55 protein-coding genes, 1 pseudogene and 1 riboswitch are annotated in these 52,977 nt (G+C 72.9%); of the genes and pseudogenes, 41 read left to right on the top strand and 15 right to left on the bottom strand.

Features of this window, described 5'->3' with window-relative positions; genetic code table 11:
- Positions 1-96, bottom strand: a pseudogene (locus ABTY61_RS42050) (hypothetical protein); the annotation flags it as partial.
- A gap of 127 nt (positions 97-223) precedes the next feature.
- Between ABTY61_RS42050 and mltG (ABTY61_RS32245) the strand changes: the two are divergent.
- From mltG (ABTY61_RS32245) to ABTY61_RS32200, 10 genes are all read left to right on the top strand, one after another.
- Positions 224-1,456: an endolytic transglycosylase MltG gene (gene mltG, locus ABTY61_RS32245; protein WP_350508666.1), complete on the top strand. Its 1,233-nt coding sequence runs from the start codon at positions 224-226 to the stop codon at positions 1,454-1,456.
- A 188-nt stretch (positions 1,457-1,644) separates the two neighbouring features.
- Complete coding sequence (mltG, locus tag ABTY61_RS32240) at positions 1,645-3,591, top strand: endolytic transglycosylase MltG (RefSeq protein ID WP_350508665.1); 1,947 nt, start codon at positions 1,645-1,647, stop codon at positions 3,589-3,591.
- 34 nt (positions 3,592-3,625) lie between these two features.
- Positions 3,626-4,456 carry a shikimate dehydrogenase gene (locus ABTY61_RS32235; RefSeq protein WP_350508664.1) on the top strand — a complete coding sequence of 277 codons (831 nt, stop codon included), beginning with the start codon at positions 3,626-3,628 and terminating at the stop codon, positions 4,454-4,456.
- A 163-nt stretch (positions 4,457-4,619) separates the two neighbouring features.
- Complete coding sequence (gene aroC, locus ABTY61_RS32230; protein WP_350508663.1) at positions 4,620-5,804, top strand: chorismate synthase; 1,185 nt, start codon at positions 4,620-4,622, stop codon at positions 5,802-5,804.
- The gene (locus ABTY61_RS32225) at positions 5,801-6,322 is read left to right on the top strand and encodes a shikimate kinase (protein WP_350508662.1); all 522 of its coding nucleotides are present in this window, start codon (positions 5,801-5,803) and stop codon (positions 6,320-6,322) included. The genes aroC and ABTY61_RS32225 overlap by 4 nt, the downstream gene beginning before the upstream one ends.
- Positions 6,315-7,406, top strand: a complete 1,092-nt coding sequence (gene aroB / locus ABTY61_RS32220) for a 3-dehydroquinate synthase (RefSeq protein WP_350508661.1) — start codon at positions 6,315-6,317, stop codon at positions 7,404-7,406. Before ABTY61_RS32225 ends, aroB begins: the two co-directional genes overlap by 8 nt.
- An 8-nt stretch (positions 7,407-7,414) precedes the next feature.
- Positions 7,415-7,843, top strand: coding sequence for a type II 3-dehydroquinate dehydratase (aroQ, locus tag ABTY61_RS32215; RefSeq protein WP_350508671.1), 429 nt, complete (start codon positions 7,415-7,417; stop codon positions 7,841-7,843).
- 300 nt (positions 7,844-8,143) lie between these two features.
- Positions 8,144-9,109 (top strand): AAA family ATPase, encoded by a 966-nt coding sequence (locus tag ABTY61_RS32210; RefSeq protein WP_502895465.1) that lies wholly within the window; start codon positions 8,144-8,146, stop codon positions 9,107-9,109.
- 97 nt (positions 9,110-9,206) lie between these two features.
- Positions 9,207-10,016, top strand: a complete 810-nt coding sequence (locus tag ABTY61_RS32205; RefSeq protein WP_350508660.1) for an Fpg/Nei family DNA glycosylase — start codon at positions 9,207-9,209, stop codon at positions 10,014-10,016.
- Between the two features lie 71 nt (positions 10,017-10,087).
- Entirely contained in the window at positions 10,088-12,100 is a 2,013-nt protein-coding gene (locus ABTY61_RS32200; protein ID WP_350508659.1) for an AAA family ATPase, read from the top strand.
- On the opposite strand, the gene ABTY61_RS32195 is transcribed toward ABTY61_RS32200, so the two are convergent.
- Together ABTY61_RS32195 and ABTY61_RS32190 are read right to left on the bottom strand one after the other, a co-directional pair.
- The gene (locus ABTY61_RS32195; protein WP_350508658.1) at positions 12,097-13,785 is read right to left on the bottom strand and encodes a hypothetical protein; all 1,689 of its coding nucleotides are present in this window, start codon (positions 13,783-13,785) and stop codon (positions 12,097-12,099) included. The genes ABTY61_RS32200 and ABTY61_RS32195 overlap by 4 nt on opposite strands.
- Before the next feature lie 87 nt (positions 13,786-13,872).
- Positions 13,873-14,268 (bottom strand): ArsR/SmtB family transcription factor, encoded by a 396-nt coding sequence (locus tag ABTY61_RS32190; protein WP_350508657.1) that lies wholly within the window; start codon positions 14,266-14,268, stop codon positions 13,873-13,875.
- An 81-nt stretch (positions 14,269-14,349) separates the two neighbouring features.
- Positions 14,350-14,543, top strand: a riboswitch (cobalamin riboswitch).
- Positions 14,544-14,575: 32 nt separating this feature from the next.
- Here ABTY61_RS32190 and nicT point away from each other — a divergent pair.
- On the top strand, positions 14,576-15,694 hold the full coding sequence (gene nicT / locus ABTY61_RS32185) for a Nickel transporter NicT (protein WP_350508656.1): 1,119 nt from the start codon (positions 14,576-14,578) through the stop codon (positions 15,692-15,694).
- A 9-nt stretch (positions 15,695-15,703) separates the two neighbouring features.
- Here nicT and ABTY61_RS32180 read toward each other — a convergent pair whose 3' ends face one another.
- The 3 genes from ABTY61_RS32180 to rpmG are packed head-to-tail and all read right to left on the bottom strand — an operon-like array spanning position 15,704 to position 16,333.
- Complete coding sequence (locus ABTY61_RS32180) at positions 15,704-15,844, bottom strand: hypothetical protein (protein ID WP_350508655.1); 141 nt, start codon at positions 15,842-15,844, stop codon at positions 15,704-15,706.
- A gap of 50 nt (positions 15,845-15,894) precedes the next feature.
- Positions 15,895-16,143, bottom strand: coding sequence for a type B 50S ribosomal protein L31 (locus ABTY61_RS32175; RefSeq protein ID WP_350508654.1), 249 nt, complete (start codon positions 16,141-16,143; stop codon positions 15,895-15,897).
- 25 nt (positions 16,144-16,168) lie between these two features.
- Entirely contained in the window at positions 16,169-16,333 is a 165-nt protein-coding gene (gene rpmG / locus ABTY61_RS32170; protein WP_350508653.1) for a 50S ribosomal protein L33, read from the bottom strand.
- Positions 16,334-16,466: 133 nt separating this feature from the next.
- Between rpmG and rpmB the strand changes: the two genes are divergently transcribed.
- The 9 genes from rpmB to ABTY61_RS32125 all read left to right on the top strand — a co-directional run bounded on the left by rpmB (position 16,467) and on the right by ABTY61_RS32125 (position 22,983).
- Complete coding sequence (rpmB, locus tag ABTY61_RS32165; protein ID WP_350508652.1) at positions 16,467-16,703, top strand: 50S ribosomal protein L28; 237 nt, start codon at positions 16,467-16,469, stop codon at positions 16,701-16,703.
- Positions 16,703-17,008 carry a 30S ribosomal protein S14 gene (gene rpsN, locus ABTY61_RS32160; RefSeq protein WP_350508651.1) on the top strand — a complete coding sequence of 102 codons (306 nt, stop codon included), beginning with the start codon at positions 16,703-16,705 and terminating at the stop codon, positions 17,006-17,008. The genes rpmB and rpsN overlap by 1 nt, the downstream gene beginning before the upstream one ends.
- A 5-nt stretch (positions 17,009-17,013) precedes the next feature.
- Positions 17,014-18,180, top strand: coding sequence for a CobW family GTP-binding protein (locus ABTY61_RS32155; protein ID WP_350508650.1), 1,167 nt, complete (start codon positions 17,014-17,016; stop codon positions 18,178-18,180).
- A gap of 150 nt (positions 18,181-18,330) precedes the next feature.
- Complete coding sequence (gene rpmF, locus ABTY61_RS32150) at positions 18,331-18,504, top strand: 50S ribosomal protein L32 (RefSeq protein WP_350508649.1); 174 nt, start codon at positions 18,331-18,333, stop codon at positions 18,502-18,504.
- A 220-nt stretch (positions 18,505-18,724) separates the two neighbouring features.
- Positions 18,725-19,831 (top strand): M24 family metallopeptidase, encoded by a 1,107-nt coding sequence (locus tag ABTY61_RS32145; RefSeq protein ID WP_350508648.1) that lies wholly within the window; start codon positions 18,725-18,727, stop codon positions 19,829-19,831.
- A gap of 78 nt (positions 19,832-19,909) precedes the next feature.
- A complete protein-coding gene (gene efp, locus ABTY61_RS32140; protein ID WP_350508647.1) occupies positions 19,910-20,473 on the top strand; it encodes an elongation factor P in 564 nt (187 codons plus the stop codon).
- A gap of 4 nt (positions 20,474-20,477) precedes the next feature.
- Complete coding sequence (nusB, locus tag ABTY61_RS32135; RefSeq protein WP_350508646.1) at positions 20,478-20,915, top strand: transcription antitermination factor NusB; 438 nt, start codon at positions 20,478-20,480, stop codon at positions 20,913-20,915.
- Positions 20,916-21,062: 147 nt separating this feature from the next.
- Positions 21,063-21,884, top strand: coding sequence for a thioesterase family protein (locus ABTY61_RS32130; protein WP_350508645.1), 822 nt, complete (start codon positions 21,063-21,065; stop codon positions 21,882-21,884).
- Between the two features lie 178 nt (positions 21,885-22,062).
- Complete coding sequence (locus ABTY61_RS32125) at positions 22,063-22,983, top strand: DUF8829 domain-containing protein (RefSeq protein ID WP_350508644.1); 921 nt, start codon at positions 22,063-22,065, stop codon at positions 22,981-22,983.
- A 115-nt stretch (positions 22,984-23,098) separates the two neighbouring features.
- On the opposite strand, the gene bldD is transcribed toward ABTY61_RS32125, so the two are convergent.
- Positions 23,099-23,602 carry a transcriptional regulator BldD gene (bldD, locus tag ABTY61_RS32120; RefSeq protein WP_030056198.1) on the bottom strand — a complete coding sequence of 168 codons (504 nt, stop codon included), beginning with the start codon at positions 23,600-23,602 and terminating at the stop codon, positions 23,099-23,101.
- Positions 23,603-23,931: 329 nt separating this feature from the next.
- Between bldD and pyrR the strand changes: the two genes are divergently transcribed.
- From pyrR to ABTY61_RS32050, 14 genes are all read left to right on the top strand, one after another.
- Complete coding sequence (gene pyrR / locus ABTY61_RS32115) at positions 23,932-24,555, top strand: bifunctional pyr operon transcriptional regulator/uracil phosphoribosyltransferase PyrR (RefSeq protein ID WP_350508643.1); 624 nt, start codon at positions 23,932-23,934, stop codon at positions 24,553-24,555.
- Positions 24,556-24,560: 5 nt separating this feature from the next.
- Positions 24,561-25,547, top strand: coding sequence for an aspartate carbamoyltransferase catalytic subunit (locus ABTY61_RS32110; protein WP_350508642.1), 987 nt, complete (start codon positions 24,561-24,563; stop codon positions 25,545-25,547).
- A gap of 26 nt (positions 25,548-25,573) precedes the next feature.
- The gene (locus ABTY61_RS32105) at positions 25,574-26,878 is read left to right on the top strand and encodes a dihydroorotase (RefSeq protein ID WP_350508669.1); all 1,305 of its coding nucleotides are present in this window, start codon (positions 25,574-25,576) and stop codon (positions 26,876-26,878) included.
- The gene (locus ABTY61_RS32100) at positions 26,875-27,447 is read left to right on the top strand and encodes a PH-like domain-containing protein (RefSeq protein ID WP_350508641.1); all 573 of its coding nucleotides are present in this window, start codon (positions 26,875-26,877) and stop codon (positions 27,445-27,447) included. The genes ABTY61_RS32105 and ABTY61_RS32100 overlap by 4 nt, the downstream gene beginning before the upstream one ends.
- Complete coding sequence (gene carA / locus ABTY61_RS32095) at positions 27,444-28,601, top strand: glutamine-hydrolyzing carbamoyl-phosphate synthase small subunit (RefSeq protein ID WP_350508640.1); 1,158 nt, start codon at positions 27,444-27,446, stop codon at positions 28,599-28,601. Before ABTY61_RS32100 ends, carA begins: the two co-directional genes overlap by 4 nt.
- Positions 28,594-31,902: a carbamoyl-phosphate synthase large subunit gene (gene carB / locus ABTY61_RS32090; protein WP_350508639.1), complete on the top strand. Its 3,309-nt coding sequence runs from the start codon at positions 28,594-28,596 to the stop codon at positions 31,900-31,902. The genes carA and carB overlap by 8 nt, the downstream gene beginning before the upstream one ends.
- A 136-nt stretch (positions 31,903-32,038) precedes the next feature.
- On the top strand, positions 32,039-33,142 hold the full coding sequence (locus tag ABTY61_RS32085) for a quinone-dependent dihydroorotate dehydrogenase (RefSeq protein WP_350508638.1): 1,104 nt from the start codon (positions 32,039-32,041) through the stop codon (positions 33,140-33,142).
- 38 nt (positions 33,143-33,180) lie between these two features.
- Positions 33,181-34,014, top strand: a complete 834-nt coding sequence (pyrF, locus tag ABTY61_RS32080; protein WP_350508637.1) for an orotidine-5'-phosphate decarboxylase — start codon at positions 33,181-33,183, stop codon at positions 34,012-34,014.
- A 407-nt stretch (positions 34,015-34,421) separates the two neighbouring features.
- Positions 34,422-34,748 (top strand): integration host factor, actinobacterial type, encoded by a 327-nt coding sequence (mihF, locus tag ABTY61_RS32075; RefSeq protein ID WP_030290269.1) that lies wholly within the window; start codon positions 34,422-34,424, stop codon positions 34,746-34,748.
- 49 nt (positions 34,749-34,797) lie between these two features.
- Positions 34,798-35,355, top strand: a complete 558-nt coding sequence (gene gmk / locus ABTY61_RS32070) for a guanylate kinase (RefSeq protein ID WP_350508636.1) — start codon at positions 34,798-34,800, stop codon at positions 35,353-35,355.
- Between the two features lie 37 nt (positions 35,356-35,392).
- Positions 35,393-35,662, top strand: a complete 270-nt coding sequence (gene rpoZ / locus ABTY61_RS32065) for a DNA-directed RNA polymerase subunit omega (RefSeq protein WP_188297240.1) — start codon at positions 35,393-35,395, stop codon at positions 35,660-35,662.
- A gap of 204 nt (positions 35,663-35,866) precedes the next feature.
- The gene (gene coaBC / locus ABTY61_RS32060; protein WP_350508635.1) at positions 35,867-37,096 is read left to right on the top strand and encodes a bifunctional phosphopantothenoylcysteine decarboxylase/phosphopantothenate--cysteine ligase CoaBC; all 1,230 of its coding nucleotides are present in this window, start codon (positions 35,867-35,869) and stop codon (positions 37,094-37,096) included.
- Positions 37,097-37,268: 172 nt separating this feature from the next.
- Complete coding sequence (gene metK, locus ABTY61_RS32055) at positions 37,269-38,477, top strand: methionine adenosyltransferase (protein ID WP_350508634.1); 1,209 nt, start codon at positions 37,269-37,271, stop codon at positions 38,475-38,477.
- 125 nt (positions 38,478-38,602) lie between these two features.
- Positions 38,603-40,687 (top strand): primosomal protein N', encoded by a 2,085-nt coding sequence (locus ABTY61_RS32050; RefSeq protein ID WP_350508633.1) that lies wholly within the window; start codon positions 38,603-38,605, stop codon positions 40,685-40,687.
- 194 nt (positions 40,688-40,881) lie between these two features.
- Here ABTY61_RS32050 and ABTY61_RS42045 read toward each other — a convergent pair whose 3' ends face one another.
- Positions 40,882-41,583: a hypothetical protein gene (locus tag ABTY61_RS42045; RefSeq protein ID WP_502895464.1), complete on the bottom strand. Its 702-nt coding sequence runs from the start codon at positions 41,581-41,583 to the stop codon at positions 40,882-40,884.
- A 255-nt stretch (positions 41,584-41,838) separates the two neighbouring features.
- Here ABTY61_RS42045 and def point away from each other — a divergent pair, with 255 nt between their 5' ends.
- The 4 genes from def to ABTY61_RS32025 all read left to right on the top strand — a co-directional run bounded on the left by def (position 41,839) and on the right by ABTY61_RS32025 (position 46,028).
- Entirely contained in the window at positions 41,839-42,384 is a 546-nt protein-coding gene (def, locus tag ABTY61_RS32040) for a peptide deformylase (protein ID WP_350508632.1), read from the top strand.
- Between the two features lie 37 nt (positions 42,385-42,421).
- Positions 42,422-43,378 carry a methionyl-tRNA formyltransferase gene (gene fmt, locus ABTY61_RS32035; protein WP_350508631.1) on the top strand — a complete coding sequence of 319 codons (957 nt, stop codon included), beginning with the start codon at positions 42,422-42,424 and terminating at the stop codon, positions 43,376-43,378.
- 103 nt (positions 43,379-43,481) lie between these two features.
- Entirely contained in the window at positions 43,482-44,942 is a 1,461-nt protein-coding gene (locus ABTY61_RS32030; RefSeq protein WP_350508630.1) for an RsmB/NOP family class I SAM-dependent RNA methyltransferase, read from the top strand.
- Between the two features lie 60 nt (positions 44,943-45,002).
- Entirely contained in the window at positions 45,003-46,028 is a 1,026-nt protein-coding gene (locus ABTY61_RS32025; RefSeq protein WP_350508629.1) for a MerR family transcriptional regulator, read from the top strand.
- Here the strand turns inward: ABTY61_RS32025 and ABTY61_RS32020 are convergent.
- The 5 genes from ABTY61_RS32020 to ABTY61_RS32000 form a co-directional block, all read right to left on the bottom strand.
- Positions 46,017-46,418 carry a hypothetical protein gene (locus ABTY61_RS32020; protein ID WP_350508628.1) on the bottom strand — a complete coding sequence of 134 codons (402 nt, stop codon included), beginning with the start codon at positions 46,416-46,418 and terminating at the stop codon, positions 46,017-46,019. The genes ABTY61_RS32025 and ABTY61_RS32020 overlap by 12 nt on opposite strands.
- 94 nt (positions 46,419-46,512) lie before the next feature.
- On the bottom strand, positions 46,513-47,517 hold the full coding sequence (locus ABTY61_RS32015) for a polysaccharide deacetylase family protein (RefSeq protein ID WP_350508627.1): 1,005 nt from the start codon (positions 47,515-47,517) through the stop codon (positions 46,513-46,515).
- A 58-nt stretch (positions 47,518-47,575) separates the two neighbouring features.
- Positions 47,576-48,007, bottom strand: coding sequence for a sulfurtransferase TusA family protein (locus ABTY61_RS32010; RefSeq protein ID WP_350508626.1), 432 nt, complete (start codon positions 48,005-48,007; stop codon positions 47,576-47,578).
- A 91-nt stretch (positions 48,008-48,098) separates the two neighbouring features.
- Positions 48,099-48,620 (bottom strand): MarR family winged helix-turn-helix transcriptional regulator, encoded by a 522-nt coding sequence (locus ABTY61_RS32005; protein ID WP_350508625.1) that lies wholly within the window; start codon positions 48,618-48,620, stop codon positions 48,099-48,101.
- Between the two features lie 74 nt (positions 48,621-48,694).
- The gene (locus tag ABTY61_RS32000) at positions 48,695-49,051 is read right to left on the bottom strand and encodes a DUF6204 family protein (RefSeq protein ID WP_350508624.1); all 357 of its coding nucleotides are present in this window, start codon (positions 49,049-49,051) and stop codon (positions 48,695-48,697) included.
- A 241-nt stretch (positions 49,052-49,292) separates the two neighbouring features.
- Here ABTY61_RS32000 and ABTY61_RS31995 point away from each other — a divergent pair, with 241 nt between their 5' ends.
- Entirely contained in the window at positions 49,293-49,877 is a 585-nt protein-coding gene (locus ABTY61_RS31995) for a DinB family protein (protein ID WP_350508623.1), read from the top strand.
- Positions 49,878-50,120: 243 nt separating this feature from the next.
- A complete protein-coding gene (locus tag ABTY61_RS31990) occupies positions 50,121-50,282 on the top strand; it encodes a helix-turn-helix domain-containing protein (RefSeq protein ID WP_350508668.1) in 162 nt (53 codons plus the stop codon).
- A 25-nt stretch (positions 50,283-50,307) separates the two neighbouring features.
- Here ABTY61_RS31990 and ABTY61_RS31985 read toward each other — a convergent pair whose 3' ends face one another.
- Complete coding sequence (locus ABTY61_RS31985) at positions 50,308-51,513, bottom strand: serine hydrolase domain-containing protein (protein WP_350508622.1); 1,206 nt, start codon at positions 51,511-51,513, stop codon at positions 50,308-50,310.
- 218 nt (positions 51,514-51,731) lie between these two features.
- Between ABTY61_RS31985 and ABTY61_RS31980 the strand changes: the two genes are divergently transcribed.
- Positions 51,732-52,238 carry a hypothetical protein gene (locus ABTY61_RS31980; RefSeq protein WP_350508621.1) on the top strand — a complete coding sequence of 169 codons (507 nt, stop codon included), beginning with the start codon at positions 51,732-51,734 and terminating at the stop codon, positions 52,236-52,238.
- Here the strand turns inward: ABTY61_RS31980 and ABTY61_RS31975 are convergent.
- Positions 52,130-52,810, bottom strand: coding sequence for a hypothetical protein (locus ABTY61_RS31975; protein WP_350508620.1), 681 nt, complete (start codon positions 52,808-52,810; stop codon positions 52,130-52,132). The two genes, ABTY61_RS31980 and ABTY61_RS31975, sit on opposite strands and share 109 nt — an antisense overlap.
- Positions 52,811-52,977: the final 167 nt, after the last annotated feature.

The raw sequence follows: 52,977 nt of genomic DNA, 5'->3' as shown, positions 1-52,977 counted from the left end.
GTCGCCCAGGCCGATCTCCTCCAGCGGGACGGGCCGGCCGAGCTTGCCGCCGATCGCGGTGGCGATCAGGTGCGGGACGGGCCCCTGCGGGACCACGCGTCCGCACGGACCCCTCTTTCGTTCGTTTCCGTGACCGTTTCGGACCGATCCGGATTGTTCTGGATCGGTTCTTCGGCCCGGAGCGATTCTCAGCGATTCGGGACCGCCGAGGGGGCCGCGAGCCATGACCGACCAGGACTTCCACCCGGGGCTCACTCCGGGACACCTGGGTGCGCCGGTGCTGGAGCCGGAGGGCCGTCCCCCGGGTGCGCCCCGGCCGCGCTCCGATGCGCCGGATCCGCACCGACGGCGTAACGGACTGGCCTGCGGGCTCACCGCCCTCGCCCTGATCGCGGTCTTCGGCGGGATCGGGCTCACCGGCTACACCTGGCTCCAGCAGCAGCGCAAACCCCCGGCGGCCGCCGACTACGCGGGGCAGGGCAACGGCAGCGTCCAGGTCTCGGTGCCGGAGGGCGCGGGCCTGTCCCAGATCGCCTCCGCGCTGGTCCGCAACGGGGTGGTGGCCAGCTCGCTCGCCTTCACCCGGGCGGCGAAGGGCAGCGCGGCCGCCGCCGGGCGGATCCAGCCCGGCACCTACACCCTGAAGCAGAAGATGTCGGCCGCCGCGGCGCTGTCCGTGCTGATCGACCCGGCCAACGCCAACGGCCTGACCATTCCCGAGGGTTGGCGCGGCTACCAGATCTACGCGGCGATCGACAAGAAGCTGAACCTCCCCGCGGGCACGACCCAGAAGGCCGCCCAGGAGCAGGGCGCCGAACTCGGGCTGCCGGACTTCGCCAAGGGCAGCCCGGAGGGCTACCTGTTCCCCGCGACCTACGCCGTCACCGACGGGACCACCGCGCTGGACCTGTTGAAGCAGATGGTCGAGCGGGCCGGCAAGGAGTTCAGCCGGGACGACGCCAACGTGGTCGCGCAGAACCTCGGGCAGAGCCTGTACGGCCTGGTCACCGTCGCCAGCATGGTCCAGGGCGAGGCCGACAACACCGAGGACATGGGCAAGGTGGCCCGGGTCATCTACAACCGGCTGGCCAAGGGGATGCCGCTGCAGCTGGACTCCACCATCAACTACGCCCTCGGCCGCTCGACCCTGAACACCACGGTCACCGACACCAGGCTGGACTCGCCCTACAACACCTACCTCCACCCGGGGCTGCCGCCGTCACCGATCTCCAACCCGGGCCGGCAGGCGATCATGGCGGCGCTGGACCCGACGCCGGGGGACTGGCTGTACTTCGTCACCGTGAAGCCGGGGGACACCCGCTTCACCGACAGCTTCGACGTGCAGCAGAAGAACGTCGCGGAGTTCAACGCCGCCCGGGCGGCCAAACCGAGCGCCCCGGCCCCCTCCGATCCGTCCACCGCCGCGCCCTCGACGCCGGGCGCCACCGCACCGTGACGGCCCCGTCCGTCGAGCGTGAGGTCGCTCACTGACAGTGCGTCCGCCCGGGCGGGGGTACGGCTGCGGTACGGTAACGTCTCCTCCCAGGCGCTGCGCTAGCACGCCGGTTCGAGAATCAGCCGGGACTGCGTCGTCCCGGACGGCCGGTCCGATCCTCCGGTCGTCACCGTCGGTTAAGGGGATCAATGACCGATCTGGGTCGGGGCTACGGCCCCCAGGGCGAGCCGTGGCATCCCGGTGATCCCGGGTACGGCGGCCAGCAGCCGGTCCCCGGCCAGCAGGACGGCCAGTGGCAGCAGCAGTACCCGCAGCAGGACCAGCACGGCCAGCAGCCGTACGGGGACGTGCAGCAGGCCCACCTCCCGCACATGGGGGGCGCGCAGCAGCAGATGCAGAACGGGTACCCCCAGGGGTACCCGCAGCAGGGCATGGGCCAGCAGGGCATGGGGCAGCAGGGCTACCCCCAGCAGCAGGGCATGCCGCAGCAGATGCCGCAGCAGGGCTTCGACCAGGGGTACCCGCAGCAGGACATGGGCCGGCAGGGGCAGGGCTACCCGCAGCAGATGGGCGGCCAGCAGCAGATGCCGCAGGGGATGCCCCAGCAGCAGATGCAGAACGGGTACCCCCAGGGGTACCCGCAGCAGGGTGTGCCCCAGCAACAGGGTGTGCCCCAGCAGCCCGGCATGCCGCAGCAGGGCATGCCCCCGCAGCAACCCGGTATGCAGCAGCAGCCGGGCATGCAGCAGCCCGCCCCCCAGCAGGCCCGGCCGCAGGCCGCCCGCCCGGCCCCGGCGCCCGAACCCGCCGCGGGCCCCGGCCCGGACGGCATCGACTGGGAGGCCGAGGCCGCCGCGCTCGAGTCCGGCACCGGCCCGGCCGGCGGTGCGCACGAGCCCGAGGCCGAGGAGTGGGACGGCCGCCGGCGCGAGGACGGGCAGCACGGCGAGGTCTACCTCGACGAGCACGCCGAGGCCGAGGCCGAGCAGGGCGGCTTCCTCGGGGAGCAGGACGACTCCCGCGAGGCGAAGAAGAAGCGCAAGGAGAGCGGCAAGAAGGCGGGCCGTCGCAACGGCGGAGCCTGCCTGGTGGTCGCCGTGGTGCTGCTCGGGCTGCTCGGCGGCGCCGGCTGGTGGGGCTACGGCTTCTACCAGAGCCACTTCGGCCCGCCGCCGGACTTCACCGGCGAGGGCACCGGCTCCGTCCAGATCGAGGTCAAGCAGGGCGCGGTCGGCGGGCAGATCGGCGCCGCGCTCAAGACGGCCGGCGTGGTCAAGAGCGTCGACGCCTTCACCAAGGCCTGTGATGCCGAGCCCAAGTGCAGCACGATCCAGTACGGCTTCTACACCTTGAAGAAGGAGATGCCGGCCGCGGCCGCGCTCAAGGAGCTGCTGGACCAGGCGGGCGGCGCGGCGATCGTGTTCCCGGAGGGCAAGAACTCCTCCGAGATCTACGCCATGATCGACACCAAGCTGAAGCTGCAGAAGGGCACCACGGCGGGCGTCGCCAAGGCGCAGGTCAACGACCTCGGCCTGCCGGCGTACGCCAACGGCAACGTCGAGGGCTTCCTCTGGCCGACCCGCTACAACATCGCCGACGGCATGAAGCCCGAGGACCTGCTCAAGCAGATGGTGAAGACCGCCACCGACAAGTACGCCAACCTGGACGGCCAGGCCTCCAAGGCGGGCCTCAAGAACGCCTACGAGGTGATCACCGAGGCGAGCATCCTGCAGCGCGAGGGCAACAACCCGGGCGACTTCGCCAAGATGGCCCGGACCATCCAGAACCGTCTGGCGAGCGACGCCGTGCGCCACACGCTCGGTATGGACACCACGCTGCAGTACTCGCTGGGCCGCAAGGAACTCTCGTCGAAGGACATCAACGACGGGTCCAACAAGTACAACACCTACATCAACCCGGGCCTGCCGCCGACGCCGATCTCCAACCCCGGCGACGAGGCGATCAACGCGGTGCTCAACCCGGCGGACGGCAAGTGGCTGTACTTCATCGCGATGTCCCCGACCAACACCCTCTTCGCCGAGACGGACAAGGAGCACGCGGCCAACGTCGAGGCGTACTGCAAGGCGGCGGGTCAGGGCTTCGACAAGGTCGGCCTCCACTGCACCACCAAGTAGCCGCCACCGCACCGTCGTTCACGGAGATGCAGCGTTGACCAGCAAGCACCGGGCGGCCGTCCTCGGCTCGCCGATCGCCCACTCGCTCTCGCCCGACCTGCACCGGGCCGCCTTCGCGGCGCTCGGGCTGGACGACTGGCGCTACGACCGCTTCGAGGTCGACGAGGACGGCCTGCCCGGCTTCCTCGCCGGGCTGGACGAGGCCGAGTGGGCCGGGCTGTCGCTGACCATGCCGTTGAAGCGGGCCGTCATCCCGCTGCTGGACGAGGTCAGCGCGACGGCGCGCGCGGTGGACGCGGTGAACACGGTGGTGTTCACCGCCGACGGGCGACGCACCGGGGACAACACCGACGTCCCCGGGCTGGTCAACGCGCTGCGCGAGCGCGGCATCGCCGAGGTGTCCGCCGCCGCGGTGCTGGGCGCCGGGGCGACCGCTTCCTCGGCGCTGGCGGCGCTGGCCCAGATCTGCACCGGCGAGGTGACGGTCTACGTGCGCAGCGCCGAGCGGGCCCGGGAGATGGCCGAGCTGGGCGAGCGGCTCGGCGTCGCGGTGCGGACGGCCGACTGGGAGCGCGGCGCCGAGGCGCTGGAGCGGCCGCTGACCGTCTCCACCACCCCGGTCGGGGCGACCGACGGCTTCGCCGAGGGGCTGCCCGCGGCCCCGGGCGCGCTGTTCGACGTGCTGTACCACCCGTGGCCGACGGCGCTGGCCGCCGCCTGCGCCGGGCGCGGGGCGACCGTCCTCGGCGGTCTTGACCTGCTGGTCCACCAGGCGGTGCTGCAGAGCGAGGCCTTCACCGGGTACACGCCCGGGCCGCTGGCCGCGATGCGCGAGGCGGGGGAGAAGGCGCTGGCCGGGCGCTGAGCCCGGAGCCCGGCTCCGGAGCGTTTCGTGGAGTGACCGGTTGCCGTCCGTCACCCGGACGGTGCCGCCGGGTGCCGCTGGGTCATGAAAGGATTCGGAGAGAAGGCACGCTCGGGCGGGCCGCGGCGGTGCCGTGGGCCGGCCCGCTGATGAAGGAGCTCCGTTGGGTACGTTGCGCTGGCTCACGGCGGGGGAGTCGCACGGTCCCGCACTCGTCGCGACGCTGGAAGGCCTGCCCGCCGGTGTACCGGTCACCACCGACGTGGTGGCCGACGCGCTGGCGCGCCGCCGGCTCGGTTACGGCCGCGGGGCGCGGATGAAGTTCGAGCAGGACGAGGTGACCTTCCTCGGCGGGGTCCGGCACGGCCTGACCATGGGAAGCCCGGTCGCGATCATGGTCGGCAACACCGAGTGGCCGAAGTGGGAGCAGGTCATGTCGGCCGACCCGGTCGACCCCGAGGTGCTGGCGGGCCTGGCCCGCAACGAGGCGCTGACCCGCCCCCGGCCCGGCCACGCCGACCTGGCCGGCATGCAGAAGTACTCGATCGAGGAGGCCCGGCCGATCCTGGAGCGCGCCAGCGCCCGGGAGACGGCCGCCCGGGTCGCGCTGGGCGCCGTCGCCCGCGCGTACCTGCGCGAGGTGGCCGGGATCGAGATCGTCAGCCACGTGGTCGAGCTGGCCGCCGCCAAGGCGCCGGCCGGCGTGCTGCCGCTGCCCTCGGACGAGGCCCGGCTGGACGCCGATCCGGTGCGCTGCCTGGATGCGGACGCCTCGAAGGCGATGGTCGCCGAGATCGACCAGGCCCACAAGGACGGCGACACCCTCGGCGGTGTGGTCGAGGTGCTCGCGTACGGCGTGCCGGTGGGCCTCGGCTCGCACGTGCACTGGGACCGCCGGCTGGACGCCCGCCTGGCCGCCGCGCTGATGGGCATCCAGGCGATCAAGGGCGTCGAGGTCGGCGACGGCTTCGACCTGGCCCGGGTGCCGGGGTCGAAGGCGCACGACGAGATCGTCCCGACCCCCGAGGGCGTCAAGCGCACCTCCGGCCGTTCCGGCGGCACCGAGGGCGGCCTGTCCACCGGCGAGGTGCTGCGGGTGCGCGCCGCGATGAAGCCGATCGCGACCGTGCCGCGGGCGCTGCAGACCCTGGACGTGCGCACCGGTGAGCCGGCCAAGGCGCACCACCAGCGCTCGGACGTGTGTGCTGTGCCGGCCGCCGGCATCGTCGCCGAGGCGATGGTCGCGCTGGTGCTGGCGGACGCCATGAACGAGAAGTTCGGCGGCGACAACGTGTCCGAGACCCGGCGCAATGTGCAGGGCTACCTCGACAACCTGATCATCCGATGAAGTCTCCCGTCATCGTGCTGGTCGGCCCGCCCGGCAGTGGCAAGTCCACCGTCGGGCAGGCCCTGGCCGAGCGCCTGGGCGTCGGCTTCCGGGACACCGACGCCGACATCGAGGCGCTGGCCGGCAAGCCCATCCCGGAGATCTTCATCGACGAGGGCGAGCCGCACTTCCGCGAGCTGGAGGTCCGCGCCGTGCGCGCGGCCGCCGAGGGCCACGACGGGGTGCTGGCGCTCGGCGGCGGCGCGGTGATGGCCGAGGCCACCCGCGAGCTGCTGCGCGAGCTGCCGGTGGTCTTCCTGGAGGTCCCGCTGGGCGACGCGGTCAAGCGGGTCGGCCTGGACGCCCCGCGGCCGCTGCTGGCCGTCAACCCGCGGGCCCGCTGGCGCGAGCTGATGGAGGCCCGCCGCCCCCTCTACCTCGAGGTGGCCACCGCCGTCGTCGACACTGCCGACCGCACCCCCGAGCAGGTCGCGGACGCCGTACTGGAAGCACTGGAGCTGAAGACCCCCCATGACTGACACCACCGTCAGGATTCACGTCGGCGGCAGCGCCGGCCACGACCCGTACGACGTGCTGATCGGGCACCAGCTGCTCGGCGAGCTGGCGCCGCTGATCGGGACGCGGGCCAAGCGGGTCGCGATCATCCACCCGGAGGCGCTGGCCGCCACCGCCGACGCCATCCGCGAGGACTTGGCCGGCGAGGGGTACGAGGCGATCGGGCTGCAGGTGCCGAACGCCGAGGAGGCGAAGAGCGCCGAGGTCGCCGCGTACTGCTGGTCGGTGCTCGGGCAGACCGGCTTCACCCGCAGCGACGTCGTCGTCGGGCTCGGCGGCGGTGCCACCACCGACCTGGCCGGCTTCGTCGCCGCCACCTGGCTGCGCGGGGTGCGCTGGATCGCCATGCCCACCACGCTGCTCGGCATGGTCGACGCGGCCGTCGGCGGCAAGACCGGCATCAACATCGCCGAGGGCAAGAACATGGTCGGTGCCTTCCACCCGCCGGTGGGCGTGCTGGCCGACCTCGGCACCCTGGAGACCGTGCCCAGGCACGACTACGTCTCCGGCCTCGCCGAGGTCATCAAGTGCGGCTTCATCGCCGACCCGGCCATCCTCGACCTGATCGAGGCGGACCCGGAGGGCGCCAGGACGCCGGCCGGCCCGCACACCGTCGAGCTGATCCGCCGGGCCATCCAGGTCAAGGCCGACGTGGTCTCCGGGGACCTCAAGGAGTCCGGTCGGCGCGAGATCCTCAACTACGGCCACACCCTCGGCCACGCCATCGAGCGCAACGAGCGCTACAAGTGGCGGCACGGCGCGGCGATCTCCATCGGCATGGTCTTCGCCGCCGAACTCGGCCGCCTGGCGGGCCGGTTGGACGACGAGACGGCGGACCGCCACCGCGCCGTGCTGGCCTCGGTCGGCCTGCCGTTGAGCTACCGGGCGGACGCCTGGCCGAAGCTGCTGGACGCGATGAAGATCGACAAGAAGTCGCGCGGCGACCTGATCCGCTTCATCGTCCTGGACGGCCTCGGCAAGACCTCCGTCCTTGAGGGCCCCGACCCGTCCCTGCTGGTCGCCGCCTACGCGGAGGTCTCGGCGTGACCCGGGTGATGGTGCTCAACGGCCCCAACCTCGGCCGGCTGGGCAGCCGGGAGCCGGACGTCTACGGCGCCACCTCGTACGCCGGACTGGTCGAGCGCTGCACGGCGCTGGGCAAGGAGTTCGGCTTCGAGGTCGAGGTGCACGAGACCAACTCCGAGCAGCAGATGGTCGAGTGGCTGCACGAGGCGGCCGACGGGCAGGTGCCCGTGGTGATCAACCCGGGCGCTTTCACCCACTACTCGTACGCGATGCGGGATGCCGCGGCGCAGCGCACCGCGCCGCTGATCGAGGTGCACATCTCGAACCCCTACGCGCGGGAGACCTTCCGGCACACCTCGGTGATCGCGGCGGTGGCCTCCGGCACCATCGCGGGCTTCGGGATCGGCTCGTACGAGCTGGCGCTGCGGGCGCTGGCGGAGCAGCTCGCGGCGCGCTGAGCAGGGGTGCTGAGCCGGGGTGCTGAGCCGAGGTGCTGAGCCGGGACGGGTCCGCGCGGCTTCGTCGGCGGTGGCTGATCACCTGTGACGGGAACCGAGCTGAGTTGGCGTGAGTTGACCGTGGGATGGGCGGGGGTTGGCCGACGGTTGACCTGAGTTGACGCGAGTCGACCGCGGGTCGACCTGAGCTGAAACCGGCCGTGACCGGGGGAGCCGGGGGCGGCCGGGAGCCCGGCGGCGGACTGTGCCCGCTGCCGGGCTGCCGTGTAATGTCCCCGCTGAGAGGTGTCGGGAGGTGCCGTGACGCAGTACGCCGGAGGCGGGCAGGTCCCGCCGCGTCCCGCCGCTCCGCCGGTGCCGCCGGGGGGCGGCGCGGGGGTGCCCCAGGCGGGGGCGCCGGTTCCGCTGCCGCCGGTCGCTCCGGCTCCGGCGGCTGTCCCTGTTTCTGTTGCTGCTCCTGGAGCGGTTCCTGTCGTGGCACCGGTTCCGGTCGCCGCGCCGCCGCCCGTGCCCAGGCCGGCCCCAGCCACCGTCGTCGCTCCGGCCCCGGGCGCCGTCGTCGCTCCGGCCCCGGCTCCCGCACCCGTGCAGGCCGCGCCGCCGCCCGCGCCCGGCGCCCCCGTCCCGGCCGGGGGGACCGGGCACTTCGTACTGCCCGCCGGCACGCCCGTCCAGCTCCCCGCCCACCCGTCGCAGCGGCATGCGCCCGCCGGCCCCATCGCCGTCCTGCTGATCGGGCCGGCCGGAGCGGGCAAGACCACCGTCGCCCGGTACTGGGCCGAGCGCCGGGGCACCCCGACCGCGCACATCAGCCTGGACGACGTCCGCGAGTGGGTCCAGGCCGGCTTCGCCAACCCGCAGGCCGGCTGGAACAACGCCTCCGAGGCCCAGTACCGGCTGGCCCGCCGTACCTGCGGCTTCGCCTGCCGCAACTACCTGGCCAACGGCATCTCCTGCATCATCGACGACGCCGTCTTCCCCGACCGCCCGGCGATCGGCCTCGGCGGCTGGAAGCGGCACATCGGCCCGGGCATGATCCCGGTGGTGCTGCTGCCCAGCCTGGACTCGGTGCTGCGCCGCAACGCCCGTCGCGGCGGGACCAGGAGGCTCGGCGACGAGGAGGTCGCGCGCATCCACGGGCGGATGGCGGGCTGGTACAACTCCGGGCTGCCGATCATCGACAACTCCTACCTGGACGTCGCCGGTACGGCCGCCGAGCTGGACCGCGTCATCCTGGCCCGGCTGATGGGCATGCCGGTCCGCTGACCCGCCCGACCCCATCGACCAGGCGATTCGTCGGGCTGTCGGGGGCGGCTGAGATGATGGACCGGTCCCGCCAGAACCACCCGGGGAGCTGACGCCCGTGCCGGAAGGCCACATCATCCACCGCCTCGCCGGCCAGAACCGGAAGGCCTTCGGCGGCCGCCCGGTGCAGGTCTCCAGCCCGCAGGGCCGCTTCGCCGACGAGGCCAAGGCGCTCGACGGGCAGCTGCTCACCGGCGCGGAGGCCACCGGCAAGCACCTCTTCCTCGGCTTCGAGGAGGGCGGCTGGGTGCACATCCACCTCGGCCTCTACGGCGGCTTCACCTTCGGCACCGGCCCCGCGCCCGAGCCCGTCGGACTGGTCCGGCTGCGGCTGGCCAACGACGACGGCTACGCGGACCTCCGCGGTCCCAACACCTGCGCGCTGGTCACCGAGGCCGAGAAGGCCGCCGTCGCCGCCCGCCTGGGCCCCGACCCGCTGCGCCCTGACGCCGACCCGGAGGCCGCCTGGCGCCGGATATCGGGCAGCCGCACGACCGTCGCCGCGCTGCTGATGGACCAGAAGGTGCTGGCCGGGGTCGGCAACGTGTACCGCGCCGAGGTGCTGTTCCGCCACCACATCGACCCGCACCGGGCCGGCCGCGACCTCACCCGCCGTGAGTGGGACGCGATCTGGGCCGACCTGGTCGCCCTGATGCACGAGGGCGTTGCCGCCGGCCGGATCGACACCGTCCGCCCCGAGCACACCCCCGAGGCGATGGGCCGCCCGCCCCGGGTGGACGACCACGGCGGCGAGGTGTACGTCTACCGCCGGGCAGCGATGCCCTGCCTGGTCTGCGGCACGGAGGTGCGTACGGAGGAGCACGCGGCGCGCAACCTGTTCTGGTGCCCGACCTGCCAGGCGGCCTGAGGCGGGAATCCGGCCGTCGGCCCGGCGCGCAGCCCGTAGGCTGGGGCCGACCGGCCGGAGGGAGCAGGCTGATGGAGCGGCGGGACGTGGCCAACACCGTGTCAGGCACCACGGTGGGCGGCCACCTGGTGCAGGCGGACCACATCGGCTCGGTGCACCTCCACCAGCCCGAGGAGCTGCCGAGACCGCATCAGGTCCGGCGGCCGCACGGCCCGTTCGTCAACCGTGAGCCGGAACTCGCCGCGCTGACAGCAGCCTTGGGCCGGGTCGAGGCGGGTGGGCTCGGTGTGGTGGTGTTCACCGGCCTCGGCGGGGTCGGGAAGACCGAACTGATCGCCAGGTTCACCGAGAAGCACCGGTCGCGTTTCCCGGACGGGGACCTCTACGCGGACCTCCAGGCCTACCGCCACCAGGGCGGGGTGGATCTGCCGGAGCTGCTGGCGGGCTTCCTGCGCGCACTCGGCGCGGAGCCCCCTGTGGTGGAGGCCGAGCGCTTCACCGAGTTCCGTACGGTCACCGCCGGGCGCCGGTGCCTGTTCTTCCTGGACAACGTGGAGCACGCCGCCGAGGTCCGGGCGCTGCTCCCGTCCGGCGGGCTGGTGGTGGTCGCGAGCCGGCGGCGGCTGCCCGCGCTGCGGATGGACGGTGCCGACGTGCGGCAGCTCGGACCGCTGAGCCCGGAGGCCGGCGCCGAGCTGGTGCGGACCTGGCCGGGCTCGGAGCACGGTACCGAGGAGGAGCTGTCGGCGCTGGTCGAGCTGTGCGGCGGGCTTCCGCTCGCGCTCAGCGTGGTCGGGAGCCAGCTGCTGGACCACGAGAACCTGCCGATCGGTGAGGTGGTGGCCGAACTCCACGACCGGGAGGGCAGGTTGGCCATGCTGAACGACGAGGACGGCGACCTCGGCGCGACGTACGACGCGGTGTACGAGCGGCTGCTGCCGCAGAGCAGGGCGCTGTACCACCTGATCGGCGTGCACCCCGGCCCGTTCCTGTCGGCCGGACTCGCGCAAGCGGCGGGCATCGAGCAGGCCGCGCGGGTGCTGTCGGAGCTGCGCGCCACCCACCTGCTGGACGAGGTGGTGGACGACGACAAGTCCGAGAAGCGCTTCCGCGCCCACGACGTGGTGCGCCTGCACGCCTACGGCCGGGCCCGGGAACTGCCGGACCGGGCCGAACTGCTCGCCCGCGTGGTGGCGTACTTCCGGGGCCGAGCCTCGCGGGCGGACCGGGCGATGGGGCCCCGGCTGCGGTTGCAGGACCCGAGCGGCGACGGGCTGCCCGGCTTCCCGTCCAGTGCTGCCGCGCTGGAGTGGCTGCACGCCGAGCGGGCCAATCTGCGAGCGGTGGTGGAGGCGGCGGCCGAGCAGGGCTGGCACGGCGAGGTGTGGCGTCTCTGCGAGTCGCTCTGGCCGCTGTACCACAACCGCAAGCTCTACCAGGACTGGATCGCCACCCACCGGCTCGGTGTCGAGTCGGCGCACTGGGACAACCAGCCGGACGCCGTGGTACGGATGCGCAACCAACTGGCCCGCGCCCACTACGAGCGCAAGGAGTACCCGCTTGCCGCCGAGCAGTTGGCGCGGGCAGCGGAGCAGCTGCCGCTGGTGGCCAACCGCCAGGTGGCGGGGGTGCTGCTCGAGACGGACGGCTTGCTCTGTCTGGCCGACGGCCGTCCGGGCCGGGCGGTGGAGCGGTTCGCGCTGGCCCTGGAGGAGAACCGGGGCGACCCGCACGGCGTGATCGTGCAGAGCTACAACGTGGCGCAGGCGCTGATCGCCGACAGCCGCCCGGACGAAGCGCTGACTGTGCTGGACGGGGCTGCCGCGCAGGCCGAGGCCACCGGGGACGACGACATGCTGATGAAGCTGCCGCTGGTGCACGCCCGGGCCCACCGGGCCCTGGGGCAGCTCGACTCGGCGGTCGAGCGGGCCGAGGAGTGTGTGCGGAGGGCCCGGGAACGGAAGGCGTACCCCAAGGAGGTCCAGGCGCACACCCTGCTGGTCGCGCTCGCCGAGGAGTCGGACGACCCGGAGCTGGCCGAGCGCAGCCGGGCGCGGCTGCGGGAGCTGGCAAAGCACTTCTAGGGACCGGTGGTGAACGAGACCCGGGTGCGGTGCTCGCCGGTGCGGATGGTGAGGCCGTGCTCGGGCAGGCCGGCCGGGTCGCCGCCGTCGGCGAGCCAGCAGGCGAGTGCCGAGCCGAGCAGCAGCGGGTCGAGGCTGGGGGCGGGGCGGCCGCGGTCCCGTTCGGCGTGGGCTTCGAGCAGCAGGCCGTTGTGCAGCCGGAGCAGGTGGAGGGCGGGGCCCAGGGCGGCCACCGTGACGGCGAGGCCGGGCAGTTCGAGGGCGATGTCGGCGAGCCAGTCGACGGCGGGGCGTTCGGCGTGCGGCTCGGTGCGGGCGAGGACTTCGGCGGTGTACCGCAGCTCGTCGTCGGGGTGGTCGTCGGTGAGCGCGTGGAACCCGCGTGGCGTGTGGCCCCCGGGTTGGAATTGGAAGGGGTAGCGGCGCAGGCTGACCTCGGTCCCCTCGCTCTTGCCCTCGACGTCGTACGCGGTGGGCCCGTCGCCGACTCCAGAGGTGGGCACGGGCTTGGGATAGGGCCGGAGGACCGGTTCGTGGGCGGGTTCGTCGAGGCCGTCGAGGAAGGAGTAGAGCAGCGGGCGCAGCAGCCGGGCGGATTCGCCGTGGTGGGCGAGCGAGCGGTCGGTGATGTCGGTCAGGTCGGTGCGGTCGTCCGAGGCCTGGGTCAGGGCGAGTTCGAGCTGGGCGGCGAGGTCGCCGTCGGGGTCGAGCAGGGGTGCGGTCTGGCCGAAGGCGTAGCCGGGGGAGCGCGGGTCGAGTTCGGCGGCGCCGGTGGCGACGATCATCGTGGGGTGTTTCAGGGCGGCGCCGTAGACGGAGACCGAGCCGTGGTCGCCGATCAGGACATCGGCGGCGACCAGCGCGGCCTGCCAGCCCTGGTGGGGCGGGACGAGGCGCAGGCCCATCCGCAGGGCGTCGTCGAGCAGGGCCACGGGGTTGTGCCGGCTCCAGATGTTCGGGTGCAGCACGACGGCCACCGTGTACTCGTCGGCGGGCAGTTGGCGGACCAGTCGCTGCGGCAGGTCATGGTGGCGGCCGAATAACGAGTGCTCGCTCCAGGTGGAGTCGACGACGACGAGCCGGCGGCCGTCGACGGCGCCGAGCGCGGCGCGGTAGCCGTCGCGGGAGCGTCGGCTGCGCAGCATCCGGTCGAAGCACGGGTCGCCGACGACCCGGGCGACGTCCAGCGCCTCGGGACAGGAGGCCCTGAGCCGGTCCAGCTGCTCGGGGTGGGAGAGGCCGAGGACGTCGACGAACACCCGTCCGCGGTGGGTGAGTTCGTTGCGCGAGAGGCCGGCGGAGCTGACCGCGTCGCCGGTGGACTCGGTGACCAGGCGGTTGTAGCCGGCGCCGTGCGGGAGGACGACCAGACGGGCGTCCAGCCGGTGCATGGAGGCGTGGACGGCACAGGAGACCGCCAGGTCGAAGCGGCGGAGGACGGCGTCCTCCCAGTCCAGCACGGTGTAGCCGGGCAGGCCGCGGAGGTAGTCGTCCAGGGCACGGTCGGCGAAGGCGGAGCCGGGGTTGACGGTGAAGTAGTGCTCGATGCCGTCGGGGTCGAGCAGGGCGAGGACGTCCAGGACCCGGGTCGCCGAGGTGAGGGTGCGGGCGACCGCCAGCACGCGGGCCTTGACCGGGCGGGTGTTCCAGCGGTCGGCGGGCCAGACGTGGGGGTGGGACGGCACATCGTGATCGTACTCATCCGGCTGCGCCCGTGGCGCGGTTTGCCGAGTGTCGGTCAGTCCGTCGTCGGGGCCGGTCCGCTGCCGTGGTCAGCCCGCCGCCGCGGTCGGCTCCTCGTGGGGCTCCTCGTGCTCGGCGGCGGCGCACTCGTCGAGGAGGGGGCGCAGGGCGTCGTCCACGAGCCGGTAGCGCACCACGCGTCCGTCCTTGTCCCCGGTGACCACGCCGGCCGTGCGGAGCAGCCGCAGTGCCTGGGAGACGGCGGGGTCGCGCATGCCGGTGGCGACCGCCAGGTCGCTGACGGCGAGCGGGCCGGCCCGGTGCAGGGCGAGCAGCAGGGCGAGCCGTCCGGGGTCGGCGAGCAGGGAGAACCGCTCGGCCCAGGAGCGGACGTGGACGGTGTCCCCGATGGCGGCGATGGCCTCGCAGACCCGGTGCCCGTCGATGGTGCGGTGGCCCGCGCGGTCGGCCGGTACGAGATGCATGCGGACATTCTGGCAGCTCACGACCTGTGATCCTGGACACCTGCACAGGTGCGCAACCTTGCGAGGGTGGTGCCCTGCCCCTACGGTGTTCCCCGCCGTGGTGCTCGGGAATACCGGTGACGGACCCTCAACGGGTCCTGTTCCGGAGCGGCCCTCGCCACTGTGATCGGGGGAGAGAAGTCCGGACCCACATGCCACTGGGCGCTTCGTGCGCTTGGGAAGGCGGGCCCGGAAGCCCCGTAAGCCAGGAGACCGGCCACGGCATCTCACGAAGTCATTCCACGAGGTGCTGGAGCGTGATCCGAAGATGACCCTGCCCGAAACCGCCGCGCCCGCCGAGGCCGGCGCCGCCCCCTCCGTACTGCCCACCTTCCGGTGGAAGCGCGAGGACACCGTCCGTACCGCCGGGCTGATGGGGGTGATCCTGGCCATGCACGTGGTGGCCTTCGGGACCCTCTTCTTCCTGGTGGCGCCCCACAACTACGCCGTCGGCACCCAGGTCTTCGGGGTGGGCCTGGGCATCACCGCCTACACCCTCGGCATGCGGCACGCCTTCGACGCCGACCACATCGCGGTGATCGACAACACCACCCGCAAGCTGATGGCGGACGGCAAGCGGCCGGTCTCGGTCGGCTTCTGGTTCGCCCTCGGCCACTCCTCGATGGTGGTCATCATGGCCGCCCTGGTGGCGGGCGGCGCCCAGCTGGCGAACACGCTGATGGATGACGACTCGGCCACCCACAAGTGGCTCGGGGTGGTCGGCACCACGGCCTCCGGCGCCTTCCTGTACCTGATCGGCGCGCTCAACCTGGCAGCGCTGCTCGGCATCCTCAAGGTGTTCCGCTCGATGCGGGCCGGGCGGTACGACGAGGCGGAGCTGGAGGAGCACCTCAACTCCCGGGGCTTCATGGCCCGGATCCTGAACCGGGCGACCCGCTCGATCACCCGGCCCGGGCAGATGTTCCCGGTCGGCATGGTGCTGGGCCTGGGCTTCGACACCGCGACCGAGGTCACCCTGATGGTGATGGCCGGTTCGGGCGCGGCGGCCGGGCTGCCCTGGTACGCGATCATCTGCCTGCCGCTGCTGTTCGCGGCCGGAATGAGCCTGTTCGACACCCTGGACGGGACGTTCATGAACTTCGCGTACCAGTGGGCCTTCTCCAACCCGGTGCGCAAGGTGTACTACAACCTGACCATCACTGGGTTGTCGATCGCGGTGGCCTTCATCATCGGCACCATCGAGCTGGTCGGCGTGCTGCACGAGAAGCTCGACCTGACCGACCCGGTGACCGGGTTCATCGCGGACATCTCGCTGGACAACGTGGGCTACGCGATCGCCGGGCTGTTCGTGGTGGTGTGGGCGATCGCCATCGCGTACTGGAAGCTGGCGGGCGTCGAGAAGCGCTGGACGCCCGCGAAGCAGTAGCGAACGGGCTCACGCCGCCGCGAGCAGCGGCGTGCCCGCCACGGCGAGCCCGGCGCCGGTGAGCAGCGGAGGTCGGGAGCGCAGCGCGGGCAGCAGGCCGGCGGTGTCGGTGTCGGTGCCGTCGCCGCGCTGAGGGCCTCCTGCGCACACGTGCCGAGAGCGGCGCCCCCTGGGGAAGGGGGCGCCGCTCTCGTGCGCGGTCAGTGCCGGTCGCCGTACCGGCGGCGGAACTGCTCGACCCGGCCGGCGGTGTCGAGCACCCGGGACTGGCCGGTGTAGAAGGGGTGGCTCGCCGAGGAGATCTCGACGTCGATCACCGGGTAGGTGTTGCCGTCCTCCCACTCGACCGTGCGGTCGCTGGTGGCGGTCGACCGGGTCAGGAAGGCGAGGTCGCCGACCTTGTCGCGGAAGACGACCGGGCGGTAGGCGGGGTGGATTCCGGGCTTCATGGCGGGGCTCCTCCTGGGCTGGGTGTCAGCGCTCTTCGCGGAAGTCGACGTGTCGGCCCGCGACCGGGTCGTACTTGCGCAGGACCATCCGGTCCGGGTCGTTCCGGCGGTTCTTGCGGGTCACGTACGTGTAGCCGGTGCCGGCGGTGGAGCGGAGTTTGATCACGGGGCGCAGTTCGCTGCGGGCCATCGGGCGTCCTCCTGGGGCCTCGGGGTGCGGGGTTCGCGGGGCTGGGTCGAAACCGTACATCGAAATGGATGTCATTTTCATCTGGTGTAACGTGACCTCCGTCCTGCCCATTCCCGGACGCCAGGGAGCACCCATGTCCGCCCACTGCCGGCTCACCGGCCGTCGGCCCGGCTTCGGCAACGCGATCTCGCACTCGCACCGCCGCACCCCGCGCCGCTTCGACCCCAACATCCAGCGCAAGCGCTACTGGCTGCCCAGCGAGGGCCGCTATGTCCGGCTCGTACTGAGCGCCAAGGGGATCAAGACCGTCGACACGATCGGCGTCGAGGCCGCCGTCGCCCGCATCCGCGCCCGAGGGGGGAAGGTCTGATGGCCAAGCAGAGCAAGATCGCCAAGAACGAGCAGCGCCGCGTCGTCGTCGCCCGCTACGCCGAGCGCCGGGCCGAACTCAAGCGGATCATCGCCCACCCCGGCACCGCCCCCGCCGAGCGCGCCGCCGCCCAGGCCGAACTCGCCCGACAGCCCCGCGACGCGAGCGCCACCAGGGTCCGCAACCGCGACGCCGTCGACGGCCGGCCCCGCGGCTACCTGCGCGCCTTCGGCCTCTCCCGGGTCAACCTGCGCGTCCACGCCCACGCCGGACATCTGCCGGGCGTCCGCAAGGCGAGTTGGTGAGCGGCATGGACGGGACCAGGCTCCCGGTGGTGGTGGTCGCCGGGCTGCACCAGGACGAACGGCGGGCCGCCGTCCAGGAGTTGACGGCAGGCGCGGTGGACGCCGTGGTGCTGCGGCACGACCTGCGGGACGCCTCGCAGGGCCTCGTCCACCGCGAACTGCGCGACGCGGGCGGGGCGTTCGACACCGACTCGGTCCCGCTGGTGAACGACTGCGCCTGCTGCGCCCTGCGCGAGGACCTGCTGCCCCGGCTGCTGGCCCTCGCCGACGGGGGCCGGTACGGGCTCGCGGTGGTGGAACTCTGGGGCGGCAGCGACCCGCACCCCGCCGTCGAGGTGCTCGCCGGGGCCGAGGTGGACGGCCGGCCCGTGGAGAGCGCGATCGAGCTCGCGGGCGTGGTCACCGCCGTCGACCCGGACCGGCTGATCGGCGAACTCTCCGTCTCCGACGAGCTGGTGGAGCACGGTGAGCACACCGCCGACCGGGACGAGCGCACCCGCGCCGAGGCGCTCGCCCACCAGGTCGAGTACGCCACCACCCTCGCCGTGCCGCGAGCCACGGCGCACGCGCCGGGGCTCGCCCTGCTGCGCCAGCTCCACCCGACGGCCCGGGTGGTGCGGCTCGGCACCGGCGCGCTCACCCGGGCCGCCCTCGGCGGCTTCGACGTGGCCGCCGCCCGCGACCGCGTCAACCCGGCGATCGCGCTGCTCCCCCAGGAAAGCGACGAGGCCGGGGTGACCACCCTGGTCTGGGAACGCCGCCGCCCCCTGCACCCGGAACGGCTGCACCGGGCCCTCGAACTGCTCGTCCCGGCCGCCCAGCGCAGCCGCGGCCGGTTCTGGCTCGCCAACCGGCCCGACCTGATGCTCGCCTGGGACGCGGCCGGGGCCAACCTCGCGGTCGAGGAGTGCGGGCCGTGGCTCACCTCCCTGCCCGACGCGGCCTGGGACCTCTACCCGCCGGCCCGGCGCGCCGCCGCCGCCCTCGACTGGCACCCGCTGCACGGCGACCGGGTGCAGCAGCTCAGCTTCACCGCGGAGGGCCTGGACGTCGACGGCATCACCGGACTGCTCGACTCCTGCCTGCTCACCGACTCCGAACTGGCTGCCGGCGAACCCGGCTGGAAGGCCCTCCCGGACGCCTTCCAGGACCTCCTCGATCCCGTCCACTGATCGGACCCCGTCCACTGAAGGAGCGCCGATGCGCACCCGACCCATGACGCCGAAGCCCCGACCCGACCCGCTGATCGCGGCCGGCGCCGAGTGCCTCGACGACACGGCCCTCCTCCCGTAGCCTCCGGCACCACCCGTTAGGAGCCCCCGATGGCAGTCCCCAAGCGCAAGACCTCCCGCAGCAACACCCGGCACCGCCGCGCCCAGTGGAAGGCGACCGCCCCCAGGCTCGTCCCGATCACCCTGAACGGGCGGGAGATGCTCGTCCCGCAGAACCTCGTCCCGGCCTACCGCCGGGGCCTGCTCGAACCGGGCACCCCGTAGCGCCTGTCCGGCGGGGTGGCCGGGTGCGGGCTGTGGGGCCCGGGCGTCGGCCGGTTGCCGCCGGGCGGGGTGTGGGCTCCGCCCGGTGAGGGTGGTCCGGGGCGGTGCCGTGGGGGCGCCGCTCCGGTCCGGGAGGGGCGCGGGGGGCGCAGTGGGGTGTCGGCGCGTCCGTCGGGGTGCTCGGCGGGCGGTTCGGGCCGGGGGTTCGTAGGCTCGACGCATGGCGGATGCGTACGCGGGGCGGCGGGAGCGGGTGAGGGAGCACTGCAGTGCGGCCGGGGCCGATGCGGCGCTGATCACCCGGGCGGCGAACGTGCGGTATCTGACGGGCTGCGCGCCCTGCGGGGCGACCTTGCTGCTGACCGGGGAACGGGCGCTGCTGTCGCTGCCGGACGACCTGCCGCCGGACGATGCGGGGGAGCACCTGATCGCCGCGGACGTCACCCAGGTGCCGGTGTCGGCCGGGGCGGACACCGCTTTGGCCGCCGCGGCCGCCGCGGGGCGGCTGGGGGTGCGGGAGCTGGCGGTGGAGGAGCACGACCTGACCGTCACCCGGCACCGCGCGGTCGCGGGACTGGTGGAGGGGGCCCGGCTGGCGGACCTCGGCCAGGTGGTGGAGCGGCTGCGGGTGGTCAAGGACGAGCACGAGATCGCGGACCTGCGGATCGCCGCCGAGATCGCCGACCAGGCGCTCGGCGAGCTGCTGGAGTCGATCCTGGTCGGCCGGACCGAGCGGCACCTGGCGATGGAGCTGGAGCGCCGGATGATCGACCACGGCGCGGACCGGGCGGCCTTCCCGGTGTCGGTCGGCACCGGCAGCCACTCCGGCCAGCCCGCCCACCAGCCGACCGACCGCCGGGTGGAGGAGGGCGACTTCCTCACCGTGGTGATGGGCGCCCAGTACCGCGGCTACGGCGTCTCGACCGCCCGGACCTTCGTGATCGGCGCCGCCCCGGCGCCCTGGCAGGTCGAGCTGCACCGGCTGGTCTTCCGCGCCCAACGGGCCGGTCGGGAGGCCCTCGGCCCGGGCGTGGAGCAGTGCGTACCCGACCGGGTCGCCCGGCAGGTCCTGGAAGCTGCCGGCCACACCGAGGCCTCTCCGCACCCGGTGGGCCACGGCATCGGGCTGGAGATCAGGGAGGCGCCGCGCCTCGGTCCGTCGGACATGGGTAAACTGGACAGCCGCGTGCCGGTCACCGTCGGCCCAGGGGTCCACCTCCCGGGCAAGGGCGGGGTCCGGATCGAGGACACGCTCGTCGTGCGCCCCATCGAAGAGGGCGGGCCCGAGCTGCTCACCATCACCACCAAGGAGCTCCTCGCCCTGTGACGGCGGCCCCCGAAGGCCGTCGGCGACAGGACGCGGCCCTTGGTTCCTTGACAGCTATATCCAGGAGTTAGTGCGCCCGTGGCTTCCACGAACGATCTCAAGAACGGCATGGTCCTCAAGCTGGAGGGCGGCAAGCTCTGGTCCGTCGTCGAGTTCCAGCACGTCAAGCCCGGCAAGGGCCCGGCCTTCGTGCGTACGAAGCTCAAGGAGGTCCTGACGGGCAAGGTCGTCGACAAGACCTTCAACGCCGGCACCAAGGTCGAGACCGCCAACGTCGACAAGCGCGGCATGCAGTTCTCGTACAAGGACGGCGAGAACTTCGTGTTCATGGACATGGACACCTACGACCAGCTCACCATCGAGCCGGCCGTCGTCGGTGACGCCGCCAACTACCTGCTGGAGGGCTTCGAGGCCCTCGTCGCGACCAACGAGGGCGCGGTGCTCTACATCGAGCTCCCGACCTCCGTCGAGCTCGAGATCTCCCACACCGAGCCGGGCGTCCAGGGCGACCGCTCCACCGGTGGCACCAAGCCGGCCACCCTGGAGACCGGTGCCGAGATCCAGGTCCCGCTCTTCGTCGTCACCGGCGAGAAGGTCAAGGTCGACACCCGCGACGGCAGCTACCTCGGCCGGGTGAAGTAAGTCCGTGTCGGCCGCACGTAGCAAGGCCCGCACTCGGGCCTTCCAGATCCTCTTCGAGGCCGACCACCGCGGGGTCGACCCGCAGCAGGTCCTCGCCGACTGGGTGGCCCGCGCCCGCGAGCCCAAGCCCGACGAGGGCACCCCGCAGGTGGGCGAGTACACCATGGAGCTCATCGAGGGGTACGTCCAGCACGCGCGTCGCATCGACGACCTGATCGAGCAGTACGCGGTGGGCTGGACCCTCGACCGGATGCCGATCGTGGACCGCAACGTCCTGCGGCTCGGCGCGTACGAGCTGATCTGGGAGGACGGCGTTCCGGACGCGGTCGTCCTGGACGAGTCCGTCGAGATCGCCAAGGAGTTCTCCACGGACGACTCCCCGGCCTTCGTCAACGGCATGCTCGCCCGCTTCCTGGAGCTGAAGCCGAGCATCCGCCGGTAGCCGGTGATGCCCGCCGACGGCCGTCGGACCCGATGTCTTCGGGTCCGGCGGCCGTTTCGCGTTTCACCCGTGGGGCGTAATGTGGAGCCTACTCGTCAGTAACTTCGCTGGTGAACCCGTCAGCGACCCGAAGGGCAGGCCACACCCATGACCACCGCGACCCGCAGCGAGTTCGACCGGGGCATCGCCCTCACCAGACACCCCGAGGAAGCCGGCCGCTACGAGGCCGAGCTCGGCGCCGGCTGGCAGGTCGGCGGCGGGGTCAACGGCGGGCTGCTGCTCGCCGTGGCCGGACACGCGCTGTCGCTGGAGCACGGACAGCACCCCGACCCGGTGTCGATCAGTGGTTACTACCTGTCCGCCTCCACCCCCGGCCCGGCCACCGTCCGCACCGAGGTGCTGCGCACCGGCCGCGGGCTGTCCACCGGCACCGCCTCGCTCAGCCAGGACGGCGTCGAACGCCTGCGCGTGGTCGCCAGTCACGGCGACCTCGCCACCGCCGACGGCGAGGTGCGCACCACCGCGACCCCGCCGCAGCTGCCGCCGCCGGACCAGTGCATCGGCGTCGAGCACGCGCCCAGGCAGCTGATCGAGCAGGCCGCCCTGCTGGAGCGCTTCGACCTGCGGCTCGACCCGGCCACCGTCGGCTGGGCGCTCGGCCAGCCCTCCGGCAACGGCCGGATCCAGGGCTGGTTCCGGCTCGCCGACGGCCGCGAGCCCGACCCGCTGCTGCTCCTGCTGGTCGCCGACGCGCTGCCGCCGGTCACCTTCGACCTCGGCCTGCCCGGCTGGGCCCCGACCGTCGAACTGACCGTCCACCTGCGGGCCAAGCCCGCACCGGGCTGGCTGCGGGTGGTCCACTCCACCCGCAACGTGGCCGGCGGCTACTTCGAGGAGGACGCCGAGGTCTGGGACGAGGCCGGCCGCCTGGTCGCCCAGTCCCGCCAGCTGGCCCGGGTGCCGCGCTGAGGCTGTTGCGCCGAGGTCGTCGCGCTGAGGTCGCCGTGCGGCCTATTACCGGTGGTTACATTCCTGTGACACGCCGTACGTGTGTGGCGCGCGGAACTGGGGAGTAACACGGTCAGCGGCGAGCCCAGCCGCTGACCGTGACCACCCGACAGCCGCCCGCCGACGCAAGGAGCCACCGATGACCAGCCGCAAGGGCCGCGCCCGCCGCAACTCCGACTGCACGGCCGGCGGCCTGCGCCCCGCGCCCCGGGCGCCGCACCGGCCGCGGCGGGTCGACGGGACCGAGCAGGCGGTCGTCCTCGGGGTGCTCACCAACGCCGCGGACTTCGCGCGGGCCCGCGCCCGGGGGGTCTGCGACGCCCCCGACTACGAGTACTACCTGGCCGACACCGCCGAGCTGCTGGCGGACGCGCTGGAGCGGTTCGAGACCGTCCGGGCCCGGATGTTCCACCCGCAGGACTTCGAGGAGTTCTGCCTGCTGCACGGCCTGGACCCGGCCGAGCCCGCCGCCCGCGACCGCTACCTGGTCAACCCGCCGCTGCAGACCCAGCTGCTGCCCTACCAGGGCGAGGAACTGGCGGGGGACTTCGTGCCGCGGCTGGTCCGCGCCCGGGAGAACGGGCTGACGCTCTGCCACGCCGACCTGCTGCTCGACGGCGGGCTGTACGGGGGTGCGGAGGAGATCGACGAGGAGCACGCGCGCTGGGTGCGGGCCGCCTACCAGCGCGGCGCCGAGGTCTTCCGCCGGATGCTGGTCGGCGCGGGCGCCGGAGTGTACGAGCTGCGCCTGCGGGTGGACGCGCCGGGCGGGCGGCTGGCCGCGGCGGCCCGGGTCCTGCAGTGGGAGGACGGCGTGGTGCGGATCAACGACGAGGACCTGGAGCTGGTCTGCGCCGTGCTCTGCGCCGGGCTGGCGCTGGAGCTGCCGGCCGTCGCGGTGCTGCACGGCTCGCAGGGCTCGGCGGCCTCCTGCGGGGAGTACCTGCCGGCCGCCTGGGCCTGGTCGAGCGGCGGGCCGGACTGGGCGCCGGCCGCCCGCCCGGTGCGGCTGGACGGGGTCGCGGCGCAGCCGGGCTACAGCCTGGGGACGGTCTGCTGAGCCGGTGGCAGCAGGGAACGCCAAGGCGCGGAACCCCGGGTCCGGGGCACCGCGCCGTGACGTTTCTGCTTGCCAGTGCTCGGTCCCCGCGGGGGGAACCGGGTGCGGGCGAGCGTCAGCTCGCGTCCTCCTCGCGCACCGCCCGGCGCGCGTCGGGGTTGAGTACGCCCCAGGAGATCAGCTGCTCGGTGAGGATCGACGGCGACTGGTCGTAGATCACGGCCAGCGTGCGCAGGTCGTCCTGGCGGATCGAGAGGACCTTGCCGTTGTAGTCGCCGCGCTGGCTCTGGATCGTCGCAGCGTAGCGCTGCAGCGGTCCGGCCTTCTCCGACGGGACCTGGGTCAGTCTCTCCAGGTCGAGGACCAGGCGCGGCGGCGGCTCGGCCGCGCCGCCGGGGGTGCCGCCGGGCAGGAGCTCCTGCACCGGCACGCCGTAGAACTCGGCGAGTTCGGCCAGCCGCTGCACGGTGACCGCACGGTCGCCGCGCTCGTACGAGCCGACGACGACTGCCTTCCAGCGCCCCTGGGACTTCTCCTCGACACCGTGCAGGGAGAGCCCCTGCTGAGTGCGGATCGCTCGGAGCTTGCCTCCGAGCTGCTTCGCGTAGTCGCTGGACATTGATCTCCCCGGACGAGATTGCTTCGCGTTCAGTGGTGGGTCACGGGCGTTGCCGGCGTCGTTACCGGTGGGTTCGACGCCTGTCTCGTAACTCACTGTGAGGTTACGTAGAGTAAGTAGTTGCGTCAAGCCGAATGGGGCAGTCGTGCGAATGGCCCGCATCGTCGGCGCGTCCGGTGCATGAACCCGGTGAAGCGGAATGATGGAGGTCCGTTTGCCTCCCGGCGCGCTGATAGGATGACCCGAAGCCCGCGCCCGGTCGGCGGGGGCGAATCCCAGACATCCTTTAAGGCCCGTCCAGTGAGGCGGGGAAGGAGGTCCGCTTCGGCATGACCACACACCAGGAACAGACGCCGCGACCGCCGCACCAGGTGCTGGACGGCACGGACATCGCCCGGGTCGTCACCCGGATAGCGCACGAGATCGTCGAGCGCGCCAAGGGCGCGGAGGACGTCGTGCTGCTCGGCATCCACACCAGGGGCGTCCACCTCGCCCGCCGCCTGCACGGCCGGCTGGCCCAGATCACCGGGCGCGACATCCCGCTGGGCACCCTGGACATCACCATGTACCGGGACGACCTGCGGCTGAAGCCCGCCCGCGCCCTGGAGCACACCGAGATCCCGCCCGGTGGCATCGACGGCAAGCTCGTCATCCTCGTCGACGACGTGCTGTTCTCCGGCCGCACCATCCGCGCCGCGCTCGACGCGCTGAGCGACATCGGCCGCCCGCGCGCCGTGCAGCTCGCCGTCCTGGTCGACCGCGGCCACCGCGAGCTGCCGATCCGGGCCGACTACGTGGGCAAGAACCTCCCCACCTCGCTGCGCGAGGCCGTGCAGGTCCGCCTGGCCGACACCGACGGCGTGGACGCCGTCCTGGTCGGCGACCGCGACCACGCCTCCCGCAGCTCGCAGGCCCTGGCCTCCCAGCCCACCGAACCGCACCTCCCGGAGTAGCCCGCGTGAAGCGCCACCTCGTCTCCGCCGCCGATCTCAGCCGCGACGACGCGCTGCTGATCCTGGACACCGCCGAGGAGCTCGCCCAGCTCTCCGGCCGGGCCGTCAAGAAGCTCCCCACGCTGCGCGGCCGCACCGTCGTCAACCTGTTCTTCGAGGACTCCACCCGCACCAAGACCTCTTTCGAGGCCGCGGAGAAGCGACTGTCCGCGGACGTCATCAACTTCTCCGCCAAGGGCTCGTCCGTCTCCAAGGGCGAGAGCCTCAAGGACACCGCGCTGACCCTCCAGGCGATGGGTGCCGACGCGGTCGTCATCCGCCACCACGCCTCGGGCGCGCCGGCCCGGCTGGCCCAGTCCGACTGGCTGCACGGCAGCGTGATCAACGCCGGTGACGGCACCCACGAGCACCCCACCCAGGCGCTGCTCGACGCCTTCACCATGCGCCGCCACCTCAACGCCGGCCTCGGCAACGACCTGGCCGGGCGCCGGGTCACCATCGTCGGCGACATCCTGCACAGCCGGGTCGCCCGCTCCAACGTGCACCTGCTGACCACCCTCGGCGCCCAGGTGACCTTCGTCGCCCCGCCGACCCTGCTGCCGATCGGCATCGAGAACTGGCCCTGCGAGGTCAGCTACGACCTCGACAGCGTGCTGCCCAAGACCGACGCGCTGATGATGCTGCGGGTGCAGCGCGAGCGGATGAACGCCGCGTTCTTCCCGACCGAGCGCGAGTACAGCCGCCGCTACGGCATGAACGGCATCCGGATGGCCCAGCTGCCCGGGCACGCCATCGTGATGCACCCCGGCCCGATGGTCCGCGGCATGGAGATCACCGCCGAGGTCGCCGACTCGCCGCGCTGCACCGTGGTCGAGCAGGTCGCCAACGGCGTCTCCGTCCGGATGGCCGTCCTGTACCTGCTGCTCGGCGGCGCCACCCTCGCCGACGCCCCCGCCGCCCCCCGCACCGACTCCGTGGAGACCGCTCAGTGAACGACCGAAGCGAGCGAACCGACAACATGGTCAGCTACCTGATCCGCAACGCCAGGATCCTGGGCGGCGCCCCGCAGGACCTCCACCTCGCCGACGGTGTCGTCCAGGCGATCGGCACCGGTCTGGCGGTCGAGGCGGACATCGAGATCGACGCCACCGGCATGATCGCCCTGCCCGGCCTGGTCGACCTCCACACCCACCTGCGCGAGCCCGGCCGCGAGGACGCCGAGACCGTGCTCACCGGCACCCAGGCCGCCGCGATGGGCGGCTTCACCGCCGTGCACGCGATGGCCAACACCACCCCGGTGGCCGACACCGCCGGTGTGGTCGAGCAGGTCTGGCGGCTCGGCCAGGAGGCCGGCTACTGCGACGTGCAGCCGGTCGGCGCCGTCACCGTCGGCCTGGAGGGCAAGAAGCTCGCCGAGCTCGGCGCGATGCACGAGTCCGCGGCCGGCGTCCGGGTCTTCTCCGACGACGGCAAGTGCGTGGACGACGCGGTGCTGATGCGCCGCGCCCTGGAGTACGTCAAGGCCTTCGACGGCGTCGTCGCCCAGCACGCCCAGGAGCCGCGGCTGACCGAGGGCGCCCAGATGAACGAGGGCCAGGTCTCCGGCGAGCTCGGGCTGGGCGGCTGGCCGGCCGTCGCCGAGGAGTCGATCATCGCCCGCGACGTGCTGCTCGCCGCGCACGTCGGCTCCCGGCTGCACGTCTGCCACCTCTCCACGGCCGGCTCGGTCGAGATCGTCCGCTGGGCCAAGTCCAAGGGCTGGGACGTCACCGCCGAGGTCACCCCGCACCACCTGCTGCTCACCGACGAGCTGGTCCGCTCCTACGACCCGGTGTACAAGGTGAACCCGCCGCTGCGCACCGCCGAGGACGTCCAGGCACTGCGCAAGGCGCTGGCCGACGGCACCATCGACGCCGTCGCCACCGACCACGCGCCGCACCCGGCCGAGGACAAGGACTGCGAGTGGGCCGTGGCCGCGATGGGCATGGTCGGCCTGGAGACCGCGCTGTCGGTCGTCCAGCAGACCATGGTCGACACCGGCCTGCTGAACTGGGAGGGCGTCGCGGACCGGATGTCGCACCGCCCGGCCCGGATCGGCCGTCTCACCGGCCACGGCCGGCCGATCTCGGTGGGTGAGCCCGCGAACCTGGTGCTGTTCGATCCCGCGTACCGTGGTGCCGTGAACCCCGAGACCTTCGCCACCCGCAGCCGCAACACCCCTTACAAGGGCATGGACCTGCCCGGACGGGTGCACGCCACCTTCCTGCGCGGTCGCGCCACCGTGCTGGCCGGCGAGCTGGCGGAGCAGGGCGGCCTGGTGTGACCGGCTACGCCACGCTCGCCAGGGAACAGGCGAAGGTCACCGACTGGCCGGGCTACATCGGCTGGTCGATCGGGCTGCTGATCATCATCGGCCTGGTCTACTGGCTGATGCGCCAGGGCTGGAACTGGCGGCGCACCCTGCAGTCCGGGATCCCGCCGCTGCCCGCCGTGCCGGCCCGCGCCGGACGCACCATCCTGGAGACCAGCGGCCGGTACCACGGCACCACCACCGCCGGGAACTGGCTGGACCGGGTCGTCGCGCACGGCCTGGGGACCCGCAGCCGGGCCGACCTCACCCTCGGCGCGGACGGCCTGCTGGTGCAGCGCCCCGGCGACGTCGACTTCTGGATCCCGGCCGAGCACCTCACCGGTGCCCGGACGGACTCCGGGATCGCCGGAAAGGTCGTCCCCTCCGGACTGCTCGTCGTCACCTGGGCCCACGAGGGCGCCGAGCTGGACTCCGGCTTCCGGGCCGACCACCCCGATGAGCACGCCGCCTGGGTCGAGGCGATCAACGAGCTCGCAACACGTACTACGAAGACGAAGAAGACGGAAGAGGCCGCGCAATGACCGCACCTGCCCCCACCACGCAGCGCCAACGGCGGGAGCGCATCCCGGCCGTGCTCGTCCTGGAGGACGGCCGGACCTTCCGCGGCCAGGCCTACGGCGCCACCGGCGAGACCTTCGGCGAGGCGGTCTTCAACACCGGCATGTCCGGCTACCAGGAGACCCTCACCGACCCGTCGTACCACCGCCAGGTGGTCGTGATGACCGCGCCGCAGATCGGCAACACCGGCTGGAATGACGAGGACGACGAGTCCAAGCAGATCTGGGTGGCCGGCTACGTCGTGCGCGACCCCGCCCGGGTGGCGTCCAACTGGCGCTCCCGCCGCTCGCTGGACGAGGAGCTGACCCGCCAGGGCGTCGTCGGCATCAGGGGCATCGACACCCGCGCGCTGACCCGCCACCTGCGCGAGCGCGGCGCGATGCGCTGCGGCATCTTCTCCGGCGAGGCGCTGGCCGACCCGGCCGCCCTGCTCGCCCGGGTGCAGCAGTCGCCCGAGATGAAGGGCGCCGACCTCTGCGCCGAGGTCGCCACCACCGAGCCCTACATCGTGCCCGCCGTCGGTGAGAAGAAGTTCACCGTCGCCGCGCTGGACCTCGGCATCAAGGCGATGACCCCGCAGCGGATGGCCGAGCGCGGCATCGAGGTGCACGTGCTGCCGGCCGGCTCCACGCTGGAGGACGTCTACGCGGTCAACCCCGACGGCGTGTTCTTCTCCAACGGCCCGGGCGACCCGGCCACCGCCGACCACCAGGTCGCCGTCGCGCAGGGCGTGCTGGAGCGGGCGACCCCGTTCTTCGGGATCTGCTTCGGCAACCAGATCCTCGGCCGCGCCCTCGGCTTCGGCACCTACAAGCTCAAGTACGGCCACCGCGGCATCAACCAGCCGGTGCAGGACCGCACCACCGGCAAGGTCGAGGTGACCGCCCACAACCACGGCTTCGCCGTGAACGCGCCGCTGGACAAGGTGAGCGACACCCCCTACGGGCGGGTCGAGGTCTCCCACGTCTGCCTCAACGACGACGTGGTCGAGGGCCTGCAGGCACTCGACGTCCCCGCCTTCAGCGTGCAGTACCACCCCGAAGCGGCCGCCGGCCCGCACGACGCCGCCTACCTGTTCGACCGCTTCGTGAAGCTCATGGAGGGCCAGCGTGCCTAAGCGCACTGACATCAAGTCCGTCCTGGTGATCGGCTCCGGCCCGATCGTCATCGGCCAGGCCGCCGAGTTCGACTACTCGGGCACCCAGGCCTGCCGCGTCCTCAAGGCCGAGGGCCTGCGGGTCGTGCTGGTCAACTCCAACCCGGCCACGATCATGACCGACCCGGAGATCGCCGACGCCACCTACGTCGAGCCGATCACCCCGGACTTCGTCGAGAAGATCATCGCCAAGGAGCGCCCCGACGCGCTGCTGCCGACCCTGGGCGGCCAGACCGCGCTCAACACCGCGATCTCGCTGCACAGCGCCGGCACGCTGGAGAAGTACGGCGTCGAGCTGATCGGCGCCGACGTCGTGGCGATCAACAAGGGCGAGGACCGCGAGCTGTTCAAGGGCGTCGTCGAGGCCGTCAAGGCCAAGATCGGCCACGGCGAGTCCGCCCGCTCGGTCATCTGCCACACCATGGACGAGGTGCTGGCCGGCGTCGACACGCTCGGCGGCTACCCGGTCGTGGTGCGCCCCTCCTTCACCATGGGCGGCGCCGGCTCCGGCTTCGCCCACGACGAGGAGGACCTGCGCCGCATCGCCGGCCAGGGCCTGGCCCTCTCGCCGACCACCGAGGTGCTCCTGGAGGAGTCCATCCTCGGCTGGAAGGAGTACGAGCTGGAGCTGATGCGCGACAAGAACGACAACGTCGTGGTCGTCTGCTCCATCGAGAACTTCGACCCGATGGGCGTGCACACCGGTGACTCGATCACCGTCGCCCCGGCGATGACCCTCACCGACCGCGAGTACCAGATCCTGCGCGACATCGGCATCGCCGTGATCCGCGAGGTCGGCGTCGACACCGGCGGCTGCAACATCCAGTTCGCCGTCAACCCCGTCGACGGCCGGGTCATCGTCATCGAGATGAACCCGCGCGTCTCCCGCTCCTCGGCGCTCGCCTCCAAGGCCACCGGCTTCCCGATCGCCAAGATCGCCGCCAAGCTGGCCGTCGGCTACACCCTGGACGAGATCCCCAACGACATCACCGAGCAGACCCCGGCCTCCTTCGAGCCGACCCTCGACTACGTCGTGGTCAAGGTCCCGCGGTTCGCGTTCGAGAAGTTCCCGAGCGCCGACGCGACGCTGACCACCACCATGAAGTCGGTCGGCGAGGCCATGGCCATGGGCCGCAACTTCCCCGAGGCGCTGCAGAAGGCGCTGCGCTCGCTGGAGAAGAAGGGCTCCCAGTTCAGCTGGACCGGCCCGCTCGGCGACAAGACCGAGCTGCTGGTCAAGGCCACCGTGCCGACCGACGGCCGGATCAACACCGTGATGGACGCCATCCGGGCCGGCGCCACCCCGGAGGAGGTCTTCGAGTACACGAAGATCGACCCGTGGTTCGTCGACCAGCTCTTCCTGCTGGACGAGATCGCCGGAGAGCTGGCGGAGGCCGCCGAGCTCACCCCCGAGCTGCTGCGCCACGCCAAGCGGCACGGCTTCTCCGACCAGCAGATCGGCGAGATCCGCGGCCTGCGCCCGGACGTCGTCCGCGAGGTGCGCCACGCGCTCGGCATCCGCCCGGTGTTCAAGACCGTCGACACCTGCGCCGCTGAGTTCGCCGCCAAGACCCCGTACTTCTACTCGTCCTACGACGAGGAGAGCGAGGTCGCCCCGCGCACCAAGCCGGCCGTGATCATCCTCGGCTCGGGCCCCAACCGCATCGGCCAGGGCATCGAGTTCGACTACTCCTGCGTGCACGCCTCCTTCGCGCTCGCCGAGGCCGGGTTCGAGACCGTCATGGTCAACTGCAACCCGGAGACCGTCTCCACCGACTACGACACCTCCGACCGGCTCTACTTCGAGCCGCTCACCCTGGAGGACGTGCTGGAGATCGTCCACGCCGAGCAGCAGGCCGGCCCGCTGGCCGGTGTGATCGTCCAGCTCGGCGGCCAGACCCCGCTGGGCCTGGCACAGGCGCTCAAGGACAACGGTGTGCCGATCGTCGGCACCCAGCCCGAGGCGATCGACCTCGCCGAGGAGCGCGGCGCCTTCGGCCGGGTGCTGCGCGACGCCGGGCTGCCCGCCCCCAAGCACGGCACCGCCTTCTCCTTCGCGGAGGCCAAGGCGATCGCCGACGAGATCGGCTACCCCGTGCTGGCCCGCCCGTCCTACGTGCTCGGCGGCCGCGGCATGGAGATCGTCTACGACGAGGCCTCGCTCGCCTCCTACCTGGAGCGGCACGCCGGTCTGATCTCCGAGCACCCGGTGCTGATCGACCGCTTCCTGGACGACGCGGTGGAGATCGACGTCGACGCGCTCTACGACGGCACCGAGCTCTACCTCGGCGGCGTCATGGAGCACATCGAGGAGGCCGGCATCCACTCCGGCGACTCCGCCTGCGCGCTGCCCCCGATCACCCTCGGCGGCTACGACATCAAGCGCCTGCGCACCTCCACCGAGGCCATCGCGCGCGGTGTCGGCGTCCGCGGCCTGATCAACATCCAGTTCGCGCTGGCCGGGGACATCCTCTACGTGCTGGAGGCCAACCCGCGCGCCTCCCGCACCGTCCCGTTCACCTCCAAGGCGACCGCGGTGCCGCTGGCCAAGGCCGCCGCCCGGATCTCGCTCGGCGCCACCATCGCCGAGCTGCGCGCCGAGGGCCTGCTCCCGGCCGAGGGCGACGGCGGCACGCTGCCGGCCGACGCGCCGATCGCGGTCAAGGAGGCCGTGATGCCGTGGAGCCGCTTCCGCGACATCCACGGCCGCGGCGTGGACACCGTGCTCGGCCCGGAGATGCGCTCGACCGGTGAGGTCATGGGCATCGACAAGGTCTTCGGCACCGCCTACGCCAAGGCCCAGGCCGGCGCGTACGGCGCGCTGCCGACCAAGGGCAAGGTCTTCGTCTCCGTCGCCAACCGGGACAAGCGCAACCTGGTCTTCCCGGCCCGGGCGCTGGTCGGCCTCGGCTTCGAGGTGCTCGCCACCGCCGGCACCGCCGAGGTGCTCCAGCGTGGCGGCATCCCGTCCACGCTGGTGCGCAAGCACAGCGAGGGCGAGGGCCCGAACGGTGAGAAGACCATCGTCCAGCTGATCCACGACGGCGAGGTCGACCTGATCATCAACACGCCGTACGGCACCGGCGGGCGCCTGGACGGCTACGAGATCCGCACCGCGGCGGTCTCCCGCGGGGTGCCCTGCCTGACCACCGTCCAGGCCATGGGCGCGGCGGTCCAGGGCATGGACGCGCTGCTGCGCGACGAGGTCGGAGTGATGTCGCTCCAGGAGCACGCCGAGCTGATCAACGCCGGCCGCAAGTAGCACCACCGCAGTGGGGGGCACCGGAGCCGGATTGGTGCCCCCCACTCGTATGCCCGCCCGTCGCCCACCACCCCGCTTCCTTCGACGGGCCGCGCCCGCGCCCTGAACTCGCTGCTGCCTTCGGAGTTGATCCGCTTTGTACAAGTTCCTGTTCGACCTCGTCTTCAAGAAGATGGACCCCGAGAAGGCCCACCACCTCGCCTTCTTCTGGATCCGGCTGGCCTCCTCGGTGCCCGGTCTGCGCACCCTGGTGCGGCTGGTGCTCGCCCCGCGCGACCGGGCGCTGCGCACCAGGGCCCTCGGCCTCGACCTGCCCGGCCCGTTCGGGCTCGCGGCCGGGTTCGACAAGAACGGCGTCGGCATCGACGGCCTGGCCATGCTCGGTTTCGACTACGTCGAGATCGGCACCATCACCGGTGAGCCTCAGCCCGGCAACCCGGCGCCCCGGCTGTTCCGCCTGGTCGAGGACCGCGCGCTGATCAACCGGATGGGCTTCAACAACCAGGGCTCGGCGCGGGTCGCCGCCCGGCTGGCCGCCCGCCCGCACACCAGCTCCACCCCGGTGATCGGCGTCAACATCGGCAAGACCAAGGTGGTCGAGGAGGCCGACGCCGTCGCCGACTACGTCAAGTCGACCGAGCGGCTGGCCAAGTACGCCGACTACCTGGTGGTCAACGTCAGCTCCCCGAACACCCCCGGGCTGCGCAACCTCCAGGCCGTCGACCACCTGCGCCCGCTGCTCGCCGCCGTGCGCGAGGCCGCCGACCGCACCACCGCGCACCACGTCCCGCTGCTGGTCAAGATCGCCCCCGACCTGGCCGACGAGGACGTCGACGCCGTCGCCGACCTCGCCCTGGAGCTGGGCCTGGACGGCATCATCGCCACCAACACCACGATCGGCCGGGACGGCCTGCTGGCCGACCCGCAGCGGGTCGAGGAGATCGGCATGGGCGGCCTGTCCGGCGCCCCGCTCAAGGCCCGCGCCCTGGAGGTGCTGCAGCGCCTGCGCGCCCGCACCGGGGGCCGGCTGACCCTGGTCTCGGTCGGCGGCGTGGAGACCGCCGAGGACGCCTGGCAGCGGATCATCCACGGCGCCGACCTCGTGCAGGGCTACAGCGCCTTCATCTACGAGGGCCCGTTCTGGTGCCGCCGGATCCACCGGGGCCTCTCCGCCCGGGTCCGCGGTGCGGGCTTCCGTGACCTCGCCGCGGCCGTCGGCAGCGCCGTCCGCAGCTCGTGAACCCCCGTACTGCACCCGGAAATCCTGGAAAGGACGACATGACCCTCGCCCCGTTCGGCGCCCGGCTGCGCCAGGCCCTCGACACCCGAGGCCAGCTCTGCGTCGGCATCGACCCGCACGCCTCCCTGCTCTCCGCCTGGGGGCTCGGCGACGACCTCGCCGGGCTGGAGACCTTCAGCCGGACCGTGGTGGAGGCCCTGGCCGACCGGGTCGCCGTGCTCAAGCCGCAGGCCGCCTTCTTCGAGCGCTTCGGCAGCAAGGGCGTCGCGGTGCTGGAGAAGGCCGTCGAGGAGGCCCGGGCGGCCGGTGCGCTGGTGCTGATGGACGCCAAGCGCGGCGACATCGGCTCCACCATGGCGGCCTACGCGGAGGCCTTCCTGTCGCCCGCCGGACCGCTGTTCTCCGACGCCCTCACGGTCAGCCCGTACCTGGGCTTCGGCTCGCTGCGGCCGGCCCTGGACCTGGCCCGCGAACAGGGCTGCGGGGTGTTCGCGCTGGCGCTCACCTCCAACCCGGAGGGCGCCGAGGTGCAGCGCGCCGTCGGCGCGGACGGCGAGCCGGTCGCCGCCTCGGTGCTGCGCCGGCTGGCCGCGGAGAACGCGGACGCCGCGCCGCTGGGCTCCTTCGGCGCGGTGGTCGGCGCGACGCTGGCCGACGCGGGCGTGGACCTGGCCATCAACGGCCCGCTGCTGGCCCCCGGGATCGGCGCCCAGGGCGCGACCATGGCGGACCTGCCGCGGGTGTTCGGCGCCTCGGTGATCAACGTGGTGCCGAGCGTCAGCCGGGACGTGCTCAAGCACGGGCCGTCGGTGCCGGCGCTGCGGGCGGCCGCGGAGCGCTTCGTCGGGGAGTTCGCGGACGCCGTCAAGTAGCGGCCGACGCCGTCGGGCCGGAGCCGTCAAGTAGCGGAAGCGGTCCGGCCGGTAGCGGCGCGGTAGCCGATCGGTGACCGTGCGCAGTGTCCGCAGGACGGCGGGGCGGCACCGGGGTCGACGTGAGCGCCGTCACATCGACCCCGTCAAAGTTTCGCAATCGCGGTCATTTTGCCCTGGAAAGTCCTGGTCGGCCTTGGCTGACCAGGACTTTTCGTGTTCTTTTCCTGACGTGGCGCCGCAATGCGGGTAGTGTCCGGCGATAGGTCATCGGCGAGCCGCGAAACCCGTAGCTCCCGCAGGTCAGGGCTCTGTGGTTCCCCATTGGGCTCCCCTTGCGGACGGTGTCCTCGGTACCAAACCAGTCATAGCTCAATCCCTTCCTTCCACACCCTGAGGTGAACGGCGTGGCTCTTCCGCCCCTTACCCCTGAACAGCGCACCGCCGCGCTCGCCAAGGCCGCCGAGGCTCGCCGGGAGCGCGCCGAGGTCAAGAACCGGCTCAAGCACTCCGGCGCCTCCCTGCACGAGGTGATCAAGGCCGGCAAGAACGACAACGACGTCATCGGCAAGATGAAGGTGTCGGCCCTGTTGGAGTCCCTTCCGGGCGTCGGCAAGGTTCGTGCCAAGCAGATCATGGAGCGCCTCGGCATCAGCGAGAGCCGCCGTGTCCGCGGTCTCGGAACGAACCAGATCGCTTCCCTGGAGCGGGAGTTCGGCGGTGGCGCCGCCTGACCGTGCCCCCGTGGTCCCAGGATCGTCCGCGATCCGGGATAATCGGTGCATGAGTGAGCGTCCGCGGCTGACCGTGCTCTCCGGCCCCTCGGGGGTCGGCAAGAGCACGGTCGTCGCTCATATGAGGAAGATGCACCCCGAGGTCTGGCTCTCGGTGTCGGCCACCACCCGCCACCCGAGGCCCGGCGAGAAGAACGGGGTCCAGTACCACTTCGTCGACAACGACGAGTTCGACAAGCTGATCGCCAACGGCGAGTTGCTGGAGTGGGCCGAGTTCGCGGGCAACCGCTACGGCACCCCGCGTGCGGCGGTGCTGGAGAAGCTGGAGCGCGGCGAGCCCGTCCTGCTGGAGATCGACCTCCAGGGTGCCCGTCAGGTGCGCGAGTCGATGCCGGAGGCCCAGCTGGTCTTCCTGGCCCCGCCGAGCTGGGACGAGCTGGTCCGCCGGCTGACCGGCCGGGGTACGGAGTCGCAGGACGTGATCGAGCGGCGGCTGCAGGCGGCCAAGGTCGAGCTCGCGGCCGAGACCGAGTTCGACACGACCCTTGTCAACACCTCCGTCGAGCAGGTAGCGGCCGAACTGCTAGCCTTGCTCGGTGTAGCCTGACCTGTCAGTCTTTTCCACCCTTTCGGAAGGTTTTCGCGTGTCCTCTTCCATGACCGCGCCCGAGGGCATCATCAACCCGCCGATCGACGAGCTGCTTGAGGCCACCGACTCGAAGTACAGCCTCGTGATCTACGCCGCCAAGCGCGCGCGCCAGATCAACGCTTACTACTCCCAGCTCGGCGAGGGCCTGCTGGAGTACGTCGGCCCGCTGGTCGACACCCACGTGCACGAGAAGCCGCTGTCGATCGCGCTGCGCGAGATCAACGCCGGCATGCTGACCGCCGAGGCGGTCGAGGGCGCCGCCTGAGGCATCCCCGCACCTTTCCCGGAGGGCCGGGCGGAATCGTTTCCGCTCGGCCCTCCGGCGTTTCCGCTCGCCGTCCCTTCGGCGGGGGTGGGGTGCGGTGCTCGGCGGGGTGGGGCGCGGTGCGGGGCGCGACCGGGGGGCCGTAGGGTGATCGCGTTCCCGGGACGTCGGGTGCCCGATGCGGAGAAAGGCCGGTGCCGGTAGATGAGCGCGAGTGCGGACGCCCCCCGCGTGGTCCTCGGTGTCAGCGGCGGGATCGCCGCCTACAAGGCGTGCGAGCTGCTGCGCCGGTTCACCGAGTCCGGCCACCAGGTCACCGTGGTGCCCACCGCGGCGGCGCTGCACTTCGTCGGCGAGGCCACCTGGGCCGCGCTGTCCGGCCGCCCGGCCGCCACCGAGACCTGGGAGCGCGTGCACGAGGTGCCGCACGTGCGGATCGGGCAGCAGGCCGACCTGGTGGTGGTCGCCCCCGCCACCGCCGACCTGATCGCCAAGGCCGCCCACGGGCTCGCCGACGACCTGCTGACCAACACCCTGCTCACCGCCCGCTGCCCGGTCGTGGTGGCGCCCGCGATGCACACCGAGATGTGGGAGCACCCGGCCACCCGGGAGAACGTCGCCACCCTGCGCCGGCGCGGCGTGATCGTGCTGGAGCCGGCCGTCGGGCGGCTCACCGGCAAGGACACCGGCAAGGGGCGGCTGCCCGAGCCGACCGCGATCTTCGAGGCCTGCCGGGCCGTGCTGCGCCGCGGCGGGGCGGTGCCCACCGACCTGGCCGGGCGGCACGTGGTGGTCTCGGCCGGCGGCACCCGGGAGCCGCTGGACCCGGTGCGCTACCTCGGCAACCGCTCCTCCGGCAAGCAGGGCTACGCGCTCGCCGCGACCGCCGCGGCCCGCGGCGCCCGGGTGACGCTGGTCTCGGCCAACGCCGAGCTGCCCGACCCGGCCGGGGTGGACGTGGTGCACGTCTCGACCGCGCTGGAGCTGCGCGAGGCGGCGCTCGAGGCGGCCGCGGACGCGGACGCCGTGGTGATGGCCGCGGCGGTGGCGGACTTCCGGCCCGCCGAGTACGCGACCGGCAAGATCAAGAAGGTCGAGGGGGTCGAGCCGGCGCCGGTCGCGCTGGTCCGCAACCCCGACGTGCTGGCCGAGCTGTCGGCGCACCGCCCCCGTTCGGGTCAACTGGTGGTGGGTTTCGCTGCGGAGACCGACGACGTGCTCGCCAACGGCCGCGCCAAGCTCGCCCGCAAGGGCTGCGACCTGCTGGTCGTGAACGAGGTGGGCAACGGCAAGGCCTTCGGCCAGGACATCAACGAGGCCGTGGTACTGGGCGCGGACGGCAGCGAGACCCCCGTACCGGTGGGCCCCAAGGAGGTCCTCGCGGACGTGGTCTGGGACCTGGTCGCAAAGCGGATGGAACCGGGTCGGATCTGATCGATTCCCGCTCGAATGGCGACGGATTCCCGCTTGAGAACGTTCTCGATTTCCGGAAGCGGGTGACGTTCGGCGGAACCAGCCGGTTAGACTCCAGGAATCAAGTCTTTCCGGATGTCCCCGGTCCACCGGGGGCCTTCAGTCAGCAGCCGCTGCAACCCCAGGGAGCGCTGTGTCTCGCCGCCTGTTCACCTCGGAGTCCGTGACCGAGGGACACCCCGACAAGATCGCTGACCAGATCAGCGACACCATCCTTGACGCGCTCCTGCGGGAGGACCCGACCTCCCGGGTCGCCGTGGAGACGCTCATCACGACCGGCCAGGTGCACGTGGCCGGCGAGGTGACCACCAAGGCGTACGCCCCGATCGCCCAGCTCGTCCGGGACAAGATCCTGGAGATCGGCTACGACAGCTCCAAGAAGGGCTTCGACGGCGCCTCCTGCGGCGTGTCGGTGTCCATCGGCGCGCAGTCGCCCGACATCGCGCAGGGTGTCGACACCGCGTACGAGGCCCGGGTCGAGGGCGACGAGGACGACCTGGACAAGCAGGGTGCCGGCGACCAGGGCCTGATGTTCGGCTACGCGTCCGACGAGACGCCCGAGCTGATGCCGCTGCCGATCACCCTGGCGCACCGCCTCTCCCGCCGGCTGACCGAGGTGCGCAAGAACGGGACCATCCCGTACCTGCGCCCCGACGGCAAGACCCAGGTCACCATCGAGTACGACGGCGACAAGGCCGTCCGCCTCGACACCGTGGTCGTCTCCACCCAGCACGCCAGTGACATCGACCTGGAGTCGCTGCTCACCCCGGACATCCGCGAGTTCGTCGTGGAGCCGGAGCTCAAGGCGCTGGCCGACCAGGGCATCAAGCTGACCACCGACGGCTACCGCCTGCTGGTCAACCCGACCGGCCGCTTCGAGATCGGCGGCCCGATGGGCGACGCCGGCCTCACCGGCCGCAAGATCATCATCGACACCTACGGCGGCATGGCCCGCCACGGCGGCGGCGCCTTCTCCGGCAAGGACCCGTCCAAGGTCGACCGCTCGGCCGCCTACGCGATGCGCTGGGTCGCCAAGAACATCGTCGCCGCCGGCCTCGCCCGCCGCGCCGAGGTCCAGGTCGCCTACGCCATCGGCAAGGCCGAGCCCGTCGGCCTCTTCGTCGAGACCTTCGGCACCGAGACCGTCCCGGTCCTGGCCATCCAGAAGGCCGTCTCCGAGGTCTTCGACCTGCGCCCGGCCGCGATCATCCGCGACCTCGACCTGCTGCGCCCGATCTACTCGCAGACCGCGGCGTACGGCCACTTCGGCCGTGAGCTGCCGGACTTCACCTGGGAGCGCACCGACCGCGTCGAGCAGCTCAAGGCTGCGGTCCAGGACTGACGTCCAGGACTGACGTCCAGGACTGACGTCCAGGCTCTGCCGAGCGGCGCCCACCCCCGTAGCGGGGGCGGGCGCCGCTCCGCTTTGTGCGTCCTGTCGGTGTGACCTGGTAGTACTTGGGAGCGATGAGCAGCACAGGGGAGAACGGGGCCGCCGAGCCGGAGCAGCTGGCCTTCATCCGGGAGACGGTCAAACGGGCCAAGCCCCGGTCGTGGCGCGGGGCCAAGCGGGCCGAGCACCTGCCGGTGGCCCGGGTCGTGGTGGACAAGGGCGTGCTCACCATCGACAAGCTCTTCGACTACGAAGTCCCGGCCGCGATGGCCGAGGAGGCCCAGCCGGGCGTCCGGGTGCGGGTGCGCTTCGGGGCGCGGGTGGTCAAGGGCCAGCGCGAGGGCGGCGAACTGCACGACGGGTTCATCGTCGCCCGGCTGGAGAAGAGCGACTTCGCCGGCCCGCTCGCCCCGCTCGCCCAGGTGCTCTCGCCCGAACCGGTGCTCAGCCCGCAGCTGCTGCGGCTGTGCCGCACCGTCGCCGACCGGTACGCCGGGACGCTCGCGGACGTGCTCCAGCTCGCCGTACCGCCCCGGCACGCCAAGGCCGAGGCCGAGCCCTCCCCGCCGCCGCTGCCGCGCCCTCAGCCCCCGGTGCCGGGCGGCTGGCAGCGCTACCCGGCCGGGCCCGACTTCCTCGGCGCGCTGGCCGGGGGCGGCTCGCCGCGCGCGGTGTGGGCGGCGCTGCCGGGGCCCGGCTGGCCGTACGAGATCGCCCGGGCGGTCGCCGCGACGCTGGCCGGCGGGCGCGGCGCGCTGGTCGTGCTGCCGGACCGGCGGTCGGTCGCCCGGGTCGACCAGGCGCTGACCGAGCTGCTCGGCCCCGGTCGGCACGTGGCGTTGGAGGCCGACCTCGGCCCGCGCGAACGCTACCGGCGCTGGCTCGCGGTCAGCCGCGGCTCGGTGCACGCCGCGATCGGGACCAGGGCCGCCATGTTCGCGCCGGTGCGCGACCTCGGGCTGGTCGTGGTCTGGTCCGACGGCGACGGCAGCCACAGCGACCCCCGTGCCCCCCACCCGCACGTGCGCGAGGTCGCGCTGCTGCGCGCCGCCGAAGAGGGCGCCGCGGTGCTGCTCGGCGGGCACGCGGTGACCGTGGAGGGTGCCCAGCTGGTCGCCACCGGCTGGGCCAGGCCACTGGTCGCCGACCGGGAGACGGTGCGGCAGGTCGCGCCCCGGGTGCGGACCGTCACCGACCAGGACCAGCACCGGGACGCCGCCGCCCAGGCCGCCCGGCTGCCCTCGGTCGGCTGGGAGGCCGCCCGGGAGTCGCTGGCCGCCGGGTACCCGGTGCTCATCCAGGTGCCCCGGCGCGGCTACGTGCCCCGGCTCGCCTGCGGACGCTGCCGCACCCCCGCCCGCTGCCGGCGCTGCGAGGGGCCGCTGGAGGCGCCCTCGGCGGACGCCTCGCTGTGCTGCGCCTGGTGCGGGGAGGCCGAGAACGACTGGCACTGCCCCGAGTGCGGCTCCTTCCGGCTCCGGGCCCAGGTGGTCGGCGCCCGGCGCACCGCGGAGGAGCTGGGCAAGGCGTTCCCCCGCATCCCGGTCCGGACCTCGGGGCGGGACGCGGTGCTGGACACCGTGCCGGACGAGCCCTCGCTGGTGATCTCCACCCCGGGAGCGGAACCCGTCGTCGAGGGCGGCTCCGGGTACGGGGCGGTGCTGCTGCTGGACGGTTGGGCCCTGCTCAGCCGGCCCGACCTGCGGGCCGGCGAGGAGACCCTGCGGCTCTGGCTGGCGGCGGCCGCGCTCGCCCGGCCCGCCACGGAGGGCGGGACGGTGGTCGTGGTCGCCGAACCCTCGGCCCGGCCGGTGCAGGCGCTGGTGCGCTGGGACCCGCTGGGGCACGCCGGGCTGGAACGGGACGAGCGGGCGCAGCTGCACTTCCCGCCGGTGTCGCGGATGGCCTCGGTGAGCGGGAGCCCGGCGGCCGTCGCCGACCTGCTCAATCTGATCCGGTTGCCGGAGGGCGCGGACGTGCTCGGGCCGGTGCCGGTGCCCGCGCTGCGCGGGGAGGAGCAGGAGCGGGCGCTGCTGCGGGTGGCGCCCGGGCAGGGGGCCGCGCTGGCGGCGGCGCTCAAGGCGGCGCAGATCGCGCGGATCGCGCTGCGGACGCCGGAGGCGGTGCGGGTGCGGGTGGATCCGACGGACATCGGGTAGCGACGGGCCGGCGGGTGCGGGTGCGGGTGCGGGTGCGGGTGCGGGTGCGCGGTGTGGCGGGGGCCCGGTGTGGCTGGCGGTGTCGGGCGGTGGGCGACGTCGGGCGGTGGGCGACGTCGGGTGGTGACGGGCCTGCGGGGGCGGGGTGAGTGGGCCACCCCGCCCCGGGTGGCCCGGGCGTTCGGCGGGGTGGGTCAGCCGCGGAGGGGGATGCCGGTGCGGTCGGGGTGCGGGCGGTCGGTGCCGACCCGGTCGATGCCGGGGGTGCGGTCGATGCCGGGGCGGTCGATGGGGGCGGTGCGGTCGACGGGGGTTCGGTCCATGACGGTGTTGCGGTCGAGGGGGCTGCGGTCGATCGGGGCGCCGCGGTCCACGGGGGTCCGGTCGAGGACGTTGCGCTCCAGGCTGGAGCGGTCCAGGCCGCCCTGGCGGGCGGCGGGGACGGTGGCGGCCAGGCCGCCGCGTTCGGCGGGGGCGGGCAGGTCCTCGGAGCGGTCCGGGCGGGCGGGGCCCGGGACGGCGCCGCTGGCGGCGAGGAGCTCGCTGGTCGGGCGGCGCATCCCGTAGCGGCGGTGGACGGCCTGCTTGGTGACCCCGAGGGCGGAGCCCACCGAGTCCCAGGAGAAGCCCAGCGCCCGGTCGAACTCGACCGCCGCCGCCACCAGGGTCTCCACACTCTCCCGCAGCTCCTGCGCCAGGCGCACGGTCGGCGCGGGCGCCCGTCCGTACACCACGAAGCCTGCCGAGGTGCTCGGACGGCGCGGTCGGTAGACGTTGCCCAGTTGGGCGGTGAGCGTCCGCAGCGCGTCGACCTGGCGCCTCACCCGCTCGATGTCCCGCACCAGCAGGTGCAGGCTCGCCCGCGCCCGGGCGTCGTGATTGATCTGCTCGGCCATGGCCTACGTGCCACCTTCCGTACGGTTCAGCTCGGCCGGGGCGCGGTGTCCCGTGCGCCCGGCCCCGGTCAATCTCTCTTGACCAACGCCGAAGCGGGGGCCGGGGTAACGCCGCTCCGCAGACTCGGGATATGCCAGAAGCCGGTGCGGGTGTCCGGGGACGGCCCGTCGGAGCGCCCGGGCGGGTTGCATAGACTTGCCGGGAACCAGCCGTTGCCCACAGCCCGTGCCCACCCGGACAGGAGCCCATACCCCGTGGCGATCCAGCCGATCCGTCTCTTCGGAGACCCCGTCCTGCGGGCCACCGCCCAGCCGGTGACCACCTTCGACAAGGAACTGCGCAACCTGGTCTCCGACCTCACCGACACCATGCTCGACGCCCCCGGCGCCGGCCTCGCCGCGCCCCAACTCGGCGTCTCACTGCGGGTGTTCACATACCACGTGGACGGCGTCACCGGGCACCTGATCAACCCGGACCTGTCGCTCAGCGAGGACGAGCAGGAGGGCCCGGAGGGCTGCCTCTCGCTGCCCGGGCTGCGCTACGACACCAAGCGCGCGTACGGCGTGGTGGCCAAGGGCTTCAACATGTACGGCGATCCGGTCACGCTGGAGGGCACCCAACTGCTCGCCCGGTGCATCCAGCACGAGACCGACCACCTGGACGGCATCATCTTCATCGACCGGCTCGACCGGGAGCAGCGCAAGGCCGCGCTGAAGGCCATCCGGGAGGCGGAGTGGGGCGCCGGGCCGGCGCCCGTCGTCAAGGTCTCGCCGCACAGCACCTTCGGCTCCGCGCGCTGAGTTCGTTCTTCGATTTCCGTATGCAGAAAGGCACTTGATGCGTCTCGTCTTCGCCGGCACCCCCGAGGTCGCCGTTCCCGCCCTCGACGCGCTGATCGCCTCCGACCGGCACGAGGTCGTCGCGGTGGTCACCCGTCCCGACGCCCCCGCCGGGCGCGGGCGCAAGCTGGTCGCCAGCCCCGTCGCCCAGCGCGCCGAGGAGGCTGGGATCGAGGTCCTCAAGCCGGCGAAGCCGAGTGACCCGGACTTCGTCGCCCGGCTCACCGAACTCGCCCCCGACTGCTGCCCGGTGGTCGCCTACGGCGCGCTGCTGCGCCCCGGCACCCTGGAGATCCCGAAGCACGGCTGGGTCAACCTGCACTTCTCGCTGCTGCCCGCCTGGCGCGGCGCGGCCCCCGTCCAGCACTCGGTGCTGGCGGGCGACGAGGTGACCGGCGCGTCCACCTTCCTGATCGAGCAGGGCCTGGACTCCGGCCCGGTCTACGGCGTCATCACCGAGGAGGTCCGGCCGAGCGACACCAGCGGTGAGCTGCTCACCCGGCTGTCCCTGTCCGGCGCCCGGCTGCTGGTGGCCACCATGGACGGCATCGCGGACGGCTCGCTGCATGCCGTGCCGCAGCCCGCCGAGGGTGTCACGCTCGCGCCGAAGATCACCGTCGAGGACGCCCGGATCGACTGGAACCACCCCGCGCTGCGGATCGACCGGGTGGTGCGCGGCTGCGCGCCCGCGCCGGGCGCGTGGACGGAGTTCCGGGGCGAGCGGCTCAAGGTCACCGGGCCGGTCAAGCTGCTGCCGGAGGCCGCCGAGCTGGCGCCCGGTCAGGTCGCGATGGCCGGCAAGAACAGCGTGCGGGTCGGGACGGGGTCGCACGACATCGAGCTGGGGGAGGTGCGTCCGCAGGGCAAGAAGGAGATGCGGGCGGCCGACTGGGCGCGTGGGGCGCGGCTGGAGGAGGGGGAGCGGTTCGGGGGCGGGGCCGGCTCCGAGAGCTGACCGTCGGGTTTGGCGTTACTGTTCGTTGAGCTGTTCGTTTGAATTTTTGTTTGAATGTTCGTTTGAGATCTTCCGATAACCATCGCAGCACTTTGAGGCACCTGTGAGCACCCCCAGCAACCCCGGCACGTCCAGCAGCACCGGCGGCAAGCGCGCCCCCCGTCCGCACCGGCGGCCGAAGAAGGACCCGGCCCGGATCGTCGCCTTCCGCGCGCTGCGCGCCGTCGACGAGCGGGACGCGTACGCCAACCTGATCCTGCCCTCCCTGCTCCGCGAGGCCGAGCAGAAGGGCATGGACCGGCGCGACGCCGCCCTCGCCACCGAGCTGGTCTACGGCACCCTGCGGCTCCAGGGCACCTACGACGCGGTCATCGCCGCCTGCATCGACCGGCCGCTGAGCAAGGTCGACCCGCCGGTGCTGGACGTGCTCTCGCTCGGCGCCCACCAGCTGCTCACCACCCGCATCCCCAGCCACGCGGCCGTCTCGGCGACCGTCGAGCTGGCCCGGGTGGTGCTCGGCGACGGCAAGGCCAAGTTCGTCAACGCCGTGCTGCGCCGGATCAGCGCCCACGACCTGGACGCCTGGATCGAGCGGGTCGCCCCGCCGTACGACAAGGACGCCGAGGACCACCTGGCCGTCGTGCACTCGCACCCGCGCTGGGTGGTCTCCGCGCTCTGGGACTCGCTCGGCCGCTGGCAGCCGGACGCCTCCGGGCGCAGCGCGATCGAGGAGCTGCTGCGGGCCGACAACGCGCGGCCCGAGGTCACCCTGGTCGCCCGGCCCGGCCGGGCGACCGTCGGCGAGCTGGCCGAGGTGCTGCCCGAGGCCGAGCCCGGGCGCTGGTCCCCGTTCGCGCTGCGGCTCGCCGAGGGCGGCGACCCGGGCACGCTGACCGCCGTCCGGGAGAACCGGGCCGGCGTGCAGGACGAGGGCAGCCAGCTGGTCGCGCTCGCGCTGGCCGCCGCGCCGCTGGAGGGGCCGGACCGGCTCTGGCTGGACGGCTGCGCCGGACCGGGCGGCAAGGCCGCGCTGCTCGGCGCCCTGGCCGCGGCGCGGGGCGCGGGGCTGGTCGCCAGCGAGAAGCAGCCGCACCGGGCCCGGCTGGTGGCGCGGGCGCTGGAGGGCAACCCCGGCCCGTACACGGTGATCGCGGCGGACGGGACGCGCCCGGCCTGGCGCTCCGGCGGCTTCGACCGGGTGCTGGTCGACGTGCCGTGCTCCGGCCTGGGCGCGCTGCGGCGCCGCCCGGAGGCGCGCTGGCGGCGCCGGCCCGCGGACGTCGCGGCCTTCGGCCCGCTCCAGCGGGACCTGCTGCGCTCGGCGATCGAGGCCACCCGGGTCGGCGGCGTGGTCGGCTACGCCACCTGCTCGCCGCACCTCGCGGAGACCCGGGCGGTGGTCGACGACGTGCTGCGCGAGGAGGGCGGCCGGGTCGAGTGGATCGACGCCCGGCCGCTGCTGCCCGGCGTTCCGGCGCTCGGCGACGGGCCGGACGTGCAGCTGTGGCCGCACCTGCACGGGACGGACGCGATGTACCTGGCGCTGCTGCGGCGGACCGCCTGAGGCCCTGCCGACGCCTTCGGGGTTGCATCTCTCGTAGGGGGAGGCGGCAGGGTGGTGGGCATGAACGGCGACATCCTCTCCCCGGTCAACCCCGTGCGCGCGGTCGGTGAGTTGCACACGATCGGCGAGTTGGCCCGGCGGACCGGGCTGACGGTGAAGACCGTCCGCTTCTACTCGGACCAGGGGATCGTGTCGCCGGCCGACCGCACCCCGGCCGGCCACCGGCGGTACGGCGCGGACGCCGTCGCCCGCCTGGATCTGGTGCGCACGCTGCGCGAACTCGGGCTCGGCTTGCCGGAGGTCCGGCAGGTGCTGGAGCGCGAGCGTGCGCTGTCGGAGGTCGCGGCGGCGCACGCCGCGGCGCTCGACGTCCGGATCCGGGTGCTGCGGCTGCGGCGGGTGGTGTTGCGGGCGGTGGCCGCGCGCGGGGCGACCGAGGAGGAGTTGACGCTGGTGCACCGCTTGGCACGGTTGACCGAGGACGAACGGGGGCGCCTGGTCGGGGAGTTCCTGGCCGAGGTGTTCGGATCGGAGGGCGGCTCCGGCGGGGTGGCCCGGTCGTTGACACCCCAGCTGCCGGAGGATCCGTCGGTCGAACAGGTCGAGGCCTGGGTGGAGCTGGCGCAGCTGGCCGGGGACGACGGGTTCCGGGAGCTGTTGCGCGGGCTGGCGGAGGGCGAGGCCGCGGAGGGCGGTGCGAGTCCGCTGCCTCGACCCGGTCTGGCCGTGCTGGTGCGGGAGACGGCCGGTCCGGCGGTCGCGGCCGGGGTGGACCCGGAAGCGGCTGAGGCGGCGCCGGTGGTGGCCGCCCTGCTGGAGCGGTACGCGGGGATGGTGGGTACCGAGGGAGTGGACGCTCCTTTGCGCGCCCGGCTGGCGGAGCGGTTGCGGGCGATGGCGGATCCCCGGCGGGAGCGGTACCTGGTGCTGCTCGCGGTGGTCAACGGATGGGTGGCGCCGGAGAGTTCGGCCGAGGTGCTGGACTGGGCGGCGCGGGCCGTCGGTGCCTCTGGGGCCCGGCGTCCGGGGCCTGGGGTTTCGGGGCCCGGGGTTTCGGGGCCCGGGGTTTCGGGCCTAGGGTCGTAGGGGAGGCGGGCCCGGGCAGTTGGTGAGGAAGGCGTGGGCCTGGGCGCGGAGGTGGTCGACCGGCGGATCCTCGCAGATCACCTCCAGGCCGAGCGAGGCGTTTCCGCCCAGGTGGTGGGAGGACTGGTAGGCGAGGTACGGGCGGTGGCCGTCGTCGGGGTCCAGTCCGACGGCGAGGGTCGCGAAGAGGGTGCGCTCCTTCTCGGTGCGGGCGAACTCCGTCCGGGAGAGCGTCCATTCGAACTCGTACGGTTCGGGCTCGGCGGGCAGGTCGAGGAAGGCCTGGGCCAGTCGGCGGACCTCGTCCGGGCCGGCGAAGGGGAGCGACTCCGACCAGGACGGCGCGGACGCCAACAGCTCCCACTCGGCACCGTTGTGACGAACGGTCAATTCCCACTCGCCTTGCTGGTCGAACCATTGGCAGCTGAGGATCGGATCCATGGTGGTCAACCTCCCTGTGGGGCCGGGCCGTTACGTTTTCTTCTCATCGTGGCACACCGGGCGGGCGGGGGTCGCGCGACGTGACCCGTCCTCGGGCGGCTTGCCAGGCTTCCTGAAGTGCGCGGTAGCCGAGCACGGTGATCGCGTGTTCGGCGAGCAGGCGGTGGGCCTCGGGGGAGACCAGGAACTCGTAGTCGGTGCGGCGGACCCGCCAGCCGTCGTCGGTCGGGTGGTTGGCCGGGTGGTTGGTCGGGCGGGTGGTCGGGTGGTTGGTCGGGGTGGCGGTCGGGCTGTCGGCCGTCGGGATGCGGAAGGCCGGGCCGGTGGCGAGGCTCGGGTGGACGGCCCACTCGGTCAGGCCAGGGGGGAGGGTCGCGAGCAGGTGGGCGTAGTGGGCGGGCTTGTCCTCCAGCGGCACCGCGAAGCTGTCGAGGAAGCCGTGGTCGACCACCGGCAGGCCGCGCTCGCGCAGCCGGTTCAGGGCGGGCGGCAGCCACACCCGCACCGCCAGGCCGTACTCGGCGCCGAGGGCGAGGGTGAGGTCCAGGACGTCCTCGCGGCCGCCGTCGGCCAGGCAGTGGAAGTCCAGGTGGGTCGGGCTGAGGCCGCTCGCCGCGACCGCGTCGATCTGGGCGCGGAACTCGCGCTCCACGTGGTCGAGTTGCGCGTTTGCGGCGAGGGCTTCCCGGCCGGCCGGGGTGGGGGCGTGGAACTCGCCGGCCGGGTCGAGCAGGGAGGGCACCCGGTCGCGGGCGGTGAGCGGCCCCCAGCGCAGGTGCGGTACCTCGCAGACCAGGGTGAGGTGGATGCCGAAGGGGATCTCCGGGTGGCGGCGCAGGAGGCGGAGCGCGTGCGGGGCGGCGTGACAGGGGGTCATCAGGCTGCAGGAGGCGGCGATGCCCTGCCGGACCGCCTCGACGACGGCGAGGTTGACGGACTCGTCCAGGCCCAGGTCGTCGCAGTTGATCAGCAGGAGCCGGGCCTCGGGCGGGTGGCCGAGGAGGCGGTTGGCGTGCGGACCGTCCGGGGTGTCGACTGCGGTGGGCATGGGGGCAGTCTTCACCGGGGGAGGGGGCGGGCGCGCGGGGATTTCTGCCCGGTCGGGCTCAGTCGGTCTGGTTCGGGGTGGGGTTGGGGGTGTCCGGGGTCGGGGCGGAGGTGGCGGCGGGGGTCGGGTGCCACGGGCGGCCCGGTCGGGTCTGGACAGGGGCGGAGGTGAGGCGCAGGGCGTACACGTCGTGGTCCGGGGCCGTGGAGGGGATCGGACCGAGGTACTCGTGACCGGTCAGGTGGCACCAGGCGGGGAGGTCGAGCGGGGCGGCCGGGTCGGTGGTCAGGATGTGGACCACCGCGCCGGCCGGGAGGTGGGCGATCTGCTTGCGCAGGCGGAGCAGCAGTTGGACGCAGAGCAGGCCGGTGCCGTCGACGGTGAGGTCGGGGGCGGTGGTCGCGGGGGCAGTGTTCGCGGGGGCGGAGGCGGAGGCGGGGGTCGCGGGGGCGGCGGCGTTGCGGACGGCGTGGTCGGGAGTGCGGGTCATGGCGCTGTGCTGCCCTTCGCGGGGTGCGTCGTGGTGCGGGTGAGCCAGGTGGTGCGGGTGCTACGGGTGGTGCGGGCGTTCCGGGTCCAGCCTAGGGCCTGGGGATGTGGCGGTGTTCGGGGGCGGTGCCGCCGAGGCGGGTGAGCAGGGCGGAGAGCTGGGTGAGGTCCTCGCTGCTCCACTGGCCGGGGGCGAAGTGGTCGGCGGCGACCTGACGGGCGGTGTGCAGCATCTCGGCGAGCCGCTCGCGGCCGGTCGGGGTGAGGGCGGCGTAGGCGACCCGGGCGTCACGGGCGGCGGCCTCGCGGGCCACCAGGCCGATCCGCTCCAGCGGGGCGAGGCCGCGGGTCACGCCGGAGGCGGTGAGGCCGAGGGCCTCGGCGAGGTCGACCCGGCGCATCCGGCCGCCGGGGGCCTGGGCCAGATGCAGCAGCAGGGTGAAGTCGGACAGGCTCACGCCGTGCAGGCCGCTGAGGCTCGCGTCGAAGCGCTTGACCAGGGCGGTCTGGGCGCGGACCAGGCGCAGCGCGGTGTCGAGCGGGTCGGGCCGGGGGCCGGGGTCGGGGTCGGGGTCGGGGTCGGGGTTGGCGCTGGGGTTTGTGGGGCTTGTCATTGCCACCTCCTTGACTGCTCAAGTATAGGCATGCGCGGAGCCGTCAAGGAGGTGGCAGAGGGGGAGGGGGTCGGTCAGCCGGTGGCGTTGGCGGCGCGGCGCTGTCGCTTGCCGAGGGGTGCCTGGGAGAGGTCCTCGGCCTGGGAGCGGAGGTTCTTGTAGCCGTAGCCGCGGTCCGTCAGCCAGGACTGCGCCGCCTGCTCGGCCCGCTCGGTGGCCTCCAGGATGTCCTCCTCGGCCTCGCCCGCGTCCAGGAAGCGGAAGGTGAAGGCGGTGCGTGCGGTGAGGTCGTAGCTGAGGTGGCCCTCGCGAGTGAAGGCGGCGTGCAGGACGTCGTGCTCGGGGGCGGCGGCGTGGAGTTCGGCGCGTTGCTCGTCGCTGAGGCCGTCGAAGACGCCGCGCACCATGATGCGGAAGGTTCGGGTGGTCATGCTCCGACGATAGGCAGTGGAGGCGGCGGATCGCCAATGCGATTCCGCGGTCGCGGCGGGAGGGGCGGAGCGGGCGAGGTCACCGGCGGTCGGCCGGGGCGGGGAGGCCTGCCGCGAAGGACTCGACGGCGGTGGCGCGGAGCTCCGGCGGCAGTGGGGCGGCGGTCAGGACGCGAACGGCGGTCCGGGGCTCGTTGCGGACCATTGAGGCCGCGAGCAGCCCATGGCAGGCTCAGGTCGCATGATCGATGAATTCGCGAAGGACAACCTGCACGGGAGACTGCGGCGAGACCGCGAGGCGCTGCTCTGGAAACTTGACGGCTTGTCCGAATACGATGCCCGCCGGCCTCTGACAGCGACCGGGACCAACCTCCTCGGCCTGGTCAAACATGTGGCCACCGTCGAGGCCAGGTACTTCGGCGAGGTCTTCGACCGCCCTTCCCCGGAACCGCTGCCCCGCTGGCAGGACTCCGACGGCAGCGATCAGTGGGCGACCGAGGACGAGACCCGCGATCAGATCATCGGGTTCTACCGGCGCACGTGGGACCACTCGGACGCGACGATCAACGAGCTTCCCCTCGACGCCCCTGGCCACGTGCCTTGGTGGCCGGAGCCCTATTCCGACACGAACCTGTTCGCCATCATGGTCCATGTCCTCGGCGAGTCCATCCGGCATGCCGGGCACGCCGACATCCTGCGCGAGGGCCTCGACGGTCGGACCGGTTTGCGCGCCGAACACGAGAAGCAGATCGACGAGGAAGTCCGCGCGGCCTACCGCGCGAAGATCGAGCAAGTCGCCAGGTCGGCCGCACGAATCAAGGCTTAGCCGTCCGCAAGGTGGCGGGAGACCGCTTGATGTGACGACACGTCACATCCTGATCAAACCCTTGCCGGCGGTCACCACTGCCGGACGGCACCTCGCAGAGCAATCCTCGGAATGGCTCGCAAACTACAAGTCGAAACCCAAGGTCGCAGACGGCGGACTCGCAATCCATCCGTTGAAGTCACAGCCGGGTCGGCGGGGTTCGGGGCGTCCTGCCGGCAAGTGGATTAGGAGGGCTGGGGGTTGGTGCCGGCCGGGGTCGAGCACCTGGTGCGGGAGCACGCGGCGGCGGTGGCCCGGTGCGCGGAGCGGGTCGGCTTCGACGACGCCGCCGACTTCGCCGCCTTCTTCCGACGGCTCGCCGGGGAGTCGCCCGGCCGCTGGCGCGAGGCCGCGGCCGGGCGCTGAACCGGTGGTGACGCCTTGACGGAGGTCAGCGGGCAAAGGGGCCGAAGACGGTGGCCGCCAGGCGCAGGGCCTGGGGCGGCGTGCCGCCGCTGGAGCCGACGGAGTAGACCAGGCGCTTGCGCAGGTCCGGGGTGGCGAAGTAGCCGCCGGAGTAGCCGAGGTCGTGTCCGGTCTTGCCCCAGAGCACGGTGCCGTCCTGCAAGGGGAGGGACAGCAGCCCGGCGCTGTAGCAGGCCTTGCCCTTGTCCGGCCCCAACCGGCAGTCGTCGGTGCCGTGGTAGGGGAGCAGCTGCCCGGAGGCGTCGCGCGGCAGGGTGAACAGGTCGTGCAACTGCTGCGGGGGCAGGAGTTCGCCGTCGAACAGGGCGCCCAGGAAGCGGTCCAGATCGGCCGGGGTGGAGATCATCGATTCGGAGTTGCCACCCTGCTCGGAGACGTCCGTCGGGACGCCGGCGTTGCTGTCGAGGTATCCGGGCAGGTGCGGTTCGGGCATCTGCGGCGCGCCACCGGTCAGTTCGGTGTGCCGCAGGTGGAGGGGGGCGAGGATGCGGGTGCTCACCTCCTGCTGGAGCGAGTGGCCCGTCACGCGTTCGACGAGCAGGCCGGCCAGGCGGTAGTTGAAGTTGTTGTACTCCTGTTCGGTGCCGGGTGTGGTCGGCACGGGCCAGGTCCGGTCGGTGGGCCGCAGGGTGCGCTGGACGACCTCGTCGAAGGTCTCGATCGCGAAGCGCTGGGCGATCAGGCCGTCGTGGTCGGTGTCCTTGACGCCTGCCGGGCCCTCGACGGCCTGCGGCAGTCCGCTGGTGTGGTCGAGGAGTTGGCGGACGGTGACCGGCTGGTAGAGCGGGCTGCCGTCCGTTCCGTCGGGCAGTACCCCGGGTAGGTACTGCTGGACGGTGCCGTCGAGGTCGATCCGCTGCTCGGCGGCCAGCTGGAGCACCACGGCGGCCACGAAGGTCTTGTTGATGCTGCCGATCCGGAAGGTGGCGTTCGGTGCGACCGGCTGCCCGCTCACCGGGTCGTCGGCGGTGCCGCGCCAAGTCCGGCCGTCGACCGTCACCCGAGCGAGCGCACCCGCGATGGGATCCCCTGGTCGGGCGGCTATGGCGGCGTCGAGGGCGGCTCGGTCCGGGCCGCCCCGGGGCGCGGTGCCGTCGGCGAGGGCGGCCGTGGGTGTGGCGGCGAGGACCAGGCCGGCGAGGGCGAGGGCGGTGCGCTTGGCGATGGGCACGGTTTCTCCGGAGCTGGTGGGGTGGGTGGCTTCTGTGGTGTCAGCCTTGGAGGGACGCTATGTGACGTCAAGTCAGTTTCTCCGTTCGGCAATCGGTCGTCGGCGTTCCGGATCGCTGCCGCTCGGCCGAGGAACCGGCGGTCGGCGCGGGGCGTCGTGGTCGGGGGTGTGACGTGCTGCCAAGTCGACGGAAGGAGCGGAGGACGGGTGTGGGGTTGATGCGTGACGGACATGGTGCGCCTCCGTGGTCCCGGGTGGGTGGCCCGCTGGTGCTCGCGGGAGTGGGCTGGCTGTGCAGCGCGCAGATGATGTTCGCGGACGACGGCGTACGCGCGCTGGTGAGCAACTGCCGGGACAGTCCGGGCACGGCGGTGTACGTGCTGCCGTTGGCCTGGGCGGGCCTGGTGCTCGGGGTCGTAGCGGTGTGCTGGGGCGGCTGGCAGCTGGTGGCGGCCGGCCGGCGGAAGGAGTTGCGGATCGGTCTGCGGCAGGTGGCGCTCTGCGTGGTGCTGCCGGTCGCGGTCGTCGCGGTGCCGCTCCAGTACGCGCTGGCGCAGACTGCGGTGCGGGACAGCGGCTACCGGCACAGCAGCTGTTTCGGGCTGGGTCAGTTGGGTCAGGGGGCGGACGGGGTGGGCAGTTCGACGGAGTGGACGGCGAAGCCACCGCTGGTGACAGGGGCGAAGGGGGCCAGCGCCATGCAGGTGCCGACCACGGGCTGGTAGGGATTGCCGTCCTTGTCCACGTCCGCGTTGCCCACACCCCAGGAGAAGCCGAGGCGATCCCGCCCGTGGCCGTGGGCGTCGTAGACGCTCAGGCCTATGCGCTGGCCGACCGGCATGACGTCGGACTTGGTGATCACGGCCGTCAGGGTGGCGACGGGGCCGCCGGTGGCGAGGCAGTCGACGGTGGCATCGGCCTCGTGGACCTCGGTGGTCCCGACCACGTGGTGGGAGAAGTGGACGGTGCCCCGGGCGTCGGTGGGCAGACCGTGCGGGATGCCGGGGAGCGGGCGGCTGCCGGGGGCGCCCTCCGCATCGACGGTGAAGCGGATCTCGTCGTCCGGGCGGAGGGCGTAGTGGATCCGGCCGGAACCGCTGACCCGGGCGGCGGTGGTGGCGGTGGTGGTGGCGGCGGGGTCGGCGGAGGGGGCTGCTCCTGCCGGGGCGGATGCGGTGACCGCCACGACGGCGAGCCCCGCGAGGGCGGCCGCGGCGGTACGGGTGGCCCGGGTGCGGAAGGTGCGGGCGGTACGGGCGGTACGGAGGGCGGGGGAGGTGCGGAGAGTGCGGAACACGGTGGAGACTCCCTTCTGCGGCGGCCGGGGTGGCCGCCGTCTCGGTGACTCCAAGACTGATCGCTGACACCCTCTCCGCACATGTGCCGATCGGCATAAAGCGATCACCGAGTCCGGCGTGTGACCCTGCCACGGCGCCCTGGTTCTGCCGGCCGTTCAGGGTGGAG

Origin of the sequence: Kitasatospora sp. NPDC096128 (assembly GCF_040303105.1) — a bacterium.
Classification (GTDB): domain Bacteria; phylum Actinomycetota; class Actinomycetes; order Streptomycetales; family Streptomycetaceae; genus Kitasatospora.
The sequence above is the reverse complement of the archived record's forward strand: the minus strand, read 5'-3'. Positions and strand labels throughout refer to the sequence as shown.

Bases quoted from the DNA above. Each gene is read 5' to 3' on its own strand.
- mltG (WP_350508666.1), top strand. From the start codon at position 224: ATGACCGACCAGGACTTCCACCCGGGGCTCACTCCGGGACACCTGGGT.
- mltG (WP_350508665.1), top strand. From the start codon at position 1,645: ATGACCGATCTGGGTCGGGGCTACGGCCCCCAGGGCGAGCCGTGGCAT.
- ABTY61_RS32225 (WP_350508662.1), top strand. From the start codon at position 5,801: ATGAAGTCTCCCGTCATCGTGCTGGTCGGCCCGCCCGGCAGTGGCAAG.
- aroB (WP_350508661.1), top strand. From the start codon at position 6,315: ATGACTGACACCACCGTCAGGATTCACGTCGGCGGCAGCGCCGGCCAC.
- aroQ (WP_350508671.1), top strand. From the start codon at position 7,415: ATGGTGCTCAACGGCCCCAACCTCGGCCGGCTGGGCAGCCGGGAGCCG.
- ABTY61_RS32200 (WP_350508659.1), top strand. From the start codon at position 10,088: ATGGAGCGGCGGGACGTGGCCAACACCGTGTCAGGCACCACGGTGGGC.
- ABTY61_RS32190 (WP_350508657.1), bottom strand. From the start codon at position 14,268: ATGCATCTCGTACCGGCCGACCGCGCGGGCCACCGCACCATCGACGGG.
- nicT (WP_350508656.1), top strand. From the start codon at position 14,576: ATGACCCTGCCCGAAACCGCCGCGCCCGCCGAGGCCGGCGCCGCCCCC.
- ABTY61_RS32175 (WP_350508654.1), bottom strand. From the start codon at position 16,143: ATGAAGCCCGGAATCCACCCCGCCTACCGCCCGGTCGTCTTCCGCGAC.
- rpmG (WP_350508653.1), bottom strand. From the start codon at position 16,333: ATGGCCCGCAGCGAACTGCGCCCCGTGATCAAACTCCGCTCCACCGCC.
- rpmB (WP_350508652.1), top strand. From the start codon at position 16,467: ATGTCCGCCCACTGCCGGCTCACCGGCCGTCGGCCCGGCTTCGGCAAC.
- rpsN (WP_350508651.1), top strand. From the start codon at position 16,703: ATGGCCAAGCAGAGCAAGATCGCCAAGAACGAGCAGCGCCGCGTCGTC.
- ABTY61_RS32155 (WP_350508650.1), top strand. From the start codon at position 17,014: ATGGACGGGACCAGGCTCCCGGTGGTGGTGGTCGCCGGGCTGCACCAG.
- rpmF (WP_350508649.1), top strand. From the start codon at position 18,331: ATGGCAGTCCCCAAGCGCAAGACCTCCCGCAGCAACACCCGGCACCGC.
- ABTY61_RS32145 (WP_350508648.1), top strand. From the start codon at position 18,725: ATGGCGGATGCGTACGCGGGGCGGCGGGAGCGGGTGAGGGAGCACTGC.
- ABTY61_RS32130 (WP_350508645.1), top strand. From the start codon at position 21,063: ATGACCACCGCGACCCGCAGCGAGTTCGACCGGGGCATCGCCCTCACC.
- ABTY61_RS32125 (WP_350508644.1), top strand. From the start codon at position 22,063: ATGACCAGCCGCAAGGGCCGCGCCCGCCGCAACTCCGACTGCACGGCC.
- bldD (WP_030056198.1), bottom strand. From the start codon at position 23,602: ATGTCCAGCGACTACGCGAAGCAGCTCGGAGGCAAGCTCCGAGCGATC.
- pyrR (WP_350508643.1), top strand. From the start codon at position 23,932: ATGACCACACACCAGGAACAGACGCCGCGACCGCCGCACCAGGTGCTG.
- ABTY61_RS32105 (WP_350508669.1), top strand. From the start codon at position 25,574: ATGGTCAGCTACCTGATCCGCAACGCCAGGATCCTGGGCGGCGCCCCG.
- carA (WP_350508640.1), top strand. From the start codon at position 27,444: ATGACCGCACCTGCCCCCACCACGCAGCGCCAACGGCGGGAGCGCATC.
- pyrF (WP_350508637.1), top strand. From the start codon at position 33,181: ATGACCCTCGCCCCGTTCGGCGCCCGGCTGCGCCAGGCCCTCGACACC.
- gmk (WP_350508636.1), top strand. From the start codon at position 34,798: ATGAGTGAGCGTCCGCGGCTGACCGTGCTCTCCGGCCCCTCGGGGGTC.
- coaBC (WP_350508635.1), top strand. From the start codon at position 35,867: ATGAGCGCGAGTGCGGACGCCCCCCGCGTGGTCCTCGGTGTCAGCGGC.
- ABTY61_RS32050 (WP_350508633.1), top strand. From the start codon at position 38,603: ATGAGCAGCACAGGGGAGAACGGGGCCGCCGAGCCGGAGCAGCTGGCC.
- ABTY61_RS42045 (WP_502895464.1), bottom strand. From the start codon at position 41,583: ATGGCCGAGCAGATCAATCACGACGCCCGGGCGCGGGCGAGCCTGCAC.
- fmt (WP_350508631.1), top strand. From the start codon at position 42,422: ATGCGTCTCGTCTTCGCCGGCACCCCCGAGGTCGCCGTTCCCGCCCTC.
- ABTY61_RS32025 (WP_350508629.1), top strand. From the start codon at position 45,003: ATGAACGGCGACATCCTCTCCCCGGTCAACCCCGTGCGCGCGGTCGGT.
- ABTY61_RS32015 (WP_350508627.1), bottom strand. From the start codon at position 47,517: ATGCCCACCGCAGTCGACACCCCGGACGGTCCGCACGCCAACCGCCTC.
- ABTY61_RS32010 (WP_350508626.1), bottom strand. From the start codon at position 48,007: ATGACCCGCACTCCCGACCACGCCGTCCGCAACGCCGCCGCCCCCGCG.
- ABTY61_RS32005 (WP_350508625.1), bottom strand. From the start codon at position 48,620: ATGACAAGCCCCACAAACCCCAGCGCCAACCCCGACCCCGACCCCGAC.
- ABTY61_RS32000 (WP_350508624.1), bottom strand. From the start codon at position 49,051: ATGACCACCCGAACCTTCCGCATCATGGTGCGCGGCGTCTTCGACGGC.
- ABTY61_RS31995 (WP_350508623.1), top strand. From the start codon at position 49,293: ATGATCGATGAATTCGCGAAGGACAACCTGCACGGGAGACTGCGGCGA.
- ABTY61_RS31980 (WP_350508621.1), top strand. From the start codon at position 51,732: ATGCGTGACGGACATGGTGCGCCTCCGTGGTCCCGGGTGGGTGGCCCG.